This window comes from Mycobacterium sp. ITM-2016-00316 (assembly GCF_002968335.2).
Lineage (GTDB): Bacteria > Actinomycetota > Actinomycetes > Mycobacteriales > Mycobacteriaceae > Mycobacterium.
This window is the reverse complement of the sequence record NZ_CP134398.1, coordinates 5,638,788-5,693,211: the sequence shown is the minus strand read 5'-3', so window position 1 is coordinate 5,693,211 and position 54,424 is coordinate 5,638,788. Positions and strand designations below refer to the sequence as shown.

Here is a 54,424-nt window from a genome sequence, read left to right as displayed (position 1 = left end):
CGGTGACCACGGCGCCGGCCGCGGTGACGCGGTCGTAGGCCTTGGCGGTGGAGCCCCCGGTGCTGATGACATCGTCGACCAGCAGGACCCGGGTGCCCGGCTCGATGCGGGTGCCCTCGATCCACTGCTCGCGGCCCCGGGCCTTCTGCTCCTTGCGCACCGAGAACCAGGCGGCGCCGGTCACCATCGCCACGCCGTGGGCCAGCGGGTCGGCGCCCATGGTGAGTCCGCCGACGGCGTCGAACTCGATACCGCTGCGCGCGGCCAGGTCGGCGACCGCCCGGCTGACGGTGGTCAACCGCTCGCCGTTGTCGATGGCGTACTTGCCGTCGATGTAGTCATGGCTGAGCTGCCCGCTGACGAGCTTGAACGGCTCCTCGCGATGCTCATAACCGCGCGTCTTGATCAGCTCGAAAGCCGCTTGCCAGGTCTCCGGGCGCTGCATACCCGGAATCGTATTGCACGACCACCGGCGCGATCAGCCCTGCCGTGCCCTCCGGGTCAGCTCGACTGCGGCCGAGCGCAATTCATCGATGCCATTGATCGGTGCCAGGTATCCGGCCCGGGTGTAGGCGATCCCGCGGGGCGTGCTGACCCGGAGGTCGAGGCCGTACCGGTCGGCTGCGGTGCAGGTTGCGGCGGTGGCGTCGGGGTAGCCACCCAGGTTCTGCGCCATCGCGACCAGCGCGTCGGCGTGGTCGGCGTTGAGGTGGGCGACGGCCCCGGCGGAGTGCGGAGCGACCGGGTCGGGCGCCGCCGCGGTGTAGTCGGCACCCGTTGTCGAATCCATCCGGCCGTACCCGCCGACCCAGCGGACCCGCTCAACCTGCAGCACCCACAGGGCGAAATCGCTGTAGTCGATGTAGTACTTGGCGGCGGGCACGGCGGCCAGGTGGGCGGCCCGGGCGCCGTCCAGGGCGGCCCCGGTGGGCCGCACGACTCTGCCGGCCAGCGTGACGCGTCCGGAGGCCAGCGGGTCATCCGGGGCGTCCGGGGCGACGATCGCGATGCTCGCGCGCTGATCGCCCGCCAGGTTGCGGCCGTGCTCGGCCATGTTGGACACACACAGCACCGGGGCGCCGTCGTGCAGCCCGTAGGTGACGAATGAGGCCCAGGGGTCGCCGTCGGCGGTCAGGGTGGCCAGCGTGCCCGTGTTGGTGGCGGCGGCGATGGTGCGCGCCTCCTCGGCGGCCGACGGACGGGTCATGTCCACCGGCGGGGTCAGCGGTGGCGGCACCGACGGAGCGTCGCCGGGGTCACCGTGATCACGCAATTCAGCCACGTCGGCACTGTAACCGAGCCGACGTCACGTGTACGAGCGCGCGCAGTCGGGTACGGGAAAGATCATGACCATGAATCTGCCGTTCGACCGCTGGCTGCCCGCACAGCGCTGGTACTCGGGCCGGGGACGGGAGATCGCGGAGGTCCGTCCCGTCGTGGTGGAGGCGCTGGGATCCGATCTGGACCTGGTGTTGTTGGAGGTCGCCTACACCGACGGCCCTGTCGAGGGTTACCAGGTGCTGGTGCGCTGGGACACCGGCGCGGACTCGGCGTTGATCGGCGCCGACGGAGACCGCTCGGGATTCGATGCGATGGCCGACCCGGAGGCCGCCGGGGCGCTGTTGGCGTTCATCGAGGCCGACAAGCAGATCGGGCCGGTCCGGTTCATCCGGGAACCGGGTGCGGATCTGGGGCCGGGCACCCCGGTGCGGGTGCTCGGCGGCGAGCAGTCCAACACCAGCGTGGTGTTCGGTGCGCAGACGATCTTCAAGGTGTTCCGCCGTGTCACTCCGGGGATCAACCCCGATATCGAGCTGACCCGGGCGCTCGCCGGCAATCCGTATGTCACGGCGCTGCTCGGATCATATGAGATCGATTGGGGCGCAGAGCAATACATGCTCGGAATGGCGAGTGCATTCGCGCCGAACTCGGTGGACGGCTGGCAGGTGGCGATCACCGGAGCCGGCGACGACTTCGCCGAGCAGTCCCGCGGGCTCGGTGCGGCCGTCGGCTCGGTGCACCGTGCGCTCGCCGAGGCCCTGGGCACCCGGGTCGGAGCCTTCCCAGCGCAGACCATGACCGACCGGCTGCACGCCGTCGCAGCACGGGTGCCCGAATTGGGTGCCCACGTTCCGGCGATCGAGCAGCACTATCGCGCGGTGGCCGGCGAGGCGTCGATCGAACACCGCATCCATGGCGACCTACACCTCGGGCAGGTGCTGCACACCCCGCAGGGCTGGCTACTCATCGACTTCGAGGGCGAACCGGGGCAACCGCTGGAGGAGCGCCGGCGTCCCGATTCGCCGCTGCGTGACGTCGCGGGCATGCTGCGTTCCTACGACTACGCCGCGCATCAGCGACTACTGAGCGCCGGTGGTGACGAGGCCGCGGCGCGGCAGTGGGCTGATGACAACGGCGCGGCGTTCTGCGCGGGCTACGCCGCGGTCGGCGATACCGACCCCCTCGCCGCCGCCGCGGTGCTGCGTGCCTACGAACTGGACAAGGCCGTTTACGAGGCGGGTTACGAGGCGCGCTACCGGCCGGACTGGTTGCCGATCCCCCTGAAGGCGATCGGGCGGCTGCTGAATACCTAGCGAAAAACCTAGCGAACCAGCCTGCGCAGCAGCGCTGCGGCCGTCACCACGCCGAGCACCGCGGCCACCACGAGCACCGTGATGTCCAGGACGGCGTTGGTGGGGGTGCCGATCAGCAGTCCGCGAAGCGCATTCACCTCATAGCTCAGCGGATTGATCGCCGACAACCAGCGCAGCCACTGCGGCATCAACTCCACCGGGTAGAGCGCGTTGGAGGCAAAGAACAGCGGCATGGTGATGGCCTGCCCGATGCCCATCAACCGGTCCCGGTTGCGGACCAGGCCCGCCAGCGACATCGACAGGCAGGCGAAGAACGCCGACCCGAGTACCACCACGCCCATCGCCCCGAGGATCCGCAGCGGATTCACCGTCATGTGCACACCGAGCAGATAGGCCAGCGCGACGACACCGATGACCTGAACGACCGAACGGACGCCTGCGGCAAAGGCTTTCCCGGTGATCAGAGCGGTGGGCGGGGCGGGCGTCACCATCAATTTGGCGAGGATCCCGGCGTCCCGGTCCCAGATGATCTGGATGCCGTAGAAGATCGAGATGAACAGCGCGGACTGCGCGATGATCCCCGGTGCCAGGAAGGCCAGGTAGGGCACGTCGCCGGTGTCGATCACATCGAGCCGGGAGAAGGTCTGGCCGAAGATCAGCAGCCACAGCGCGGGTTGCACCAACCGGGTGAACAGTTCGGTGCGGTCGTGACGCAGCTTCTGCAGCTCGACGAGCGCGAAAGTCCCGATGCGGTTGGCGATTCCGGGAAACCGCCGCCAGCCGCGGGGCGCCCGGATCAGGGTGATGGTGGTGTCAGCCGACACGGCGGGCCGTCCTTCGCGCGGCGCGGACCTGACGCAGGCCCGCGGGGGTGGACTCGTCGAGATCGGAACCGGCGTAGTGGCGGAACACGTCTTCCAGGGAGGCCTCCGGACCGGCTTCGTTCTTGAGGCCGGCCTTGAGTTCGGCCGGGGTGCCCTGCGTCTGCAGCACGCCGTGGTGCATCAGCGCCACTCGGTCACACAGCGCATCCGCTTCGCCCATGTAGTGCGTGGTCAGCAGCACCGCCATGCCGAACTCCGTCTGCATGCGGTCCACCTGATCCCAGACGCTGTCGCGGGCAATGGGATCCAGGCCCACGGTGGGTTCGTCGAGCAACAGCAGCGACGGCCGGTTGACCAGTGCCTGGGCCAGTTCCAGGCGCCGCACCATCCCCCCGGAGTAGGTGCCTGCCACATTGTCAGCCACATCGGAGAGTTGCATCGAGTCCAGCGCCTGGGCGACCCGGTCGGCGCGTTCGCGGCGCGGCACATCGTAGAGCCGGGCGAACAGTTCCACATTCTGCCGACCGGTCAGCGCGGCCTCGATGGAAAGTTGTTGCGGGACATAGCCGATGTTGCAGCGAATGTCCATGGTGTCGCGCCGGGCGTCGAGGCCGAAGATGCGCACCTCACCCTGCTGCACCGGGGTCAGGGTGGTCAGCACGCGGATGACGGTGGTCTTGCCCGCGCCGTTGGGGCCGAGCAGGCCGACGGTCTCGCCGACCGCCACTTGGAGGTCGAGGCCGGACACCGCCGTGAACTTGCCGTAGCGGTGGGTCAGGCCCCGGCAGTCGACGGCCGGTGGCTGGGTCATTGCTGGTCCTCCTGCAGAAGTCGGGTCAGCTCGGCGATGACGGCCAACCCCTTTGTCAGATCGTCGATCTGGATGGCATCGAGTGTTTCGAGGGCGCCGGCCAGTGCGGTGCGCCTGGCGAGCCGCGAACGATCCGCGACATCCTGCGCCGCGTCGGTGAGGCGCAACCGGCCGACCCGGCGGTCGGTGCTGTCGACGGTGCGGTCCAGCAGATCGTCGGCGGCGAGCCGGGACACCAGGGTGGAGGCGGTGTTGGCGGCCAGTCCGAGCTCGGCGGCCGCCTCGCGGACCGAGATGTCGGGGCGGCGGCCGACCAGGCGCAGCAGTTCGGCCTGGGACTGCGTGAGTCCGGTGCGGTCGAACCCGCCGCCGGTGGACCGTCGCAGTTGTCGCCGGAAGCGGCCGACCACGGCGAACAGTTCACCGGCCAGATCGCTGCGCGTGTCCACCCACAAAGGGTACCTCTGCTACAGATATATTGGTCGAGCGGAAGGAGTGCCAGTGCTGCCCGAGTACCGAACGTTGCTGACCGGCGTGCACGCCGGCGTCGCCACCGTGACGCTGAACCGCCCCGGGCAGCGCAACGCCGTCGGTGACGGGATGCGCGAGGAACTGACCGATGCGCTCACGCGGTGTGACGCGGCCGACGAGATCCGCGTCATCGTGCTGACCGGCACCCCGCCGGCGTTCTGCGCAGGGGCGGATCTGGGTGCGGGCGCGCAGACCTTCACCGCGCCCGGCGAGGGGTTCAGTGCGGCCGGCTTCCCGGTGCCGGCATGGACGCTGGCCAAACCGGTGATCGCCGCGGTGAACGGGCACGCGATCGGGCTCGGCCTGACGCTGGCGCTGCAGTGTGACATCCGGTTTTTCGCCGCCGACGCCAAGTACGGCATCGTGCAGGTGCGCCGCGGCGTGGTGGGCGATGCCTACTCGCACTGGGTGCTCCCGCGGCTGGTCGGTATCGCCACGGCGGCCGAGATCCTGTTGTCCGGCGCGATGTTCGACGGTCACCGGGCGGTGGCGCTCGGGCTGGGCAGCAGGGTACTGCCGGCCGCCGACGTGCTGCCCGCGGCGCTCGCGATCGCCACCGACATCGCCGAGAACACCGCGCCGATGTCGGTGGCGGCCAGCAAGCGGCTGCTGTGGGATTCGTTCGATCTGACCCGCGAGCAGGTCGGGGCGCGCGAGACGGAGATCCACCTGAAGCTGATGGCCCACGACGACGCCGCCGAGGGAGTGCGGGCGCAGCTGGAGCGCCGTGCCCCGCGATGGACCGGGCGGCCGGTGGACCCTACTCGTCCGGCGGGCTGGAGCGAAGGGACCCGGGACTGAGCTAAATGACTTCGATGCCGCGGGCCCGCAGCAGGGCCACGGCTTCGGCCGTCGAGTCCGGGGCCACCCCGGCGCACAGCGGTAACAGCACCCGGGTGCGCAACCCGGCCGCCGCGGCGTCCAGCGCCGTCGCCCGCACGCAGTAGTCGGTGGCGATGCCCACCACGTCGACGGCGTTCACCTGGCGTTGGGCCAGCCAGTCCGTCAGCGTCGTACCGTCGGCATCGGTGCCCTCGAAACCGCTGTAGGCGGCCGAGAACTCACCCTTGGTGAACACCGCCTGCACTGCGGCCGGGTCGAGATCCTCGTGGAAATCCACCCCGGGGGTGCCCACGACACAGTGCCGGGGCCAGGACACCCGATAGTCGGGGGTGTCGGAGAAATGCTCGCCGGGATCGATGTGGAAGTCCATGGTGGCGACCACATGGTCGTAATCGTGCCCGGACAGCAGTTCGGTGATACCCCGCGCGACGGCGGCGCCGCCGTCGACCGCCAGGGACCCGCCCTCGCAGAAATCCTTCTGCACATCGACCACGATCAGCGCTCGCATGGCTCAACCGTAGTCCCCTCAACCACCGAAGAGCAGGTACAGGCCGGTGAATGTGTAACCGACCATCACCAGCATCATCGCGAGCTGGCCGGTCATCTGATGGCCCTTGGGCAGCACCCGTAGTGCGCGGTCATGTGCGGCGATGACGCCCGCCACATGTCCGAGCAGCACGAAGCCGACCTTGAGCGAGGCCAGTACCGACGGATGCATGGAGAGCAGGTAATACACCTGGGCGTCCGGGGTTCCCATGAGAGCGTGGACGGTCTGCTGGCCCTTCTCGACCAGATAGGTCAGGTAGTGGGCGAAGACGTAGCCGATGACGATCGGCACCAGGGAATGCGCCATCAGCCCGGGCAGCGCGCGGCGGCCCTCGCGGTCCACACCTCCGGTCGCCCCGGCGGCCAGGCTGAAGGTCACCGCCACCGTCACCACGAAGACCAGCAGTCCCGCGGTCTTGACGGCGCTGGCATCCCAGGCGCCCGAGGTGTGGGTGTCGACGAAGTTGCGCCACACCGGCATGGCCGAAAAGCTGTCGAACGCGGTGGATCCCAGCAGCACGGCCAGCACGGTCACGGTGCCGGGCCGCACCGGAAGCGACAACAGCTGGTTGAACGGATTGCCGACGGCGATGCGGCCGTCGGGGTTGCGGCGCCACGGTGCACACCGGGAGGCGATCATGCTGTAGACCTCGAACGGGTCGGCATGCGCGCACCAGCGAGGTCCGCTCAGCAGCCCGCCCACGAGTGTCACCGCGAGGTAGATCAGCAGCCAGATCTTGACTGCCGTCAGCGATCCCGGGTCGGGGCTGGCCAACTCAAGCCAGACGAAGGCGAACAATCCGGCGGCGGCGGGCCGGTACCCGAGCCGGCGCGGATATGGGCGAGCGAAGCGACGGGGGAAAGCAACGCTGTCGCGGGTGACACGCAGCAGGCGCAGGACCGTGCGCACCGGCGATATCGCTCGCCACACCGGGCCCAGGAACAGCGACAGCGCCACCAGGCCGACCCACAGGAGCACGTAGAAGACGCCGGGCAGCGCGTTGCGGGAGTCCTGCGGCCCGGTGACGGCAGCGACGGCCACCCACGCGGTGAACGCCAGCCCGGCCGCGGCGATCAGCCACCGGGTCACCGGCGCGTCGACGACGGTGGTGACCCAGCGCGGAAGGGCACGGCCCGGGGTGTCGGGATCGAAACGTGGTGTGCGCCAGGCCAGCGCGACCACCGCGAAGGTGAGCGTCAGCGTCCACGCGGCGCCGACCACCGCGTAGGTGAACGGGATGGGCAGATCGGCCGAGCCGCCCAGGCCGTGGGCGAGGACCGCCGTGGTGGTCACTGCACCGTGATGGTCGCGACGACGCGGTTCAGATCGTGCAGCTCGACGTCGACCTTGCCCGGTACCTCGACCTCGAACTGGAACGATTGCAGCGGTTCGGGTTTCACGGCGAAGGTGTGTTCGGGGCTGGCGTGCACGTGCAGTTCGTCCGCGGCGTCACTGCTGACCCGGATGATGATCGGCTGCTTCACCGCGGCTTGCACCTGCTGGTTGACGGGCGTCACCTGCCCACCGGAGATGGTGACGTCGATGACGACCCGTTCCGGCGCAGCCTGCTGATCGGTGAGCGCCGGTGCCGCGGTGGCCGCGGACCGGTCGGGCTGTTCCTTGGTGGGACTCGCGCAGCCCGCGGTGGCCAGCACGGCCCCGGTCAGCACGACGGTCGCCGCGATCAATGTCCTCAATCTGCGTCCTCACTTGGATTCTCGTCGGGGTCGGGGCTGCGGCGGTCCCGGATGGCCACCCACGCCACCACCGCGGCGACCACCACGGCGGGGGCGAACGCGGGCAGGGCGAGTAGCAGGGGGTGGTCGGCCAGGTAGGTCACGTCAGCGGGACGGGTTGCTTGGTCTCAGCGCTGCTGTGCGCACGCATCTCCCGATCGTTGATCCGGCCGGCACCCCAGCTCAGCGCCGCGATCAGGACGAGCGAGCACAGCAGGACGACGAGAGATGCCGCGGTGAACAGCCAGCCCGGCACGTCCAGATTGCGTTCACGCTGCAGGATTTCGATCTCCTGGGTGAACTCCCGTGTCATCGACGCCTCGGCGGGCAGCTCGGTGGCTCCGATGCCCGGGTCGGCGGGCAGGAAGATCGGGACGGCGGTCATGGTGCGGCCGTCCTGCACGCGTACCAAGGTCTTCCAGGTGCCCCAGACCGGGACCGGGCGGGTGGTGCGGTAGTGGCCGGGCCCGAGGCGCTCCAGCTTGTCCACGATCAACCCGCGCTCGTTGTCGAGGCCGCCCTGCCACGACAGCATCGAAATCCATTGGGGATCATCGCTGATCAGGTCGGCCGGGGTTACCCGGATGTCGGCGCTCACCAGCCGCTGCCCGGCCGGGCTGGGCAATTCGGTGAGCGTGATCTGCGCGCCGGCGTTCTGCGGCACCGCGATGTTCAGGCCGTTGCCGACCGCCGCGCCGACGGTCAGCACCGTCAGCACCACCACCCCGATGCTCGCCGCGCGCCGCGGCAACGGGCGGCCGGTGAGCACGGTGGCGAGCAGCCCGCCGCACATCCCCATCAGGACGGCCACCGGCACCGAGGTGGCCACGGCCTCCACCCACATGGAGGCCGGCCACGGGTACATGAAGACCGCGTCGATCCAGAACGATTCCAGCCACAGGCCGACCGTGCCGATGCCGGCGCCGGCAACCGCGCCGAACAGGATGGGGCGCCGCAGAAGTGGTGTCAGCGCCAACAACTCGACCACCACTGCCGGGCCGAGGTAGAGCGCGAACCAGCTGTAGGGGGCGCCGAGCACCGGGCCCACCGCGGCTGCGACGAGCCCGCGGATCAGCAGCGCGAACAGCACGGCGGCCAGCGCGGCGCCCCTGCCGAGGGTGATCCGGGCGGCGACCAGAGCCAGCGCCGCGGCGGCCGCGATCAGCATCGGGTGCAGCACCAGCCGGAACTGCTCGATGCCGAAGTCGTATTCGACGGGGAACACCGACAGGCCGATGACGAGCCCACCGAAAGCGAAGTAGCGCAGGATCTTCCGCGGGGTGACCTCGGCATCGGGTCCCATCGCGATGCGGCCCTCGTGTTCGAGCAGCAGGACGGCGACCAGGGACAGGCCTGCGCCGCCGATCAGCATCAGGTGGGTCGGCCCCCACAGGGTGACGTCCTGACCGAAGATGCGATGCCAGACGTCGTCGAGCGGGAAACCGATGAGCGCGTACAGCCCGCAGGCGGCCATCAGCACACCGCCGACGGGCGCGTACCAGGTTCTGGTGATCCGCAGTGCCGCCGGACCCGGCTTCTCGTAGGGCAGGATGATGGCCAACGATCCGGCGATGAACAGCAGGAACAGCCCCACCAGGATGAAGTAGTGCGCCGGGTTGGCCAGCGGGCCCGAGTCACGGCCCTTGCCGATGTGCAGGCTGACATCCCAGATGAACCCGAACATCGCGCAGATGATGGTCGAGGTGAACAGCAGCGTCGGCAGCGCCACCCAGGGCGGCCGATTCATCTTGACGCCGACCTTGGTGGCGAGCGTGTCCAGCCAGGTGATCCGGCGCGTGCGATGCAGGATGCCGATCCACAACAGCCCTGCGGTGATGATGCCGGTGGCGATCGATACGCCGATGATCTGGTCGAGATCGGCGCCACCACCCTCGGTGCCCGCCTCCGCCAACACGCTCAACGTGCCTGACATGCCCACCCCCGTTTGCCGTCCTGCGGATTTACTGGTCGGTAATGTTGCCAGAAACAGATACCCGATACCAGGGGTACCAGAAATGGCTACCCTGGAAGGCCATGAAGTTCGCCGGTCTGCGCCTGCGCCAACGCGACGGAATCAGCTGCGGTCCCTCCGTCGCGGTGCTGGCCGCCGCGTTGCTGAAGCCCGACTACGGCACGCCGCTGGGCGGCGCCGCTGCGGCGTCCTGGTTCGACGCCGAGCAGGTGCGGGTCCACCATGCGGTCAACCGGATCTGGCCCCGGCGTCTCGGGATGACGCCGCGCGGGTTGGCCGGCGCCATCGGTGAGCACAGTCCGGTGCGGTACCGGTGGCGACTGTGCCTGGGCCTGCTGCGCAGAACAGATCCACTGGACGACGTGGTTGCCGCCATACGCGACGGTTTTCCGGTCGCGATGCTGGTCGGCAGGTTCATTCCGCGGCACTGGGTGCTGATCGTCGGAGTCGAACCCGGTACCGACGTACCGGCCGGCGATGGCCAATTGCGTTGCTACGAACCGTCATCGGGCAGAACGCGCGTGGTGGACGTTGCCGCGGTGCGGCGCGCGGAGCTCAACGGCCTCGGCTTCCCCAGGCCGTTCGCCTTTGTCCTGCCCGTTCCCGGGCGACCCCGGCCGCGTTGCGCCACCTAGTCCGTCGAACTATAGTCTGGACACATGTCCAGTATGCTTGCGCTGCAGTTCAGCGGATCGAGCTGACGTGCGTATAGCCCTTCTGTCCTATCGCAGCAAAACGCATTGCGGTGGCCAGGGTGTCTACGTCCGCTACCTCTCTCAAGGCCTCGCCGAACTCGGCCACGAGGTCGAGGTGTTCTCCGGCCAGCCCTATCCCGACGGGCTGGACCCGCGGGTGCGGCTCACCAAGGTGCCGAGCCTGGACCTCTACCGCGAACCCGATCCGTTCCGGGTGCCGCACCCCCGCGAGATCCGGGACCGCATCGATCTGCTCGAGCTGGCAACCATGTGGTCGGCCGGGTTTCCCGAACCCAAGACGTTCTGTCTGCGGGTGGCCCGGATCATGGCCGAACGCGGTGACGAGTTCGACGTCATCCACGACAACCAGAGCCTGGGTTCGGCGCTGTTGACAATGGCGAAGCGCGGCCTGCCGGTGGTCGCCACCGTGCACCACCCGATCACCCGCGACCGGGTGCTCGAGGTGGCCGCCGCCACATGGTGGCGCAAGCCGCTGGTGCGGCGCTGGTACGCGTTCGCGGAGACGCAGAAGAAGGTCGCGCGGGCGATCCCGGAACTGCTGACCGTCTCCTCGACATCGGCCGCCGATATCGCCGAGGACTTCGGGGTGAGCGACGAGCAGTTGCACGTGGTGCCCCTCGGTGTGGACACCGAACTGTTCAAGCCCGCTGCCGACCGGGTGCCCGGTCGGATCATCGCGATCGCCAGCGCGGATGTGCCGCTCAAGGGTGTTGGCAATCTGTTGCACTCGGTGGCGCGGCTGCGTGCGCATCACAACCTGGATGTGCAACTGGTGTCCAAGCTCGAACCCAACGGGCCGACCGAGAAGCTGATCGCCGAACTGGGCATCTCCGATATCGTCAACGTGTCCAGCGGCCTGTCCGACGAAGCGCTTGCCGAGCTGCTGTCATCGGCCGAAATTGCCTGCATACCCTCGCTTTACGAGGGATTCTCGTTGCCCGCGGTGGAGGCGATGGCCAGCGGTACCCCGATCGTGGCGAGCCGGGCCGGCGCGCTGCCCGAGGTGCTCGGCGATGAGGGCGAATGTGCGCGCCTGGTGCGGCCCGCCGATGTCGAGGAATTGACCGGTGTGCTCGGCGAACTGCTGGACTCACCGGCCGAACGGCACCGCCTCGGTGCCGCGGGCCGGCGTCGGGCCTTGGACGTGTTCAGCTGGGAATCCGTTGCGGCGCAGACCGTCGCCGTGTACGAGCGGGCCATCGAGAGAACCGCCGTCACCACGAAGAAAGGGCGCACAGCGTGCTGACCGTTGACTACGACCGGCTCGGCGTCGGGCCAGGAACATCGGTCATCGATGTCGGTTGCGGCGCGGGCAGGCACTCCTTCGAGGCCTACCGGCGTGGCGCCGATGTCATCGCCTTCGATCAGAGTGTCGAGGATCTCAACGATGTCGACGCCATCCTGACCGCGATGAAGGAGCAGGGCGAGGCGCCCGCGTCGGCCACCGCGGAGGCCGTCAAGGGCGATGCCCTGGCGCTGCCTTATGCCGACGGCAGCTTCGACTGTGTCATCGCCTCGGAGATCCTCGAGCATGTCCCGGCGGATGACGCCGCCATCGCCGAGTTGGTCCGGGTGCTCAAACCCGGTGGCGTGCTTGCCATCACCGTGCCCCGCTGGCTACCCGAAAAGGTGTGCTGGCTGCTCTCGGACGAGTACCACGCCAATGAGGGTGGGCACATCCGGATCTACCGTGCCGACGAACTGCGCGACAAGGTCGTGAGCCGTGGCATGCGATTCACCCACCGCGAGCACGCGCATTCGTTGCACGCGCCGTTCTGGTGGCTGAAATGCGCTGTCGGGGTGGACAAGCCGAATCATCCCGTAGTGACTGCCTACCACAAGCTCCTGGTGTGGGACATGATGAGCCGGCCGTGGCTGACCCGGCAGGCCGAGGCCGCGCTCAACCCGGTGATCGGTAAGAGTGTCGCTCTGTACTTTGAAAAGCCGACGGCCTTCGAAAAGCCGGGCGCCTAGCACACCATGCGTCGCCACGAGATTCCAGGTGTGTCAGGGGTGCTGACGCCGCAGCAGTGCCTGCAGACGGCCCAGTCCATTGCCGCCACCCAGGAGTCCGACGGCGCGATCCCCTGGTCGGTCGGCGGTCACACCGACCCGTGGGATCACGTCGAAAACCTGATGGCCTTGACCGTCGCAGGCCTTCTCGAGCCGGCCCGCGCCGGATTCGACTGGTGTCGGCGCACTCAACGGGCCGACGGTTCCTGGCCGATCCAGTTGCGCAACGGTGTCATCGAGGATGCCAACACCGACAGCAACTTCTGCGCCTATATCGCCACCGGCGTCTGGCATCACGTGCTCATCACCGGGGACCGGCGGTTCGCGGTACAGATGTGGCCCACGGTCAGCCGGGCGATCGAGCTCGTGCTCAGCATGCAGTTACCGGGCGGTCAGATCAGCTGGGCCAGAAGCGATGCCGGGATGATGGACGAGGCCCTGCTCACCGGTTGCGCGAGCATCTACCACAGCATCCGGTGCGCCCTGGCGCTGGCGAACTACCTCGGTGATCCGCAGCCCGAGTGGGAGGTCGCCGTCGGCCAGCTCGGGCACGCGATCGCCGAACATCCGGAACTGTTCAACGCCAAGGACACTCATGCGATGGAGTGGTACTACCCGGTGCTCGGGGGAGCCGTCCAGGGTGGGGCCGCACTGTCCCGCATCGAATCCCGCTGGGATGACTTCGTGGTGCCGGGTCTGGGTATCCGCTGCGTCGACCACCGGCCGTGGGTGACCGGCGCGGAGACCTGCGAACTGGTCATGGCGCTGGATGCCGTCGGTGACCGCACCCGCGCCCTGGAGCAGTTCACCGCCATGCAACATCTACGTGAGGTGGACGGATCCTATTGGACCGGACTGGTTTTCACCGACGGCAAGCGCTGGCCGGTGGAGCGCACCACCTGGACCGGCGCGGCGATGGTCCTGGCCGCCGATGCGCTGTCCCGGACCACCCCGGCCGGCGGCATCTTCCACGGTGCCGAGCTGCCGCGCGGCCTGGAGGGCGAATTCGACTGCGCCTGCGACCGCGTCTAAACGCGTTCCAGCAGCCGCAGCGATCCGGTCGCCGAGATCTCCTTGAAGTCACCGGAATCGATGGCGCGGCGGTAGATGTGAAAGGGAGCCTGTCCGCCGTCGTTCGGGTCGGGGAACACATCGTGGATGACCAGTCCGCCACCGGGTGCCACCCACTTGGCCCAGCCGTCATAGTCACGCTGGGCGGCCTCCTCGGTATGGCCGCCGTCGATGAACAGGAACTGCACGGGGGTGCCCCAGACCCGGGCGACGGTGGGGGACTTGCCGACGATCGCCACCACGTGGTCCTCCAGGCCGGCCAGGTCCAGGGTGTGGCGCATCGTGGGCAGGGTGTCGAAGCGCTTGGTGACCGGATCGACGAGCCCGGTGTCGTGGTACTCCCAGCCGGGCTGGTGTTCTTCGGACCCGTGATGGTGGTCGACGGTGTAGACGACGCCGTCGACCTGGGCGGCGGCCGCACCCAGCAGCACGGTGGACTTGCCGCAGTACGTGCCGATCTCGACGCCGACACCACCGGCCAGATAGTGCACGGCGGCGTCGTAGAGGGCGCGGCCCTCGTCGGCGGGCATGAAGCCGATGACCTGCTCGGCGAACTCGAACAGGCGGGCGGCCTCGGCGGGCAGGGCGGTGTCGGCGGTGCTCATGGCAGATAAACCTACCGTTGCTGGTGATGGGCGGTTGCAGTAGTGTCTGGACACGTGTCCGATACGGCCCTGGAGTCGACGCGCCGCAGGTTGAGCGCCAAGCAGGCCGATACCGTCGACCGGCTCGGCAAGGCCGCGCTCGAACTGCTGGGCCGCGAGGGATTCTCGGCGCTGACAGTGCGCCGGGTGGCCGCACAGGCCGGCGTCGGAGCCGCCACCGCCTATACCTATTTCTCCTCCAAGGAGCACCTCGTTGCCGAGGTGTTCTGGCGCAGACTCGTCGAATCCCCGCTCGCCGAGCACGAATCGTCGGATCCGGCGACGCGCGTGCTCGAGGTGCTGGAGCAGATCTCGTCGTTGGTGGCCGGTGAACCCGAGTTCGCGGGCGCGGTGACCAACGCGCTGCTCGGCAAGGATCCCGATGTCGATGTACTGCGCGGGCGCATCGGCGCGGACATCCGGGCCCGCCTGGTCGCGGCCCTGGGCGCTGCGGTGGACTCCGACGTCATCGAAGCGCTCGAACTGCTCTACACCGGAACGCTGGTGTGGGCGGGTATGGGATATGAGGCGTACCCGGAGATTTCCCTGCGACTGCTCAAATCCGCGCGGCTGATCCTGCGCTGAGCAGCGCTTCGGAGGCGAGCACCGCGGGCTCCAGGATCGACGCGGTGGGCAGCTCGTCCTCCACTGTCAGTGCCGTCAGCTCCCGTAGCCCGCCGAGCAGGATGACGGCGAGTTCACGCGGTACCGGTGCGAGCTCGGCACGCCGGAAGCCCGGGCTGCTGGACAGCTCGACGAGCAGTTCGGTGAGCCCGCTCATGGCTGCGCGTTGAATGGACCGCACGGTGGCGCCGAGCGCGGGCAGCTCCCGGATCCAGCTCAGCGTGATCTCCGGCCGCGCGCCGATGTGGTCCACATAGGCGGTGGCGGCCTGGCGGATCTGCAACCGCCAGTCCGATTCGGGGTCCACGGCGGTCCGGATCGCGACCAGTAGCTGCTCGTGGTCGGCGCGCAGCAGCTCGACGAAACACTGCTCCTTGTCCGTGAATTCGCTGTAGAACGTGCGCTTCGAGGTGCGGGCGTGTCGCACGATGTCGGCGACCGTGGTGGCCCGGTATCCACGTTCGGCGATGGAAGACGCCAGGCCGTTGAACAGGCGGATGCGAAATGGCCGACTTGCCTCCATCGCGCCATCCTTGCCGATTACTCTTGCCTAGCGCTGGTACCACGGAGTACCGTGGCTCACACACCTGCGGTACAGCGCAGTACCAACACCCGGTCTGGAGTGCGTCCATGAGCGAAGCGACCATCACCGAAGTTCCCGCCGTACATCTGCCACCCGGGCCCACCGCCGGCAAGACGTTGACCGGCATCGGATTCGCGCTTTTCCGCCGCCCCGTCGTCGCGCGGCTGGCACGCCGTTACGGTCCGGCGTTCACGATGAAACTGCCGGTTTTCGGCCCCACCGTGATCGTCACCGATTCACAACTGGCCAAGCAGTTGTTCACCGCCAGCCCCGATGACGTCGGCAACATCCAGCCGAACCTGTCCCGGATACTCGGGCCCGGTTCGGTGTTCGCACTCGACCGCGGCGAGCACAAGCGCAGGCGCCGGCTCCTCACGCCGCCTTTCCACGGTAAGAGCATCAAGAACTACGAGCAGATCTTCGAAGAGGAGACGCTGCGCGAGTCCGCGAATTGGCCGGTAGGACAAGAGTTTCCGACGCTCGATCCGATGATGCGGATCACCCTGAACGCGATACTGCGGGCGGTGTTCGGCGCCGACGGCGCACACCTGGACGAGCTGCGCCGGATCATTCCGCCGTGGGTGACGCTGGGCTCGCGTTGCGCCACCCTGCCGACTCCCAAGCGGGAATACGGCCGCTGGCACCCGTGGGGCCGGCTGGCCGACTACCGCCGCCGCTATGACGATGTCGTCGGACGTCTCATCGACGAAGTCGCCGCCGATCCGCGGCTCGACGAACGGGATGACGTGCTGGCGCTGCTGCTGCGCAGTACCTACGAGGACGGCACGGCAATGTCGCGCCAGGACATCGCGGACGAACTACTGACCCTGCTGGCCGCCGGGCACGAGACGACGGCGTCCACCATGGGCTGGGTGTTCGAGCGGATCAGCCGGCATCCTGAGGTGTTGGCCAGGCTGGTCGAGGAGGCTGCAGGCGACGACAACGAGTACCGCCAGGCCGTCATCCTGGAGACTCAGCGGGCCAGGACCGTCATCGACTTCTCCGGCAGGCACGTCTACTCGCCGACCTTCGAACTCGGCGAATGGGTCATACCGCAGGGCCATTCGATCGTGGTCAGCCTTTCCCAGCTGCACGAGCGCGAGTTCGAGGACGCCGAACGGTTCGACCCGCAGCGGTTCATCGGCAACCGTCCGCCGCTGGCCTGGGTGCCCTACGGCGGCGGGACCCGGCGCTGCGTCGGCGCGGTATTCGCCAATGTCGAAATGGACATCGTGCTACGGACGGTGCTGCGGCACTTCACCATTGCCACCACCACCGCGCCCGGGGAGAAGGTGCACTCGCGAGGAGTGGCCTTCACCCCCAAGCGTGGCGGCCGGGTTGTCCTGCACCGGAGGGCTGGGGGCACCTCCCGCTAGCGGGGGAGAGCGCAGCGACCCGGGAAATAGAACCGGAGGGCTGGAGCCGCTTAGACCGCGGCCCGCTTGGGCAGCTTCCAGCCCGGGCGCGGGAAGTGGCAGGTGTACCCGGTGGGGTAGCGCACCAGATAGTCCTGGTGTTCGGGTTCGGCCTCCCAGAAGTCGGCCTCGGGGACGACCTCGGTGACGACCTTGCCCGGCCACAGACCGGAGGCGTCGACATCGGCGATGGTGTCCAGCGCGACGGCCTTCTGGTCGTCGTCGACGTAGAAGATTGCCGAGCGGTAACTGGAACCGACATCATTGCCCTGCCGGTTCTTGGTCGACGGATCGTGGATCTGGAAGAAGAACTCCAGGATGGACCGGTAGTCGGTCTGCGCCGGATCGAACACGATCTCGATGGCCTCCGCATGGCCCGGATGGTTGCGGTAGGTCGCGTGGTCGTTCTGCCCGCCCGTGTAGCCCACCCGGGTGGACACCACACCGGGCTGCTTACGGATCAGGTCCTGCATACCCCAGAAGCAGCCGCCGGCCAGGATCGCCTTCTGGTTGTCGCTCATGCGCCATCACTCCTTCAGCAGTCACATACACGGTCAGCATCCATTGTGCTCCGCCGCTACGGTGGAACCCATGCGTAGAGCTGTAACCACAGCGCACGCCGGGTTAATCCTGGTCGGCGGCTTACTGGTAACCGTTCCGCCGTCGGCCTCCGCCGACCCGCCGGTGCCCCCGGTCGATGCCCCGCCCGAGGTGCCCGCCGATCAGTGGCGCACGGTGTTCGCCGAGAATCCGATGATCCTGAACCCGCATGTGACCAGCGTCGAGTCCTGGACGCGCACTGGTGACGGGCTGGCCGTCAACTTCACCGCGGGCCCCGCGGAGTGCTTCGGCGTGCACGCCACCGTCCAGGAGACCGCCGAGGAGGTGACGGTGAACCTCGACAGTGGTGTGCCGCCGGAGGCGATCGGGCGGATGTGCATCACGCTGGCGGTGCCCGGCACGCTGGACATCGCGCTGGACGAACCGCTCGGCGACCGGGTGGTGCTGGCGGCAGGAACGAACCTCGACAAACCCAGGTAGAACGTGTTCTAGTTTGTGGTGTGACGAGCACGCTGTTCACCCGTGATGAGCTGACAGACGCATTCGCGACATTCGAGCAGACGGTCGCCGAAGCCGCCCGCACCCGGAACTGGGACCCGTGGGTGGATCAGTACACCGTCGACGTCGAGTACGTGGAGCACGCCGCGGGCACCATGCGTGGCCGCGACCAGGTGCGCCCGTGGATCTGGAAGACGATGGAGAGTTTTCCCGGAAACCACATGACCGCATTCCCGGCGTTGTGGACCGTCATCGACGAGGCCACCTCGCGGGTGATCTGCGAGCTCGACAACCCGATGCGCGACCCCGGTGACGGCACCATCATCAGCGCCACCAACATGTCGATCCTCACCTATGCCGGTGACGGGCTGTGGCGCCGCCAGGAGGACGTCTACAACCCGCTGCGCTTCCTGTCCGCGGCGATGAAGTGGTGCAAGAAAGCCCAGGAACTCGGCACGCTCGATGACGAGGCGGCCGAATGGATGAAGGGCATGGCCCGATGAGGGCTCTGGTCATCGGTGCCAACGGCTACCTCGGCTCGCACGTGGTGCGACAACTTGTCGCCGACGGGCAGGACGTGCGGGTGATGGCGCGTGAGGGGGCCAACACCGTCGGCATCGACGATCTCGACGTGCAGCGGTTCATCGGCGATATCTGGGATGACGAGGCGCTGATCGCGGCGATGACCGGAGTCGATGTCATCTACTACTGCGTCGTGGACACCCGCGGCTGGCTGCGCGACCCGTCACCGCTGTTCCACACCAATGTCGACGGCACCCGGCACGTGCTGGACATTGCGGTGCGCCCCGAGATCGCCTCGGGATTGCAGAAATTCGTCTTCACCAGCAGCTACGCCACCGTGGGGCGCCGGCGTGGCCGGGTGTCCACCGAGGAGGACATCGCCGACGAGCGGAAGCTCACGCCGTATGTGCGCTCGCGCGTGCAGGCCGAGAAGCTGGTGTTGCAGTACGCGCGGGAGCGCGGGCTGCCCGCGGTCGCGATGTGTGTGTCGACCACCTACGGCGGCACCGACTGGGGCCGGACTCCGCACGGCGCGATCATCGCCGGCGCCGCGTTCGGCAAGCTGCCGTTCGTGATGAGTGGTATCGAACTCGAAGCGGTGGGTGTCAACGATGCGGCACGCGCGCTGATCTTGGCGGCCGAGAAGGGGCGCGTCGGTGAGCGGTACCTGATCTCGGAGAAGATGATCAGCAATGCCGAGGTGGCCCGGATCGCGGCCGAGACAGCCGGTGTTCCCGCGCCTGCCCGATCCATTCCGCTACCGCTGACCTACCTGCTGGCCGCCATGGGCACCATCAAGGGCCGGTTGCGCCGCACCGACGAGCGGCTGTCGCTGGCGTCGCTGCGGTTGATGCGGGCAGAGGCCCCGGTCGATCACGGCAAGGCCACCCGCGAACTCGGCTGGCAGCCGGCGCCGGTGGAAGATTCCATTCGCGAGGCCGCCCGGTTCTGGGTGGGACTGCGTGCGGCCAAGCGCCAAAAGGCGGGCTGACCGTTCGAGGTTCGGTACTAGCGTGGTGACACATGACCGCCGATGACCACGTGCGCGTCGATCTGACCGGCGCGCCGCAGACCATGCTCGCCACGCTGTACGCCAAGGCACTGGATGCCGACTTGCCGCGGCCCATTCTCAACGACCGCTGGGCCAAACAGGCCGTCGCGGGTATCGACTACGACTGGACGCAGACCACCATCACCCCGCGGCGGTCCCCGGCCGTCACCACCCGCTCGGCGCACTTCGACATCTGGGTGCGCCAGTTCCTGGCGGTCCATCCGAAAGCCACTGTGCTGCATCTCGGTTGCGGACTGGACAGTAGATACTTCCGGGTGGCGCCGGGGCCGGGCGTGCAGTGGTACGACATCGACTACCCGGAGGTCGCCGAGTTGCGCGGCCGACTGCTGCCGGCCGGTGGAGAGGGCTATCACGTGGTACCCGCCTCTGTCACCGATCCGGCGTGGCTGCGTGACGTCCCGGTCGGGGCGCCGGTGCTGGCCATCGGGGAGGGCCTGACGATGTATCTCACCGAGGCCGACGGTCTCGATCTGCTCAACCGGGTCGTCGAGCATTGCGGCACCGGGGAATTGCAGTTCGACGCCTTCAATTCGCTGGGTATCAGATCGCAGTGGTCCAATTCGGTGGTGCGTCGTTCGGGTGCCACCCTGCGCTGGGCGGTCAACGGTCCCGATGACATCCTGCGGAATGTCCCCGGCACGCGGCTGCTGGCCTGGGTATCCCCTTTTGACACTGTGGCTTTCGATCTGGTGCGTCCGGCCTACCGGCTGCTGGCAAACGCGATGTCGAGGGTGTCGGTATTGCGTTATATGGCGCAATACCACCGCTATTCGTTCTGAGGCAGTCACGGGTCGTTGTCCTGTCCGTCGGGTTGTGGTGGTGGGAAGAGTTCTTCGGGGTGGAAGTGGTGGTTGAGGGTGTCGGCGCCGGTGTCCATCAGTGGTGGTGGGTGCCAGTGCACGCGGCCGGTGACGGGGTCGATGGTGTTGGTCCAGCCCAGTTCGGCGAGTTGGTTGTCGGGTCCGCAGCCCAGTCCGAGGTCGGGTGCGTCGGTGAGTCCGCCGTTGTTCCAGCTGGGGTTGGCGTGGTGGGCCTGGCAGCGGCACGCTGCTTGGGTGCAGCCGGGTCGGGTGCAGCCGCGGTCGCGGTTGTAGAGCAGTAGTCGTTGGGCTTTGGTGGCCAACCGTTTGGAGCGGCCCATGTAGAGCGGTTCGGCGGTGTGGTGGCGGTAGACGATCAGGTAGTGGTGGGCGTGTTCGGCCAGCCGGATCAGATCGCGCATGGGCATGAGGGTGCCCGCGCCGGTGACCGCGATCCCGGCGCCGGCCTCCAGTTCTTTGAGCGTGGTGGAGACGACCAGGGTGACGGGTAGGCCGTTGTGTTGCCCGAGGCGCTTGGACATCAGGGTGTCGCGTAGGACGGCTTTGATGGCGTCGTGGTTGCGTTGGGACTGGGTGCGGGGGTCGCGCAGAAATTCGTCGGGGTCCCACGTGGGCGGCGGGCCGGCGGGCCCGGGCACCTCGAACTCGACCTCGGTCTGAGGCTGGGGCTCAACCTCCGATTCGGGCTCAACCTCCGGTTTGACCTCTGCTGATGCGGCCTCTGCCTCTGTCTCGCCTTCTGTCTCTGTCTCGCCTTCGTCCTCGTCCTCGTCCACACCCTCGTCCTCGGGTTCGGTGTCGGGTTCGACAGGGTCTTCGTCGAGTGGGTTGGGGTCGGGATTGTTTTGGGGCTTTTCGTCGTCGGGGTTGTTGATGCCCGGTCGTGCCCAGACGTCGAGGATGGTGCGTAGGTAGGCGGCGAATTCGGCGTCCACCCAGCCCGACACTTTGGCCATACCGTCGACGTCTTGGGGACCGATGCTCAGCCCGCGCCGGTGTCGTGCCGGGTCGGGGCCATCGCCGTCGGGGTTGATCAGAGCCAGCGCGTGATCGGCGGCTTTCTGCAGCGTTTCGGGGGTGTTGGTGGCGGCGATATCGACCAGTGTGGATTCCAGTTGCCCGCGCGCGGTGGCATCCAGGTAGGCGGAGGCCTTGTTCAGCGTGGTGCGGATGATGGTGATGTGCCCGGTGGTGATCCTGCCGGCGGCCAGTGCGGCCGCGCACGCCGCCAGCACTGGTTCCAGGACTTCGCCGGTCATGGTGTGCCGCGGCCCGAGGTCGCGGGCGGCGGTGATGCGCCGGGCGGCTTCGGTGGCGCTGAGGCGGTCGCGGGTGGTCAGTACGTCGGTCCAGGTTTTGCCGCCGATCTCGTGCGGGGTGGCCCGGTCCATCAGGGCGGCCAGGATGCGGTGATCGACGGCGGTGTCGGCGCGGGCCTGCTGCTCACGCTCAGACAGCAGTGCCAGCAGTTCGGCGGTGTCGAACATGGTGAAGTCGGCGTCCAGCAGCGCCTTGACGGAGGCGGCGCGATCGGACAGCGCGTGCTGCACCGCATCCCGACCACCGGCCACATCGCTGTTCATGACTCGAACATACGTGCGATCACCGACAAGAAACCCGACAAAGTGACCGGTGTGATCAATGAGTCCAAAGAAATTTCTGGGACTCGGCTGTCGCTCGAAAGTCGCTCATAGGCGGGCACTTTCGAGGTGGAGCTATCCGGAGACTCGGGGCGAGAACGACGGGAGGGAAGCCCGGATCGGGCGCCCTCCCGCCGTCTACGCTCAGGTGTCGACCGGCCCTCGCGTCCCGAGAATCGGTTGCCGCCGACCCCCGCCGTTGAAGTCGGGGCACCACGGCGAGTGGCCGCGTTCGTCTCGCCAGACGATCTGCAGACCCCGGATCGGGCCGCCGCGGAACGCCACCGCCCATCCCATGTGGACGTCCGGGTGGGTCACCTCGACGAACTCCGCACACGAATCGTCCGGAAACGTCATGGTGTCGCCGGGCGCGGGCTCGACCTCGTGCACCATGTAGTGCGCCATCTCGTTCAGCAGTTGCGTGGAGCGCGCGGGCGGAAGGCCCGTGATGAGCAGTTCGGGCAGGCCGGCCTCGCTCAGCCCGGCGGTGTACGCGAACGGCGGGTCGGCCTCGACATACTGCACCGCCCAGCCGTTCTGCATGACGACGCCCCGCAGCACGTCGAGGTAGTCCTGCCGGGTTGCCCCCGGATGATCGCATTGCCAGCACATGGTGTGCCCCTTTCGTCGGTCTTGGCAGACACGATGCGCCGCACCACCGACAACCCGGCCTGGCAGAATCACTGGGTGTCCACCATCAATGGTCGTGTCTCGCACTGGTTCGACAAGATGCCGTCGCTGCGGCCACGGCTGCCAGGGGATCGCGACGCCGATGTCTGCATCGTCGGCGCCGGCTACACCGGTCTGTGGACGGCCTACTACCTCAAGAAGGCCGACCCGTCGCTGCGGATCACCGTGCTGGAGGCTCGCTTCGCCGGCTTCGGCGCATCGGGCCGAAACGGTGGCTGGCTGTCCGGACTTGTTCCCGGCGATCGCAATCGGATGGCGAAAACCTATGGCCGCGAAAAGGTTCTGGCCTGGCAACGGGCGCTCAACGAGTCCGTCGACGAGGTCATCGAGGTGGCCGACCGGGAAGGGATCGACGCCGGTGCGGCCAAGGGCGGCAACCTGGAGATCGCCCGGAACCCCGCGCAGGCGGCGCGATTGGCTGCGAGTGTCGCCGAAGAGCGCCGCTGGTGCAACGATGTCGTCGAACTCACCAAAGAGCAGGCAGCGCAACGCATCAACATCGATGGGCTGGTCTCGGCCTATCACAGCCCGGACTGCGCGCGCATCCAGCCGGCCGCGCTGGCCGCCGGGCTGGCCGACACCGTCGAACGCCTCGGGGTCACCATCCACGAACAGTCCGCGGTCATCGAGATCCAGCAGGGCAGGGCCGTCACCAGGACCGGCACCGTGCGCGCGCCGATCGTGCTGCGGGCCACCGAGGGCTTCACGCCCGCGCTTCCCGGACTGCGCAGGCGCTGGCTGCCGATGAACAGCTCGATGATCGCCACCGACCCGATCCCCGCTCATATCTGGGACGAAATCGGTTGGCAGGGACGCGAAACCGTAGGCGACACCGCGCACGGATTCTTCTACGCGCAGCGGACCGTCGATGACCGCATCGCCATCGGCGGGCGCAGCGTGCCCTACCGGTTCGGGTCACGCACCGATCAGGACGGTCAGGTGCCCGCCCGCACCATCCGTCTGCTGGCCGACGTGCTGCACTCGATCCTGCCGCAGGTCCGCGACATTCCCATCGCGCACGGCTGGTGCGGCGTGCTCGCGGTGCCGCGCGACTGGGAAGCCGGTGTCGCGCTGGACCGCGCCACCGGCCTGGGCTGGGCGGGCGGCTATGTCGGGCACGGTGTGACGGCGACGAACCTCGCCGGCCGCACCCTGGCCGACCTGGTGCTGACCCGGAACACACCGATCACCGAACTGCCCTGGGTCGGCCACCAGTCGCGCAACTGGGAGCCCGAGCCGATGCGCTGGCTCGGGGTGCGCGGCCTCTACATCGCCTACAAACTCGCCGACCGGCATGAGGCCAACGGCCGCCGCACGACCTCGCCCATCGCCAGGGTCGCCGACGTGATCACGCGGAAGCCCTGAGCGGACGCGCTCAAGCTTCCGCGCGCTCCTTGAGCCGCTGCAGGGTGACCTTGATGTGCTCGGCGTTGGCGCCGGCCCGGTCACTGACGCCGGTGGCCAGGCCGGCGACCTTCTTGAACCATCCGGCCCGACGGTCCCACATCGACTCGGTGACGGTGCACCCGCCGTCGGCCGGGGCGATGTCGTAACGCCAGTGCGCCACCGGGAACACCGCCGATTTCACGTCGAACGCGAACGTCGACCCCGGGGCGGCATCGGTGATGGTGCAGGTGGTAGTCCAGGACTTCGAACCGTTGCGATTCTCGCCCTTGAACACGGCTCCGGGGGCGACCGTGGAGTGTCCCTTCGCCCAGTGCATGGCGTGGGCTTCTTCGGCCAGCGCTGCCAGCGTCGAAAGGTCGGTGATCAGCGCGTATACCTTCGCTGGATCGGCCGCGATCGACACGGACCCGGTAATCGGTGCATTCATGGGCCGATCGTAGCGATCGGCGTGGCGGGAATCACCGCATCGGGGCCGACGTTGTCCAAAACATGAGCGAGCGTCCCGTGTGGCAGCCCACCGCCGAGCATCCGATCACCGTGGCACCGACCGGCAGGCACGTCACCGTCACGGTCAACGGGGTGGTCGTCGCCGAATCAGACGGTGCGGTGACGCTGCAGGAAAGCACGTATCCGGCGGTGCTTTACATCCCGCGCGAAGACGTGGTGGCCACGGTCCTGGTACCCAGCGAGACGACCTCCTACTGCCCCTACAAGGGTGAGGCCAGCTACTTCCACGTGGCCGATGTGCAGGACGCCATCTGGACCTACGAGCAGCCGTACCCCGCGGTCGCCGACATCGCCGGCAAGGTTGCCTTCTATCCGGACAAGGCGCAGATCTCGCTGGCCTAGATTGGGCAGGTGCCCACCACGTCGGTGACCTTCGGCGGACCCGTCAGTCCCGGGTTCACGCTGTCGCCGTTGCGCCGCGGCAGCGGCGATCCGTGCTTCCAGCTGATCGCCGGCGACACCTGGCGCACGTCGATGACGCGCACCGGCGCGGTGACCGCACGGATCCGCAAGACGGCCCCCGACACCGTGGAATGTGAGGCGTGGGGTCCCGGCGCCGCCGAGTTCCTGGACGGTTTCGGCGCGCTGCTCGGATCCGAGGACGACACTTCGGATTTCGACCCGGCGGAGCCGACGGTTGCCGAAGCCTATCGGCGGGTGCCCCACCTGCGGCTGGGCCGGACCGGCCGGGTGCTGGAGGCCCTGATCCCCGCGGTCCTCGAACAGCGGGTGTACGGCAAGGATGCCTTCCGCGCATGGCGGCTGCTGACCGCCAAGTTCGGCGCACCGGCGCCCGGTCCGGCACCCGCGGGCATGCGGGTGCCGCCCACTGCCGAGGTGTGGCGCCGCATTCCGTCCTGGGAGTTCCATCTCGCCAACGTGGATCCGGGCCGGGCCCGCACCCTGGTGGGGTGCGCGCAACGCGCCGACGCGCTGGAGCGGCTGCACCCCGCGAAGGCGGCGGCGGGCCTGACATCGCTGCCCGGTGTCGGTGTGTGGACGGCGGCGGAGACGATGCAGCGCGCGTTCGGTGACGCCGACGCGCTGTCGGTCGGTGACTATCACCTGGCGAAGGTGGTCGGGTTGAGCCTGCTGGGCAGGCCCATCGACGACGCCGAGATGGTGGAGTTGCTCGAACCGTTGCGCCCGCACCGGCACCGGGCGGTGCGGTTGCTGGAAGCCAGTGGGCTGGCCGTCCGGCAACGCCGCGGGCCGCGTCAGGCGATACCGAACCTGCGGGCGCTCTGAACGCGGTGCCCAGATGGGTTACCGATCGGGCTCTATGGGTATGCGTCGGAGGAGCCAGACGACGCAATGACGCCGATATGAAGGAGCCACCATGAGCAGTTTCACCATTCCGGGACTTTCCGACAAGCAAGGTGCGGACGTAGCCGATCTCCTGCAGAAGCAGTTGAGTCGCTACAACGACCTGCATCTGACGCTCAAGCACGTGCACTGGAACGTCGTCGGCCCCAACTTCATCGGGGTCCACGAGATGATCGACCCGCAGGTCGAATTGGTGCGTGGCTACGCCGACGAGGTGGCCGAACGCATCGCCACCCTGGGTGCGTCCCCGCTGGGCACCCCGGGCGCCATTCTCAACGACCGCACCTGGGATGACTACTCGGTGAACCGCGACAATGTCCAGGCGCACCTCGCGGCTCTCGACCTCGTCTACACCGGGATCATCGAGGACACCCGCAAGGGCATCGCGCACCTCGACGATGTCGATCTGGTGTCGCAGGACATGCTCATCAGCCACTCGGCCGAGTTGGAGAAGTTCCAGTGGTTCGTCCGCGCGCATCTGGAGAGCGCGGGTGGAAAACTCCCGCATGAAGGCAAGAAGACCGAGAAGGGCGCGGCCGGCAAGGCCCGCAAGTAACTCAGTCCATCTTCGCTTCCAGGTCGTCGTCGCGAACCGGGCGGTCGGCGAGTTCCTCTGCCACCCCGAACAACAACGGGTAGGCGACACCGGCGATGGCGGCACCGACCAGCGGGGCAACCCAGAACAGCCACAGCTGGCTCGGTGCCCCGTCGCCGTTGAAGAACGCGACACCGGTGGACCTGGCCGGGTTGACCGAGGTGTTCGATATCGGGATCGAGATCAGGTGGATCAGGGTCAGTGTCAGTCCGATTGACAAGCCCGCGAATCCTTTTGGCGCCCGGTCATCGGTGGAGCCGAGGATCACCAGCAGGAAGATGAAGGTGAGCACGATCTCGGTGACGAGTACCGCGAGCAGTGTGTAGCCGCCGGGGGAGTGGTCGCCGAAACCGTTGGCGGCCATGTTCCCGGTCGCCGTCCACCCCTGCTTGCCGCCGGCGATCACGTAGATGACTGCGCCGGCGACGAACCCGCCGATCACCTGGGTGACCCAGTAGGGCACGACGGCGGACCATTCGACCCGCTTGGCCAGCGCGGCGCCCAGTGTCACGGCGGGGTTGAAGTGCCCGCCCGAGATGGTGCCGAACGCGTAGACGCCGGTGAGCACCGTCAGGCCGAAAGCCAGTGAGACGCCGAGGAATCCGATACCCAGCGATACGCCGTCATCGGACAGGAACTTTGCGGCGAACACTGCGCTGCCGCAGCCGCCGAGCACGAGCCAGAAGGTGCCGATGAACTCGGCGGCCAGCCTGTGCGCCATCGTGGGGGTCGTCATGGTGCTACCCTTCGCCGGAGGCATGCTTACGTGCTGAGAGTCGCACGAATTGCCTGCGGCACAAGCGATTGTCACCAAATCTTGGCCCTACGGTGACGCAGAAGTTGTCAACGGTAGGCAGTCAACCGGGCGGTCAACGCCACCTTTCCGTCATCGCCGATGCCCTGTGCTTCGGCCACTCCGCTGCTGCGCCCCGCATGAACCGGCGTCGCCGTGTAATGCGCGCGGCCGCCGCCGATCAGGCGCCGCAGGTAGTTGATCCGCAGGGATGCCGTCAGCAGTGGCGACTCGGCGCGGCCGGTGTTGAGGGCGGCCGAGCCCACCAACTCCAGGCCCGCGGCGGCCACCCCGCCGTGGACGGCGCCCAGGGTGTTGTTGACGGCGGAGTGCGCGCGCTGGTGCAGCACCACCCCGGTGCCACCGGTTTCGGCGACCTCGACGGCCATCAGTTCGGCAAGGCCGGTCGGCAGGGGTTCGGCCGGTTCGGCGGGTTGCTCGAAGGCGCCCGGTACGTGCACGGCGGCGGTGATGTAGAACGTGCGCACTGTGGCGAGGCCGATCTCGGTACCGCCGTGGGTCAGCATGCACTCCGACAGCGAGGTGGCGCCCGCGGCGCCCACCGGCCTGCTGACGGCCAGTACGGGCGTCGCAGGGTCCTGGGCCAGGATCGTCTGGGCATCCGGCGCGAACTCCATGGCGAGCTCGCTGGAGACCGTCCAGTGCCCATCGGGCCGGCGGTCGTGGTTGGCGAAGCCGGCGATGTGGTCGACCAGGACCGCCAGCGGGCCCAGTGCGGCAGAACCTGTGAAGGGATTCAACAAGCCGTCCACGGGCATGGTGGCGGCGTACCGGGTGGGCCCGGTCTCGACATTGTCGATACCGAAGCGGCCAGGTGGGGTGGTCAGCGGATATGCCATCGGGGTCCAGCTTCGTGCGGTCGCCGCGGGCAGGTACCCCCGCGGGGTATCTAAGGTGGGAAAAGCGACATCTCTAAGAATCTGACGAGGCTTTCAGCAAACTGATGTTTATTCGTAATACCAGTTGAATGGCAATCCGATCAATAGACAGCAAATCAGTGTGACGAGGGTCTCTCTTGCGGCCCGGGCGCCGGCGGCGGGGCCAAGGGTGGTCTCGCTGCCGAAAATCCCTCGCCGCCAACGCTATTGCCGATTCCCCTGTGGCGCGCCCCGAGCGGTGCCCGCCGCGCCGGGAGACAGTTACTTAGGTCTGACTAAGTTGGCACGTCACCCGGTGTTTGTCATATCGTTTGAGCACTTGTGGCGAGCGGGACAAGTCCGTCGTTCAGTGCTGCACGAAGGCACCGCGATCGCCCAGCCGGTGACCACCGGATGCCGCTGGTGACAGCCGGCAGTACATGAAGCCAGCGCGCAGGCTTGAGAGTAAAGGGTCAGGTGGGAATGACGCCCAAGCAGGGGCTGTACAACCCCGCATATGAGCACGACTCGTGCGGTGTGGCCATGGTTGCCGATATTCACGGCCGTCGTAGCCGTGACATCGTCGACAAGGCGATCACCGCGCTGCTGAACCTCGAGCACCGCGGTGCCGCCGGCGCAGAGCCCAACACCGGCGACGGTGCGGGCATCCTGCTCCAGGTGCCCGACGCGTTCCTGCGGGCAGTGGTCGACTTCGAACTGCCCGAGGAGGGCAGCTACGCCACCGGTATCGCCTTCCTGCCGCAGTCCGCCCGGGATGCCTCCCTGGCCTGCGAGGCGGTCGCCAAGATCGTCGAGGCCGAGGGCCTGCAGCTGCTCGGATGGCGCGACGTGCCGCACGACGACTCCTCGCTGGGTGCGCTGGCCCGCGACGCGATGCCCACCCTGCGCCAGGTGTTCATCGCCGGCGCCTCCGGGATGGACCTGGAGCGCCGTGCCTTCGTGATCCGCAAGCGTGCCGAGCACGAGCTCGGCACCAAGGGACCGGGCCAGGACGGGCCGGGTCGTGAAACCGTGTACTTCCCAAGCCTTTCCGGCCAGACATTCGTCTTCAAGGGCATGCTGACCACCCCGCAGTTGCGGGCCTTCTACCTCGATCTGCAGGATGAGCGGCTCACCAGCGCGCTCGGCATCGTGCACTCGCGGTTCTCGACGAACACCTTTCCCTCCTGGCCGCTGGCGCACCCGTTCCGCCGTGTCGCGCACAACGGCGAGATCAACACGGTCACCGGCAACGAGAACTGGATGAAGGCCCGCGAGGCGCTCATCCACACCGACGTGTTCGGCTACCACAACGACCTGAACAAGATCTTCCCGGTCTGCACCCCCGGAGCCTCCGACACCGCGCGGTTCGACGAGGTGCTGGAGCTGCTGCACCTGGGCGGGCGCAGCATCGCGCATTCGGTGCTGATGATGATCCCGGAGGCCTGGGAGCGCAACGAGGAGATGGACCCCGCGCTGCGGGCGTTCTACCAGTACCACGGGTCGCTGATGGAGCCCTGGGACGGCCCGGCGTCGGTGTGCTTCACCGACGGCACCGTCATCGGCGCCGTGCTCGACCGCAACGGCCTACGCCCCTCGCGCGTGTGGGTCACCAGTGACGGACTCGTCGTGATGGCGTCCGAGGCCGGCGTGCTCGACCTGGACCCGTCCACCGTCGTGCAGAAGATCCGCCTGCAGCCTGGCCGGATGTTCCTGGTGGACACCGCACAGGGCCGCATCGTGGCCGATGAGGAGATCAAGGCACAGCTGGCCGCTGAACATCCTTATCAGGAGTGGCTGGACGGCGGACTGTTCCACGTCGACGAGCTGCCGCCGGGCAAGTACGTCAAGATGCCCCACCACCGGGTGGTGCTGCGGCAGCAGGCGTTCGGCTACACCTACGAGGAACTGAACCTGTTGGTGGCGCCGATGGCGCGTACCGGCGCCGAGGCGCTGGGCTCGATGGGCACCGACACTCCGATCGCCGTGCTGTCCCAGCGGCCCCGGATGCTCTACGACTACTTCCAGCAGTTGTTCGCCCAGGTGACCAACCCGCCGCTGGACGCCATCCGCGAAGAGGTGGTGACCAGCCTGCAGGGCACCGTCGGGCCCGAGGGTGACCTGCTCAACCCGGACGAGAACTCGTGCCGCCAGATCGTGCTGCCGCAGCCGATCCTGCGCAACGCGGACCTGTCCAAGCTGATCGACGTGGATCCCGATCACGAGATTCGCGGCCGCAAGCACGGTATGCGCGCGGCCGTGGTCAGCTGCCTGTACCCGGTGGCCGACGGCGGTGCCGGGCTGCGCCGGGCGTTGGAGGATGTCCGCACCAAGGTCTCGCAGGCGATCCGCAACGGGGCCCGCATCATCGTGCTGTCCGACCGCGAGTCCAACGAGTGGTTGGCGCCCATCCCGTCGCTGCTCTCGGTCGCCGCGGTGCACCATCACCTGGTCCGGGAACGCACCCGCACCCAGATCGGTCTCGTCGTCGAATCCGGCGATGCCCGCGAGGTGCACCACATGGCGATGCTGTGCGGCTTCGGCGCGGCGGCGATCAATCCGTACATGGCCTTCGAGTCGATCGACGACATGATCGACCGCGGCGTCATCACCGGGCTGTCCAGCGACCAGGCCAAGGCCAACTACGTCAAGGCCGCGGGCAAGGGCGTGTTGAAGGTGATGTCCAAGATGGGCATCTCGACGCTGGCGTCCTACACCGGCGCCCAGCTGTTCCAGGCCATCGGGATCAACCAGCGGGTGCTGGACGAGTACTTCTCCGGATTGCACTGTCCCACAGGCGGAATCGACCTGGACGACATCGCTTCCGATGTCGCGGCCCGCCATGAGCTGGCCTACCTGGATCGCCCCGACGAGTGGGCCCACCGCGAGCTCGAGGTGGGCGGCGAGTACCAGTGGCGCCGCGAGGGCGAATACCACCTGTTCAACCCGGACACCGTGTTCAAGTTGCAGCACTCCACCAGGACCGGGCAGTACTCGGTCTTCAAGGAGTACACCAGGCTGATCGACGACCAGAGCGAGCGGATGGCGTCGCTGCGCGGTCTGCTCAAATTCAAAGAGCGCGAGTCTGTTCCGATCGAGGAAGTCGAGCCCGCCACCGAGATCGTCAAGCGTTTCTCGACCGGCGCGATGAGCTACGGCTCCATCTCCGCCGAGGCGCACGAGACGCTGGCCATCGCGATGAACCGGCTCGGCGGCAGATCCAACTCCGGTGAGGGCGGCGAGAGCGTCGACCGCTTCGAGCCCGACGAGAACGGTGACTGGCGCCGCAGCGCCATCAAGCAGGTGGCCTCCGGTCGCTTCGGCGTCACGAGCCACTACCTGTCGAACTGTACCGATATCCAGATCAAGATGGCTCAGGGCGCCAAACCCGGTGAGGGCGGGCAGCTTCCGGGTCACAAGGTGTATCCGTGGGTGGCCGAGGTTCGGCACTCGACGCCCGGTGTCGGCCTGATCTCGCCGCCGCCGCACCACGACATCTACTCGATCGAGGATCTGGCGCAGTTGATCCACGATCTGAAGAACGCCAACCCGGCCGCGCGCATCCACGTCAAGCTGGTGTCGGAGAACGGTGTGGGGACGGTGGCCGCCGGTGTCTCCAAGGCGCATGCCGACGTGGTGCTCATCTCCGGTCATGACGGCGGCACCGGTGCCACACCGCTGACCTCGCAGAAGCACGCCGGCGCCCCCTGGGAGCTGGGTCTGGCCGAAACGCAGCAGACGTTGCTGCTCAACGGGCTTCGCGACCGCATCGTCGTGCAGGTGGACGGGCAGCTCAAGACCGGTCGTGACGTCGTGATCGCCGCATTGCTCGGCGGTGAGGAATTCGGTTTCGCCACCGCGCCGCTGGTGGTGTCGGGCTGCATCATGATGCGGGTCTGCCACCTGGACACCTGCCCGGTGGGCGTGGCCACCCAGAACCCGGTGCTGCGTGAGCGTTTCAACGGCAAGCCCGAGTTCGTGGAGAACTTCTTCCTCTTCATCGCAGAAGAAGTCCGGGAACTGATGGCGCAGTTGGGCTTCCGTACCGTCAACGAGATGGTCGGACAGGTCGGCGCGCTGGACACCACCCAGGCGGCCGAGCACTGGAAGGCACACAAGCTGGATCTGGCCCCGGTGCTGCATGAGCCCGAGTCGGCGTTCATGAACCAGGACCTGTACTGCAGTTCGCGCCAGGATCACGGTCTGGACAAGGCACTGGATCAGCAGCTGATCGTGCAGTGCCGCGAGGCGCTGGACTCCGGCACGCCGGTGCGATTCAGCACCAAGATCGCCAATGTGAACCGCACCGTGGGAACGATGCTGGGTCACGAGGTCACCAAAGCCTATGGTGGACAGGGACTTCCGGACGGCACCATCGACATCACCTTCGAGGGGTCAGCGGGTAACAGCTTCGGTGCATTCGTGCCGCGCGGTATCACGCTGCGGGTGTACGGCGATGCCAACGATTACGTCGGAAAGGGCCTTTCCGGGGGCCGCATCGTGGTGCGCCCCTCGGACAGGGCACCCAACGATTACATCGCCGAAGACAACATCATCGGCGGCAACGTCATTCTGTTCGGTGCCACCAGCGGCCAGGCATTCCTGCGTGGTGTGGTGGGCGAGCGGTTCGCGGTCCGCAACTCCGGTGCGCACGCGGTGGTCGAGGGCGTGGGCGACCACGGCTGCGAGTACATGACCGGTGGCCGGGTGGTGATCCTGGGACAGACCGGACGCAACTTCGCGGCGGGTATGTCGGGCGGTGTCGCCTATGTGTATGACCCGGAGAAGAAGTTGCCGGGCAACGTCAACGGAGAGATGGTCGATCTTGACGCACTTGATGACGATGACCTCGAAGGGTTGCAGGAATTGATCGTGGCACACGTGGACGCCACCGATTCGGCGGTGGGCCGTCGGATCCTGGCGGACTGGCCGGCGCAGCAGGCGCACTTCGTGAAGGTGATGCCCCGCGATTTCAAGAAGGTGCTGCTGGCGATCTCGGAGGCCGAAGCGGCCGGCCAGGATGTCGGCGAAGCGATCATGGCGGCCGCTCGTGGCTGATCCGAACGGTTTCCTCAAGCACACCGTCCGGCAGACCCCGGCCCGGCGGCCGGTGGACCTGCGCCTGCAGGACTGGAAAGAGGTCTACGAGGAATTCTCCGACGAGACTCTGAAGGTCCAGGCCTCGCGCTGCATGGACTGCGGTATCCCGTTCTGTCACAACGGTTGTCCACTGGGGAATCTGATTCCCGAGTGGAACGACCTGGTGTACCGGGACCGGTGGCGCGATGCCATCGAACGGCTGCACGCCACCAACAACTTCCCGGAGTTCACCGGGCGGCTGTGCCCGGCGCCGTGCGAGGCCTCCTGTGTGCTCGGTATCAACCAGGATGCGGTGACCATCAAGCAGGTCGAGGTCGAGATCATCGACCACGCCTTCGACAACGACTGGGTCAAGCCGATGATCCCGACGGTGCGCACCATGAAGAAGGTCGCCGTCGTGGGGTCCGGCCCCGCCGGTCTGGCCGCCGCCCAGCAGCTGACCAGGGCCGGACACTCGGTGACGGTGTTCGAACGTGCCGACCGCATCGGCGGTCTGCTGCGCTACGGCATCCCCGAGTTCAAGATGGAGAAGCGCCACATCGACCGTCGCCTGGAGCAGATGACGGCCGAGGGCACCCAGTTCCGCACCGGCGTCAACGTCGGCGTCGACATCACCGTCGAACAACTCGACGAGGAGTTCGACGCGGTGGTGCTGGCCGGCGGTGCGACCGCCTGGCGGGACCTGCCGATCCCGGGCCGTGAGCTCGAGGGCATCCACCAGGCCATGGAGTACCTGCCATGGGCCAACAAGCTGCAGCAGGGCGACGATGTCGCGGGTCCGGACGGCGAGCCGCCCATCACCGCGAAGGGCAAGCGGGTCGTCATCATCGGTGGCGGTGACACCGGGGCGGACTGCCTGGGCACCGCACACCGTCAGGGCGCCAAGAGCATCCACCAGTTCGAGATCATGCCGCGACCGCCGGAGACCCGTGCGGACTCCACCCCGTGGCCGACCTACCCGCTGATGTTCCGGGTGGCCTCTGCGCACGAAGAGGGCGGCGAGCGGGTGTTCTCGGTGAACACCGAGCAGTTCGTCGGCTCCGATGGCAAGGTGACCACGCTCAAGGTGCACGAGGTCGAGATGAAGGCCGGCAAGTTCGAGAAGGTCGAGGGGTCGGACTTCGACCTCGACGCCGATATCGTCTTCCTGGCGATGGGCTTCGTCGGTCCCGAGCGCGAGGGTCTGCTGACCGACCTCGGCGTCGAACTGACCGACCGCGGCAACGTGGCACGCGACAAGGACTTCCAGACCACCGTTCCCGGCGTCTTCGTGGCCGGCGATATGGGCCGGGGTCAGTCGCTGATCGTGTGGGCGATCGCCGAGGGCCGTGCCGCGGCCGCCGGTGTGGACCGCTACCTCATGGGCCAGTCGGCGCTACCCCGGCCGATCGAGCCGACGGCCGCCCCACAACGGTAGGCAACATCAGCAACTTCAGCCACACGGGAAACAGCCGATTTTTAATCGGCGTGCCGTTTGGTGTTAGCCGCGTCACAGGTGTCTAATGATGGCGGCGGGGTCATCCGGTAATGTGGCCCCACGGTGCAGCTATTAGCCGACCGCAGGAGTTCTTACCGTGTACAACAATCCCATTTCACGGTCCCGAGTGAGTCGAATCGCCTGGTCATGGTTCCGTCACCCGGTCCGCTGCCGTGAATTCCCAGCCAAACACGAGCGGCTGATCACCCCCGACGAGTTACTCCGTTACGGGTACTGATCGACCAGGGCGCCGCGCGGATCCCGATTCGGAACCCACGCGGCACTCGTTTGCCAGATCGTAATAATTTCGTGACCGTCAGTTTTATCTGCTGGTCAGCAGCCCGGAGTCGCGAATCGTCTCTGCGAGCGGCTCCAGCACCGCTGGGTCGTAGGGCGGCGGCAGGTAGATGATCGCCAGATCCAGTCCCTCGGCTCCCAGCGCGATCGCGTCCTCGACAACTCTGCGGTAGTTCCGATCCTCGCCGAGGCGGATATGCGCCGACAGCGTGATCTCCTTCGGGTCCCGGCCGATATCGGCGCAGTGCGCTGCCAGCACGTCGCGCTTGCGGGCGAACTCCGCGGGCGTGCCGCCGACGAAGTTCCAGTGATCGGCGTATTTCGCGGTGATCTTCAGGGTGCGCTTCTCGCCATTGCCGCCGATGCAGAACGGCGGGTGCGGCTGCTGCGGCCCTTTGGGCTCGTTGCGCGCGTCCTTGAGCTGATAGAACTGGCCGTCGAAGGTGGTGGTCTCCTGGCTGAGCAGGCCTTTGAGGATCTCGCAGGCCTCTTCGAAGCGGTCGAAACGCTCCTTGATGGTGCCCAGCTCGATGCCGTAGGCGCCGGACTCCTCCTCGTTCCAGCCGGCGCCGATGCCGAGCTCGAGCCGACCGCCCGAGATGATGTCCAGTGCGGAGGCCATGTTGGCCAGCACCGCCGGATGCCGGTAATGGATGCCGGTGACGAGCACGCCGACGCGCAGCCGCTCGGTGGCCTGCGCCAGCGCCGTCAGCGTGGTCCAGCCCTCTAGGCAGGGGCCGGTGGGGTCGGAGAAGATCGGATAGAAGTGGTCGAAGGTCCAGCCGGACTGGAAGACATCGATATCGTCCGCTGCTTTCCAGATGGCCAGCATGTCGGACCAGGTCGTATTTTGCGGGGAAGTCTTGAAGGCAAAGTCCACACTTGGGCAACGAACCCGGGTGGTCGATAAATTCCTGTACTCGACGCCGGGACGGGCGCGATGAATTCCGCGCGCGACGCAGGTCGGTATGGCCATGATCGCTATGACGACGGCAAGCGCGCGCACCGCCGCGGTACTCGGCGGAGTGCGCGACGATCAACTGGGCGGACCCACGCCGTGCACGGAACTGTCCGTGCGGGAGGTGCTGGCGCACATCGGACAACTGGCGCCGGCCTTCGGGGCCGCGGCGGCCAAGAATCTCGGTGACCTCACCGACAGCCCACCCGGTGCGGACGGCTATCTGCTGGACGAGGGCTGGCGCGACGACTACCCCGCCCGCCTCGCGGCATTCGCGAAGGCCTGGCAGGCGCCGCAGGCCTGGGAGGGGATGACCCGGGTGGGTGCCGTCGACCTGCCGGGTGAGGTGTGCGGGCTGGTGGCTCTGACCGAGGTGGTGGTGCACGGCTGGGATGTTGCGATCGCCACCGGGCAGGCGTACACCGTGGATGACGACACTGCGGGGGTGTTGCTGGAGCACCTGACCGCGTTCACCGCCGCCGGGCCGGTCGAGGGGCTGTTCGGCCCGCCGGTGGTTGTTGGCGGTGACTCCGGTGCTTTTGCGCGCGCGCTGGCATTGAGCGGCCGTGACCCGGCATGGCGAGGGGTGTGATCGGGCGGCGCCACGGGCACACTTGAACCCATGGACCCCGTGGACCCGATCGCCGCGCTACGCCGCATCGCGTACTACAAGGACCGCGCCCGGGAGGATTCACGCCGGGTGATGGCCTACCGCAACGCCGCCGACGTGGTGGAGGCGATGACCCCCGAGCACCGGGAGAAGGTCGGGAAGGCCAACAGCTGGCAGACGCTACCGGGTATCGGGCCCAAGACCGCGAAGGTCATCGCCCAGGCCTGGGCCGGCCGCGAGCCCGACACCCTGGCCGAATTGCGGGTGGCCGCCGCCGATCTCGGGGGAGGAGCGATCCGCGCCGCGATCAAGGGTGACCTGCACCTGCACTCGAACTGGTCGGACGGCTCGGCCCCGATCGCCGAGATGATGGCCACCGCGCAGGAACTGGGCCACGAATACTGCGCGCTGACCGACCATTCACCCCGGTTGACGGTGGCCAACGGGTTGTCCCCGGACCGGCTGCGCCACCAGCTGGACGTGATAGACGAACTGCGCGAACGATTTTCGATGCGGATCCTGACCGGGATCGAAGTCGACATCCTCGATGACGGCACTCTGGACCAGGAGCCCGAACTGCTGGAGCGGCTCGACATCGTGGTGGCCAGTGTGCATTCCAAGCTGAAGATGGACGCGCCGGCCATGACCCGCCGGATGGTGCGCGCGGTGTCCGGCGGGCAGGCCGACGTCCTCGGCCACTGCACCGGGCGGCTGGTGGAGGGAAACCGGGGGATCCGTCCGGAGTCCGCGTTCGACGCCGAGGCGGTGTTCACCGCCTGCCGGGACAACGGTGTTGCGGTGGAGATCAATTCGCGACCCGAGCGGCGCGATCCGCCGAGCCGGCTACTGGATCTGGCACTGCAGATCGGCTGCGACTTCTCGATCGACACCGACGCGCATGCCCCGGGCCAGCTCGACTTCCTCGGCTACGGGGCGCAACGTGCCCTGGATGCAGGGGTGCCGGTGGACCGCATCGTCAACACCTGGTCCGCGGAGCGGCTGCTGGAGTGGGCGCACTGAGTCACGCCGGTGACTCGGGCAGCATCGGCATCTCCAGCCCCGGATCGCGACCCAGCAGCACCCCGCGGGTCACCGAGCCGTTGCCGAACCGCTGCCGGACCTCGTCGACGGCGGCATCCAGGGCGATCGGGTCCGCCGTGCGGGCGAACGGTAGTTCCAGCTGGGCCGCGCCGTCGCGGTCGATATTGGACACCGCGAAGCCCACCAGCGTCAGACCGCGCTCGGCGATCAGCGGAGCCGCGGCGGCCACCAGGTCGCGGGCGGCCCGCAGCACGGCCTCGGTCGACGCGGTGGCGCGCGGCAGGGTGTGTGAGCGGGTGGCGCGAGCAAAGTCGTCGAAGCGCAGCCGCAGCACCACGGTGCGGCCGGTACGTCCGGCGGCCCGCATCCGGCCGGTGATGCGGTCGACGAGATTCACCACGACGGCATCGATCTCATGAGCGGACATGGTGTTTCCGGCGCGGCCGAGGGCACGCTGCGCGCCGACGGACCGCCGGCGCACCCCGGTCACCACCCGGCGGCGGTCGATATTGTGCGCCAGCGCGAAGAGCTGCCTGCCCATGCCCGGGCCGACCATGGCGCCCAGCGTCGTCTCGCTGAGCTCGGCCACATCGGCCACCGTGTGGATGCCGTGCAGCCGTAACCTCTCCGCGGTCTTGGCCCCGACGCCCCAGAGCCTGCGTACCGGCAACGGATGCAGGAACGCCAGTTCGCGGTCCGGGGGTACCAGCAGCAGTCCGTCGGGCTTGGCCTCCTGGCTGGCCACCTTGGCCAGGAACTTGGTGCGGGCGATCCCGACGGTGATGGGCAGCCCGACGTCCACCCGGACCCGTTCGCGCAGTCGGGCACCGATCTGTACCGGATTACCCGACACCCGGCCCAGCCCGCCGACATCGAGGAATGCCTCGTCCACCGAGACCGGTTCGACCAGGGGAGTGGTGTCGCGGAAGACCTCGAAGACCGCCCGGCTGGCCTCGGTGTAGGCGTGCATCCGCGGGGGCACGACGATCACCTGCGGGCAGAGCCGCCGGGCCTGGCCGCCGCCCATCGCGGTCCGCACCCCATACGCCTTGGCCTCATAGCTGGCCGCCAGCACCACCCCGGCGCCGACGATGACCGGCAGTCCGCGCAGGGTGGGGTCATCGCGCTGCTCGACCGACGCGTAGAACGAGTCGAGATCGGCGTGCAGGATGCTGGCCTGCCCTTCGGACACGAACATATGTTCGCATCCGGGTCCGACAGGGGATCGGCCGGCGGGCTGGAGCGTAGCGACCCGGGGCGTGGCTAGGGCGTGCTGCCGTAGATGCTGGTCAGCCAGATGTGGGTGAGCGTGTCCACGACGCGGTCATGCTCGACCGACGGCCGGTCATCGGCGAGGGTCGCCATCATCATCTTCTCGTTCATCAGGTTCAGCGAGGTGGCCAGATCGAGGGCGGGCAGTGTCTCCGGGGCCGCCCCCCGTTGGCGTTCGGCGTTGATCAGTGCCGCGGTGAGGCCGATCCACTTCTGCATCAGCCCCGCCCAGATGGCGCGGAACTCGGGACTGCTGTTCACGGCTTCGGCGCCGGCGCGCGCAGTCGCGGGGTGCGACCCGAAGGAACTGAAGAAGATCTCGATTCCGCGCCGGATTGCCTCGTGCGGTTCGGTGGGCATGGAGTCCATCGCGTTGTCGAAGCCGGTGTCGGCCCGTGTGATCAGTGGATCCATCAGCGACAGCAGGACCGCTTCCTTCGACGCGAAGTAGAAGTAGAAGGTCGGTCGCGATATGCCGGCGCCCTTGGCCAGGTCGTCGACGGAGATATCGGCGAAGGACCGCTGCTGGATGAGCCGGGCGGCGGTGTCCAGGATCGCCTGCTGCCGCTCGTCGCCGGAGGGGCGGGCGGCCCGGCGGCCGCGACTCGGGCTGGCGGTGGTCACGGCCCAACCTTAACACCGTGTCGACTTTCTCGACACACCGTTGACTCACTCAACACCATGTTGATACCGTCGGTACCATGAATGAACACCTCGACGTTGTGATCGTCGGCGCCGGCATCTCCGGCATCAGCACCGCCTGGCATCTGCAGGACCGCTGCCCGACCAAGAGCTACGCCATCCTGGAACGCCGCGAGAACATCGGCGGCACCTGGGACCTGTTCAAATACCCGGGTATCCGCTCGGATTCCGACATGTTCACCCTGGGATTCCGGTTCAAGCCCTGGACCTCGGCCAAGGCGATCGCCGACGGCGCGTCCATCTGGAATTACATCAACGAGGCCGCCGCCGAGAACGGCATCGACAAGCACATCCGCACCGGACATCGCGTCACCTCGGTGGACTGGTCGGACGCCGACAATCGCTGGACCATCAACATCGAGCATGCCGGTGAGCGCAAGCAGATCACCGCGTCGTTCCTGTCGGTCTGCAGCGGCTACTACAACTACGACGAGGGCTACGCGCCCGAGTTCCCGGGCGCCGCGGAATTCGCGGGCCAGATCATCCACCCCCAGCACTGGCCCGAGGGGCTGGACTACACGGGGAAGAAGATCGTCGTCATCGGATCCGGCGCCACCGCGATCACACTGATCCCGTCGCTGGTCAACGAGGGCGCGGGCCACGTCACCATGCTGCAGCGCTCGCCGACCTACATCGGCTCTCTGCCGCTGGTGGATCCCGTTGCCGCACAGGCCAACAAGTACCTGCCGAAGAATATCGCCCACGCGGTCAACCGGTGGAAGGCAATCGCGATGGCCACCGGCCAGTACCAGCTGGCGCGCAAGTTCCCGAAGATGTTCAAGAAGGCGCTCAAGGACATGGCGACCCGGCGGTTGCCGGACGGCTTCGACTACGAGAAGCACTTCAGCCCGCGCTACAACCCGTGGGATGAGCGAGTCTGTCTGGCGCCCAACGGGGATTTCTTCAAGACCATCAAGGCCGGCAAGGCCGACGTCGTCACCGACACCATCGAGACCTTCACCGAAACCGGTATCAAGCTGACCTCCGGTGAGGAGTTGCAGGCCGATATCATCATCACCGCAACGGGTTTGAACATGCAGTTGTTCGGCGGTGCCACGGCGACCCGCAACGGCGAGCTGATCGACCTGACCAAGTCGATGACCTACAAGGGCCTGATGCTGTCCGGCGTGCCCAACATGGCCATCACCTTCGGCTACACCAACGCCTCATGGACACTGAAGGCCGACCTGGTCTCCGAGTTCATCTGCCGGGTGTTGAACTACATGGACGCCAACGGTTTCGACCGGGTCGAACCGCAGCACCCGGGCGACTCGATCGACGAAGAGCCGTTCATGGACTTCACGCCCGGGTACTTCCGCCGCGCCATGGATACCCTGCCGAAGTCGGGCTCGGAGGCACCCTGGAAGTTGAAGCAGAACTACTTCTTCGATCTGCGCCTCATCCGGCACGGCAAGGTCGACGAGGAGTCCCTGCACTTCACCAAGCACCGGGCGGCCGTATCGGCCTAGCGTCACCCGCCTGCAGCGACGACGACGATCCCGTCCTCGTCGCTGTAGGCGACCTCACCGGGGACGAACGTGACACCCCCGAAGGAAACCGCGATATCGCGTTCTCCCGCACCCGTTTTGGTGCCCTTGCGCGGATTGGTGCCGAGTGCCTTGATGCCCACGTCGATGGTCCGCAGCGCGGCCGCATCGCGGACCACGCCGTGCACGATCACCCCGGCCCAGCCGTTCTCGGCGGCCAGGCCGGCGATGATGTCACCGACCAGCGCGGTGTGCAGCGAACCACCACCGTCGACCACCAGCACCCCGCCGTCACCCGGCGTGGACAGGATCGACTTGAGCAGGGCGTTGTCCTCGAAACAGCGCACCGTGGTGATCCGGCCCGCGAAGGACGTGACACCCCCGTAGTTGCGCAACTGCAGATCGCAGCTGCGGACGTCGGGGTAGATCTCGTCGACAAGGTCAGCGGTCGCGCGCGGTTCGATGCTCACGCCATGATGCTAGCGAGCACCACATCATGCACGAACTGCGCCAGACCCGGTTCGACATCGTCGTAGTAGGCCGTGAACCGAGGATCAGCCAGGTACATCTCGACCAGTCCGCGGTGCATCTCGCTGCCGCAGTCGTAGAAGCGCTCGATACTCGCGCGGTGCCGGGCGGCCAGTGCGTCGGCCTCCGGTGCGCCGGGGCGCACGCCGGCCCGCTTGGCGGCCGCCAGGTCACGCAGGAGCGCGTCCCCTTCGGCCTTCAGGTCGATCCAGTCCTGTTTCGTCAGCTGGGCGACCCGCTGCCGGGACTGCTTCCATTCATCGGTGTCGCCCCAGCGCTGCTCGGCTTCGACCGCATACTCCTCGCCGAATGCCGTGGTCCCGAAGATCTCGACCTGTTCCTCGGCGGTCAGCTGAATGCCGCTGCGATGCGCGTCCATGAGTTCCTCCACTGCCTTGATCGTGCGCTGCAGACCTTCGGCCCGCTCGAGAAGCAGGGCGTGCTGGCGCTGCAGCCGGGTCAGCCCGTCGACCTCTGGGTCGTCGAGCAGGACGCGGATCTCATCCAGCGGTAGCCCCGCCGCGCGATACACCAGCACCAGGTGCAAGCGCTCGACATCGGCATCGGTGTAGCCGCGGTAACCCACCGGGGTCCGCACGCCCGGCACCACCAGGCCGATGTGGTCGTAGTGGTGCAGGGTGCGTACGGAAAGCCCGGTCAGGGCGGCGACGCTGCCGACGGTTCTCACGTCCATGGACCCACTATCGGCCCTGACGTCGCGTGAGGGTCAAGCCCCGCCGCGGGGAACCTCAGTCCTCGTCGGAACTACGGCGGGCCAGCAGTACCACGACAACGGCGAGCAGGCCGACGGCGATCGCGGCCACCAGCGGCAGCCGGGACTGTTCCGGCCCGAGGGCAGGCACCGCGGACGGTGTCGGTACGGCGGCGGCCACTGCGGATTTCGCTTGTGCAGCAACTTCTTTGGCGGCTTCCCTGGTGATCGCCGTCGGCTCGGCCTGCTGCGCAGCGACTGGCGCCGGCTCGACAGGTGTGGCCTTGGCAGGCGGCGCCTTCTTCGCGGCGGGTGCTTTCTTGGCCGGTGCGGCCTTCTTCACCGGCGCCTTCTTGGCGGGGACGGCCTTCTTCGCGGCGGGTGCCTTTTTGGCCGGCACCTTCTTTGCAGGAGCCTTGGCGGCCGGAGGCGCAGCAGGTGGGTCAGCCGGGACCTGCTCAGCGGGGGCCTTCTGTTCGGGAAGGTCCTGCTCGTCGCCCATGGTGCTGCTCCTTTGCAGTGTCGTCCAGCGCAGTGCAACCCATCATGCCAGTCCGGCTATCGGCATCACCCCGTGACCGCCAGGGCGGCGGCCAACGTCAATGCCACCACCATCAAGGCGAGCTCGGTATCGGCGCGTCGGGTCGAGCGCTCGGCGCTGGCCCGGTGGCCACGTGCCGACGGTAACCACCGGGACCTGTTCTGCCAGGCCAGCGCCATCAACACTGCGGTCACGACGACCTTCGCCAGCAACAGCCGGCCGTATCCGGTGCCGACCAGCTCGGCCAGGGTCCCGATCACCACCGCGGCGCTGAACACCCCGCCCGCCAACAGCACCAGCACCGACCACAACGACAATGCCGAGAAACGAGGCAGCACCCGAGCCCACTGGCCGCGGTGGTCCACCACCAGCACTATCGCCGCGAGTACACCGCACCACAGTGCCGCCGCCAGGGCATGCAGCGTGACTGCCAGTCCGCCGAGTGTGCTCTCGGACAGATGCCCGGCCAGGGTGCGCGCGGCGGTACCGAGTGCGGCGACGCCGGCGATCACCAGGGACCCGCCGGGGTTGCGTACCGCGATGGTCACGACGACCACCAGCAGTGCCGCCACCACGCAGATCAGATCGGCCCGGCCGGCCGTCGTCGACACGGCGAACTCGAATGCGGTCCGGACACCGAGGTCGCGCACCGTGACTGCGGCGGTATCGGCCGCGGTCCGCACCAGCCGGATCAGTTCGGCCGCCAGCCACACCCAGGCTGCCACCGCCAGCACGGCGGTGCTGCGCCGGGCGAGTTCGGTGCGGTAGCGCGCGGAGTCGAGCCACGGCACCACCGCGAGGCCGAGCACCAGCACGGCGGCACCGTCGGCGAGCAGCCGGGTGAGCGTCGCAATGAGAGCATCGTCGGGGCGGGCGAGCATCCAGGCCAGCGCGATGCTGAGGGCGACGACGAGTGCGCCCAGGCACGCCCGCCGGGTGCGCATCACGTGCGGCGTCGGCTCCACCACACGCCGGCACCGATGAGCACCACCGCCGCGATCACGAACGGCCACACCGGAAGGCCGTCATCAGTCGCTGCTGCCGGCGCGGCGGCGGGTGCGGGAGCAGGCGCGACCGACGGACCGAGCGTACCCGCTTCGCCGGCGGTCAGCTCGAAAGCCCACGATCCGGTGATGACGTGGCCGTCCGCGGAGGTGACGCGGTAGTTGGCCGTATAGGTGCCCGCCGGACCGAGTGGGCGCACGTCGACCTCTGCCACCGGGCCGCTCACCCGGACGTCACCGGTAGACCACAGATTGCCGTCCGGGCCGACGACGGTCATCGCCGCGAACGCGGTCTGCAGGTCTTCGCTGAAGGTGGCGCTGACCTTCGTGGGGGCCGCCGCCAGTGCCGTGCCGGGCGCCGGATCCGAGGAGATCAGTGTGGCGTGCGCCGCGGCGGGACCGGCCCCGGCCAATGTCAGCCCCGTCAGGAGCAGAGCCAACAGGGGTGCCAGGATCCGTGCGTACATCGACATCACACCAGGCCGAGCCGCGCCATCACGTCGGCGTCGATACCGTCGAGCTGTTCGCCGATGGCCGCGTGAGCGGCCTTGCGGCGTGCCGTGGGCATGTTCTCCGCGGCGGTGACGGCAGCGGACAGGTCGGTCAACCGGTCGTTGATGGCGGCCACGAACTGCTTGGTCTCGGCGTCCTTGGGGTTCTTCTCGACGACCCGTCGGATGGCCTGTTCGGCCCCGTTGATCCGGGCCGACAGGATCGCTCCGTGCCCGGAGAACTGACCGATCTGGGCCAGCGGGACACCGAGCTGATCGGCGCGGCGCTGGTCGAGCAGGCCGCGGATCGCGATCGCACCGCGGTAGGCCAGCGGCACCAGGACCGGCGCCAGCAGTCGGGACACGGTGAGGGTCCGGCGAATCTTCATCGGGGACAGCAGTTTGCCCTCGCGGACCGCCTTGAGTTGGGTCTCAGCAACCTTGAGTGCGGCACGGTCGCTATCCCGTTGGGCCTTGAGCTGTGCCTTGACTGCCTGGGTCTGCGCCTTGCGATCGGCCTTGATACGCCGCGCGTCGTTGCGCGCCCCGAGCTTGGCCTCCAGTTTGGCCTTGGTTTTGGTCGCGCGCCTGATGGCCCGAGCCTCGGCGCGCCGGGCCGACCGGCTCTTGCGTTGCGTGAACAGGCCCATCGGCATTGCCTCCCGGTCATCTCGTCCGCGTCGCCCCGATGACGGTGCCACGATGCGGCCAACCCTATCGTTCTGCCGGCCATACCACTCTCGGCGGCCTTGCGCCGAACCGGATTACTTTCAGCAGCAAACACATCCACCGGTGTATGCGACAATTGCCGAAACGATTGCCTGTGCGCCGTGAGACGCCATGAGGGGTGGTGACGACGTGGGTTCGCGCATGCGAGTCGCCGCGGCTGCCTGCCTGGTGTCATCGGGCCTGTTCGTGGGTGGTGCGTCCGGAGCCGTGGCGTTAGCCGAGCCCGACAGCAGCGGGGACGCAGGGGGTGCCGGGTCCGCGGGTCAGGGCTCAGACGAGACTGCTGGTCAGTCCCGTCGCAGTGCACCGCGCGGCGTCGATACGGTGACCCGGGCCGGACCGGGTTCGCCGGGCCCGCGTTCGGCGCATTCACCAGCGGGAACCGCGGAACTTCCGACGCGCTCGGCCGATGCCGCCGAGAGCGACTCCAGCAAACTCCCCGAGGCCGCAGGCGAAGCCGGCGAAGCCCCGCCCGGCGTTGCTCCCGGCGAACACGACGACATCGTGCCGACCGCTGATGCCGTCGACAAGGGCGAGGACGAAGAAGACGAAGAAGACGACGAGTGCGGTTGGGGCTGGTGGCCACTGCCGCCCGACAACGACTCGTCGGCGCCGAACGGCGGCGACGGTTACGGTGGCGGCGCGCCGTCGACGGCTCAGTCGCCGGCCGGCCGCCCGGGTGCTCCCCCCGGGCTTGAGATACCGCCGCCGCGCGAACTGCTCCCGGAATCCCCGGTGCTGCCGGTGGTCCCCGACCCCCAGGAACCCCTGCCAGGACTTGTCGCGCCGGCGGCCATGCCGGTGCTGTCGATGCCCGTCATCGTGCTGCCGCCGCCGGTGCCCGGTCTGGGTGGCGGAGGCGGCGCGGGACCGAGAGCTCAGGCACCCGGGAGTTCTGTGAGGCCGCCCGCCCCGTCACGGGTCACGCCGGCCGAGCGCCCCGCCGCACCACGCAATGACACCGTGGTGCCTGCGTCCTATCGCGCGGGGTACGGCGAATACCTCCGGACGGCCGGAATGCCTCAGGTCATCGCCGTCGCGGTCCCGGGAGCAACCGGCATCATGCTGCTCACCGGCGTAGGTGGGTTGATCGGCTATCGGCAGGCGCGTGCGGGCCTGGCGATCCGGGCCAACGGTTCAGCAAGGTTCTCGAGTTGACCGGATTCGGACATCCGCCAGGCAGCGGAGCACCATAGTGGACCTGAGGGAAAGGAGAAGGCCATGCCGGCAAGTCGACGCGTGACGCGCGCGGTCAGTTCCGTGCTCGACCTTGCGCCACGCCGTGGCGAGGTGTCGTTGCCGCGTCTGGTCGAAGCGGTCGCCGAGGATCAGGGCCGTCCGATCCGGATCAAGATGGCCGATCTGCCCCCGGGTGTCTGTGGACAGTGGCGCCAGTACGCCGATCATGATGTCTTTCTGATCCAGAAGGGGCTGCCCGCCTGGGACCGCACGCTGGCACACGAGCTGGGCCATCTCGTGCTCGGTCATGCAGGCACCCCCGTGGTGGAGGCCGCGCGGGAGACCATGGAGCTGGCCGGGTCCGACCTCATCGGGTACATGCTCAACCAGCGGACCGGGTGTATGGGCCCCGCGGGTGAAGAGGCCGAGCAGGAGGCCGAGGACTTCGCCGCGCTGCTCATCTATCGTCTTGGCCGGCTACCGTCCGATCGCTCGTCGATCGTGCAGGTGCGGCTCGGGGAGGCGTTTGGTTGATCGTCTGGGTGATCGCCGGTCTCCTCGGGCTGGCGACCGGCTTGCGAATCGGGTGGGCGCTGGTCAACAAGCAATCCCTGGTGAGCACAGCGATGATCCTCGCGCTGGGCAGTCTCGGTATCGTCGCAGCGCTCAACTGGCAGCCGTTGACCCTGCTGATCGACACCGCCCTGCGGTGGCCGAACGTCGCGGTCGCGCTCAGTCAGGTTGCGTTGATCGGCTGCGCGGCGGGCAGCTGCGTGATGATCACGACGGTGGCGTCGGAGCGTAAACCGACCGCCATCCGCCGCATCGCCATCGGCCAATACATCGTTGCGGCCGCCATCGCGGTCGCCACCCTGGTGGCGTTCTTCCGGGCCCCGCAGATGCCGGAGATGGCGCCCGAGGAGTACATGCGGCGAAACCTGGCGCCGGGCGGCTCGTCGTCGTGGCTGCTGCCACTGCTCTACGTGCTGCTCGCGCTGACTCTCGTCGCGTGGGCGGGGGTGCGTCATTCCAACCGGACCCGGCGGGGCCGTGCCCTTTTCGTCTTCAGCATCGGCATGGTTCTCATGGTCTTGTCGAGTGCCTTCTTTCTGCTCCGCGCGGTGGGCAACACCGACGTCCTCGGTGTGGGTGCGGCCGCGACGCTGCTGGGTTGCGCGATGCTGGTGGTGGCCGGCGGATCGTTGTTGCCCAGCGTGGAGGATTGGTTCGGTGCGCGCCGGGAGCTGCGCACGATCCAGCCGCTGCTGGCGGAGCTCAACACCCGGCACCCGGACGTGGGTATCGGCGTGCGGCCCCGCGGACCGCTGCTGTTCCGGGTCGCCGAGCAGATGTCACTGATTTCGGACTCGCTGTACCTGGAAGCCATTGCGGCCGAGGGCGCGCGGCTTCGCACGGTGGACGCCACCGCGGGCCAGCGCGATATCGAGCAGTCCCTGAACATCGCCGATATCGCGGATCTCGATTCGCCGCCGGTGCCCGCCGATGAACAAGCCCGCGGTATCGCGGAGTGGATTTTCGCTGGCCGCGGTGTGGGCCGTGAAGAAGCGCACGCGGCCTTTCCGGGGCTGAACTGGCTGCGCCAGCCGACGACCTATTCGGACCGGGAGTGGATACTCGCCATCGCCGAGCAATTTCGCGAACTGGAGATCGGCACGCCGTCACGTGCCTGAAAGCACAAACGGTGTCGCCACGCTTGCGCGTGACGACACCGTTGTGTGGCGGTGATCCCGAACGGGATCAGCCGTCGAGGTTTTCCCGGCGACGCAGTTCGTCGACCTTGAGGGCAAGATCCTGCTGGGATTCGGGGGACAGGCCGACGGTACGGGCGGCGATGCGGCGCACGCCCTCATCACGCATGCTGGCCAGCCAGGTCAGTTCCTTGTCCAGCTTCTCGTAGTACTCGTCGTCGGTGAAGTACGCCGGCTTGATCCGGAAGAAGTTGGCCAGGGCCGCCATGGTCGTCACGGACGGGTTGGTGCGGTTGCCGGAGCGCAGCTGCGAAAGGTAGGGAGCGGACATCGTGACACCCTCTGCCTTGAGTGCGCCGATCACCTCAGCCGATGTGTGCGGCCCGCGCCCAGGAGGGTAAACCGTATCGAAGAGGCGGTTCAGTCGGGCGGCGAACGTCTTGCTCATCTAACTTTCCTCCACATGGCCTACGAGCTGTCTGCAATAGGTTTGTATTTGCTGATCATCGTAGCGAGTGATCTCGCCACAACCAAGTGCAAACCACTGAAAAGTAACACTACCCTGCTCAAAGGGGCGCTGCAGGGTGCTGTAGCAGCACGTCAACCTCGCACCCACGCTGCGACGTTGTCATCTGGCGAACCAAAAACTAACGGTCGCGCTGTTTTGCGGAGATTCCTTGATCTTGATCTGTTGTCACAGTAACCCCATGGCTGACCGGCAGGGGTCGGGCGTCGCACAGCAAATCTGCACTTGACCTTTGCTGTCAGTACCGGCGAAGTGGGTGACGGGTAGACATCGGCGGGCCCTGGCATGACGGCACAATTGCTGAGCTCGGCATCTGCCGGACGCGGCATCGTGGCCGAACCGTGGCCGAAATGTTATGAAGAGGTTTGCTGAGCGCACGCTCGACGGAGCGTGGGCAGAGGTGGCCCCGCGAAAAGAGCCGAGGGCTACGCGGCCAGCAGCATGGCCAGGATCGCGGTGTCGGGATGGCTGATCGGGTCGACGCCCACCCGGCTCACCATCGAGGTGATGGTGCCATCGGCCTCGGCCTCGACCCAGGCGGCGCGGTGCTCCAGGCCCAGATGGGGGATGCCGGGCAACAACACGCACCCCGACGCCGCACCGGCGCATTCGGGCAGCGACGGTGTGGTCTCCGAGGGCGGATGCAGCATCAGCAGTGCCGCGGGCTGATGGTCGGCGAAGAAACCCGGCGGCACCGCGGATTCCCCGACGACCGGGCCCTCGGCCAGCACCAGGCCGACCGTGCCGGGCTCCGGTTTCTCGGGAAGTTCCTCGCGGACACCGAAAATCGTTGTGGTGGAGAGCAGCCCGGGCAGTGACGCCACCCGGACCGCGACGATGAGCAGTTGTGCCCACTCCTTGGTGGAATCCGGCCAACGGCCCGACACCACGAATCCCTTGAGGGTGCCCCGTGAATGGAACGGTGCGATCTCCACCGCTCTACCTGCTCCGGTGTCCATGTGGCCTCCCGACAGTGCTTGCTGGTAACCGCCTCCGACACTGCTGTGGGTCGCTGTGCACAGGATGCGGTAGGCCGGCACTAGCACGCAAGAGGACACGAGTGCCAGAAACATTGGATGTCCGAAAAGCAAAGAGCCCCGCGTGCCGAAGCGCGCGGGGCTCTTGACGTGAGAGGAGGTGAACTCAGCCGAAGATGAGTCCGCCGGTGTTCGCGGTGGCCTTGGCGTAGCGGTCCTGGACGTCGGCCCAGTTGACGACGTTCCAGAAGGCCTTGACGTAGTCGGCCTTGACGTTTTTGTACTGCAGGTAGAAGGCGTGCTCCCACATGTCGACCTGCAGCAGCGGGATGATGCCCAGGGGCACGTTGGCCTGCTGGTCGTAGAGCTGGAAGGTCAGCAGGCGCTGGCCCAGGCTGTCGTAGCCCAGCACGGCCCAGCCCGATCCCTGCAGGCCGTTGGCCGCGGCGGTGAACTGGGCGCGGAACTTGTCGAAGGATCCGAATTGGTCGTCGATGGCGGCGGCCAGTTCGCCTTCGGGCTTGTCGCCGCCGTTGGGGGACAGGTTCTTCCACCAGATGCTGTGGTTGACGTGTCCGCCGAGGTGGAAGGCGAGGTTCTTCTCGTTGAGGAAGATCGCCGACTGGTCGTCGCCGGCGCGGGCCTCTTCGAGCTTGGCCAGGGCGTCGTTGAGGCCCTTGACGTAGGTGGCGTGGTGCTTGCTGTGGTGGATCTCGTTGATCTGCCCGGAAATGTGGGGCTCCAGCGCGCCATAGTCGTAATCGAGTTCTGGCAGTGTGTATTCAGCCACTGGGTTCCTTCCTAATCATGGATCGCGAGGGAGTTCGGCGTCGCGTATATCGACAACAAGCTCGACCTCAACCTTGGTCCATACCCGCGTGCACCGCAAGGACCGGGGTTCCCGTCAGGGACCCACCGAAACCTGGGTGGCGGTCAGAGCAAGACGATGGCTGCCAGGACGCCCAGCAGCACGAGCGCGATCACCGTCGCGCGAATGAGGGCAACGACCTGGTTATTGGTGTACTGGCGCGAGGCGTGCCAATCAGACGACGTCCCCGAACCCGGACCAAGCGGGTGTGCTGCCATCACAAGCTCCTGACCTGCACGATCAAATCATCCCCCAGTGAGATCTGTCACACGGTTCGTTGTGACGCCGATCATAGACCCTGTTTCGCCCGCAGAAAAATCGGGCCCGGGCGGGGACCGCGATCGAATCCGGCCGATCCGAATGTCCGCCGCAGCGATCCCCGAGTCTGATCATTTTGCTCAGGCTGCCTTTGGAGCTGTTGATCATGCCCGGCCGTGCACCCTTGGTTATCCACAGGCACTGGACAGAAGTCCAGGGAAACCGGCCGAGTGGGGGTGCCGCAGCCTGTGGATGAACCTGTGGAAACTGTGGATAGCGTCGAAATTGCTGTCGCGGTCCGACACCTTGCGCCACGCGGGAATCTGGTGCGTCCGGATGCCTTGCGTGCCAGCATGGACGGCATGTCCGACGATGTGACGCAGATCGAGGTCGGTGCGTTGCCACTGACCTTCGACGACTCGGTGGTACTGCTCGACGTGCGGGAGCCCGATGAATGGCAGCGCGGCCACGTGGCCGGCGCCCAGCACATTCCGCTGGCAGATGTCCCCGCCCGCATCGACGAGATCGACCGGGACGCCACCCTCTACGTGATCTGCCACGCCGGCGGGCGCTCCCAGCGGGTCGCGCAGTACCTGGCCCGCAACGGCTTCGAACCGATCAACGTGACGGGCGGCATGTTGTCCTGGGCGCAGGCCGGGCGACCGGTGCGTGCCGACGACGGCAGCGCCGGCACCGTCTGAGCGCGTCGTAGGCTGGTCCGGTGATCCAGGTCTGTGCCCAATGCGGGACGCGGTGGAATGTGCGCGACCGCCAGCGGGTCTGGTGCCCGCGCTGCCGCGGCACGTTGCTGGCCCCGGGAACGCAGGGCACCACGGCGCCGCCTGTCGCCGCGCGGCCCGCCGCGGGTCAACCGGGCCGCGCGCCCGCCGGGTACCGCTGGATCGCGGTGCGCCCCGGTGCGCCACCGGCTCAGCGCCGCAAGCGTGTGCCGCTGGGGCCCACCCCGCGGTACTCCCAGATTCCGCGCTGGGGTCTGTATGAACGCTTTGACGACGCCGCAGCGGACGGCCAGGTCACTTCCGGGCGCAGCGGCCCGTCATCGGCCCTGGTGCGCCGCACCGTCGTCGTCACCATGGCGCTGCTGGGTGCGGCGGCGGCGCTGCACGTGATCCGGTACGGCCTGCTGTTGATCAACCGGACCGTCCTGCTGGATCCGATCGTCGCGGCACTGGCGACCTGGCTGCCGGTGTTGGCGAGTGTGGCGGCGTTCTTCGCGGTGGTGGCCACCACCCTGGTGCTGACCAACTGGCTGATCGCCCGTCGGGCGGCCGCCTACGCACATGTGGGCAGCCCGGACCCCCGCACCCCGCGGGAGCTGTGGGCCGGCTGCCTGATCCCGTTGGTGAACCTCGTGCTCGCGCCGGTCTTCGTGATCGAACTCGCCCGCGCCGAGCAGCGCACCGGGTTGCGCATCATCAGCTGGTGGATCACCTGGTTCGTCAGCTACGCGCTGTCGACGGCATCCGTCGTCACCACGGTGCTGACGATCTTCTACGACGGTGCCCAGCGCATTGCCGACAACACCGTGATCACCACCATCGCCTACCTGATCGCGCTGGCGGCGTTGCTGTTGGCGCTTCAGGTGTACCAGGGCTTCGAACGACAGCCGGTCGATCGGCCCTCGCGGCGCTGGGTGATGGTCGCGGGAGGGCAACCGCCTGCCGGGCAGGAGCGTGCCGCCGACGAATCCGTCGTTCCGGTTGAGTCCGAGGACCGGAACCCGGCAGCATAGCGATATGACCGCGGGGGACGCTGATACTGCCGGAACGGCCACGACGGGTCACCCGTTCGTCGTGGCACACCGGGGCGCCTCCGCCGACCGGCCCGAACACACCGTCGCTGCCTACGAACTCGCCCTGCAGGAGGGGGCCGACGGCGTCGAGTGCGACGTCCGGCTGACCCGTGACGGTCACCTCGTCTGCGTGCACGATCGCCGGGTCGACCGGACATCGGATGGATCGGGGCTGGTCTCGGAGATGACGCTCGCCGAGCTGCGTGAGCTGGATTTCGGTTCCTGGCATGCCGGTGGGCGGGACAGCGATGCCGGCGGCGACACCGGGCTGTTGACCCTCGATACCCTGCTCACGCTGGTGCTGGACACGAAACGACCGGTGAAGATCTTCATCGAGACCAAGCATCCGGTGCGGTACGGAGCGCTGGTGGAGAGCAAGGTGCTGGCGTTGCTGCACCGCTACGGGATCGCCGCCCCGGCATCGGCGGACCTGGCCAGGGCGGTGGTGATGTCTTTCTCGGCGGCCGCGGTCTGGCGGATCCGGCGCGCCGCGCCGATGCTGCCGACGGTGCTGCTCGGTGAGACCTCGCGCTACTTGGGAGGTGGCGCCGCCACCACGGTCGGTGCGACCGCAGTGGGCCCGTCCATCGCCACGCTGCGTGAGCATCCCGAACTCGTCGATCGCGCGGCCGCCCAGGGGCGGGCCCTGTACTGCTGGACCGTCGACCATTACGAGGATGTCCGGTACTGCCGGGATGTCGGGGTGGCGTGGGTCGCCACGAATCATCCCGGCCGCACCAAGGACTGGCTGGAGAACGGGCTCACCGGAGCAGGTCGGGACTGACCTTTCCGGGCGAGCGCAGCGACGGGAACCTCAGAGGTTGCCGCCTGCGGCCTTCGGTGCGCTCGGGTCGGCGCCGGCCACCGCAAGCTCACGGGCGACGAAGTCCTCGAGGTGGAACAGATTGGCCCCGGCCCGCTCCGAGATGCGTACCAAGGTGGTGATGGTCGCGACCTCTTCGACCTGCTCCTTGAGGAACCACTGCATGAATTGCTCGCCCAGGTAGTCGCCCTCTTCACGGGCCACACTGGCCAGTCGGGTGACCTGTTCGGTGACCGCGCGCTCCTGATCGAGGGACAGCCGCAGGGCCTGCGCCGGGGTGTCGAACTGGTTCTGCACCGCGTCGATGCCGGGGATCTCGACGTCGATGTCGCGGTCGAGCAGGTACTGCACCAACATCATGGCGTGATTGCGCTCCTCGACGGCCTGCGCGTAGAAGTGCTTGGCCAGCTGCGGCAGGTCCGCGCCGTCGAAGTAGACGGCGATGGCGACGTACTGCTGCGACGCGGTGAACTCGCTGCGAATTTGCTCGCGGAGCAGGGTGTCGAATTTGGTCTCGTGGGTGGTGACATCACTCATGTCGACCACAATAGGCCAGGTCAGACGGCGTGTCATCCAAGGTCACCCTTAATCAGGTTAGCCATTCCTTACCGCTGTGATGGCCGTTACAACGCGCCGAAATAGTTTGCTGGCTGGCCATTGAAAGGCTGCTGAGCCGTCACGGCTGATCGGTGTTCACCACGTCGGCCGGGACCGGTGCATCCTGGGCCAGCGCGCCGAACAGCCGGCCGGCGGCCTCGCTGTCCCAGATGACGATCGATCCGACATCGCTGGTGGTGTATTCCGCGATCGGGACGGTCGTGGTGGTCGGGTTGTCCTGCAGCGCCCAGGCGAGCCGGGCCAGGTCCCAGACATGCCCGCCCGTATCGAGCGTGACCGCGCCGGTGGTGGCCGTGGCCATGGGATACCAGCGCAACGGATTGAGCAGCACCGACGGGCTGATCGCACGCGTGAGCAGGGCGGACATGAAGGCCCGCTGATTGGTCATCCGGTCCAGGTCGGCGCGGGCCGTGGCCCGTGAGCGGACGAAGCCGAGGGCGTTGCGGCCGTCCAGTTCCTGGCAGCCGGCG

General features: G+C 67.7%; 61 protein-coding genes (2 of these 61 only partly in view). 28 read left to right on the top strand and 33 right to left on the bottom strand.

What is annotated here, in order from left to right:
• Together C6A86_RS27615 and C6A86_RS27610 are read right to left on the bottom strand one after the other, a co-directional pair.
• Nucleotides 1-445, bottom strand: the 5' portion of a protein-coding gene (locus C6A86_RS27615) for an orotate phosphoribosyltransferase (protein WP_199196422.1). It extends 122 nt beyond the left edge of the window; 445 of the gene's 567 nt are visible here — the first part of the coding sequence; the start codon lies at nt 443-445; its stop codon lies beyond the left edge, outside the window.
• Between the two features lie 33 nt (nt 446-478).
• Nucleotides 479-1,282: a HugZ family protein gene (locus C6A86_RS27610; protein WP_105366017.1), complete on the bottom strand. Its 804-nt coding sequence runs from the start codon at nt 1,280-1,282 to the stop codon at nt 479-481.
• 70 nt (nt 1,283-1,352) lie between these two features.
• Between C6A86_RS27610 and C6A86_RS27605 the strand changes: the two genes are divergently transcribed.
• A complete protein-coding gene (locus tag C6A86_RS27605; RefSeq protein ID WP_105366056.1) occupies nt 1,353-2,594 on the top strand; it encodes a maltokinase N-terminal cap-like domain-containing protein in 1,242 nt (413 codons plus the stop codon).
• A gap of 8 nt (nt 2,595-2,602) precedes the next feature.
• Here C6A86_RS27605 and C6A86_RS27600 read toward each other — a convergent pair whose 3' ends face one another.
• From C6A86_RS27600 to C6A86_RS27590, 3 genes are read right to left on the bottom strand one after another with little or no spacing between them, the layout of a single operon-like run.
• On the bottom strand, nt 2,603-3,400 hold the full coding sequence (locus C6A86_RS27600; protein WP_199196424.1) for an ABC transporter permease: 798 nt from the start codon (nt 3,398-3,400) through the stop codon (nt 2,603-2,605).
• Nucleotides 3,401-3,407: 7 nt separating this feature from the next.
• Nucleotides 3,408-4,229, bottom strand: coding sequence for an ATP-binding cassette domain-containing protein (locus tag C6A86_RS27595; RefSeq protein WP_105366016.1), 822 nt, complete (start codon nt 4,227-4,229; stop codon nt 3,408-3,410).
• Complete coding sequence (locus C6A86_RS27590; protein WP_105366015.1) at nt 4,226-4,678, bottom strand: MarR family winged helix-turn-helix transcriptional regulator; 453 nt, start codon at nt 4,676-4,678, stop codon at nt 4,226-4,228. The genes C6A86_RS27595 and C6A86_RS27590 overlap by 4 nt, the downstream gene beginning before the upstream one ends.
• A gap of 52 nt (nt 4,679-4,730) precedes the next feature.
• Between C6A86_RS27590 and C6A86_RS27585 the strand changes: the two genes are divergently transcribed.
• Nucleotides 4,731-5,561 carry an enoyl-CoA hydratase/isomerase family protein gene (locus C6A86_RS27585; RefSeq protein WP_105366014.1) on the top strand — a complete coding sequence of 277 codons (831 nt, stop codon included), beginning with the start codon at nt 4,731-4,733 and terminating at the stop codon, nt 5,559-5,561.
• A gap of 1 nt (nt 5,562) precedes the next feature.
• Here C6A86_RS27585 and C6A86_RS27580 read toward each other — a convergent pair whose 3' ends face one another.
• Genes C6A86_RS27580 through C6A86_RS27560 form a run of 5 tightly spaced genes read right to left on the bottom strand, consistent with a single transcriptional unit; the run spans nt 5,563 to nt 9,819 of the window.
• The gene (locus C6A86_RS27580) at nt 5,563-6,111 is read right to left on the bottom strand and encodes an isochorismatase family protein (protein ID WP_105366013.1); all 549 of its coding nucleotides are present in this window, start codon (nt 6,109-6,111) and stop codon (nt 5,563-5,565) included.
• Nucleotides 6,112-6,129: 18 nt separating this feature from the next.
• On the bottom strand, nt 6,130-7,443 hold the full coding sequence (locus C6A86_RS27575; protein WP_105366012.1) for a hypothetical protein: 1,314 nt from the start codon (nt 7,441-7,443) through the stop codon (nt 6,130-6,132).
• On the bottom strand, nt 7,440-7,847 hold the full coding sequence (locus tag C6A86_RS27570; RefSeq protein ID WP_233213239.1) for a hypothetical protein: 408 nt from the start codon (nt 7,845-7,847) through the stop codon (nt 7,440-7,442). The genes C6A86_RS27575 and C6A86_RS27570 overlap by 4 nt, the downstream gene beginning before the upstream one ends.
• Complete coding sequence (locus C6A86_RS27565) at nt 7,844-7,990, bottom strand: hypothetical protein (RefSeq protein WP_199196421.1); 147 nt, start codon at nt 7,988-7,990, stop codon at nt 7,844-7,846. Before C6A86_RS27565 ends, C6A86_RS27570 begins: the two co-directional genes overlap by 4 nt.
• Nucleotides 7,987-9,819, bottom strand: coding sequence for a hypothetical protein (locus tag C6A86_RS27560; RefSeq protein ID WP_105366011.1), 1,833 nt, complete (start codon nt 9,817-9,819; stop codon nt 7,987-7,989). The genes C6A86_RS27565 and C6A86_RS27560 overlap by 4 nt, the downstream gene beginning before the upstream one ends.
• Nucleotides 9,820-9,920: 101 nt before the next feature.
• On the opposite strand from C6A86_RS27560, the gene C6A86_RS27555 reads away from it, so the two are divergent.
• The 4 genes from C6A86_RS27555 to C6A86_RS27540 all read left to right on the top strand — a co-directional run bounded on the left by C6A86_RS27555 (nt 9,921) and on the right by C6A86_RS27540 (nt 13,619).
• Nucleotides 9,921-10,493 (top strand): hypothetical protein, encoded by a 573-nt coding sequence (locus C6A86_RS27555; RefSeq protein WP_105366010.1) that lies wholly within the window; start codon nt 9,921-9,923, stop codon nt 10,491-10,493.
• A 67-nt stretch (nt 10,494-10,560) separates the two neighbouring features.
• Entirely contained in the window at nt 10,561-11,820 is a 1,260-nt protein-coding gene (locus C6A86_RS27550) for a glycosyltransferase family 4 protein (RefSeq protein ID WP_105366009.1), read from the top strand.
• Complete coding sequence (locus tag C6A86_RS27545) at nt 11,814-12,548, top strand: class I SAM-dependent methyltransferase (RefSeq protein ID WP_105366008.1); 735 nt, start codon at nt 11,814-11,816, stop codon at nt 12,546-12,548. The genes C6A86_RS27550 and C6A86_RS27545 overlap by 7 nt, the downstream gene beginning before the upstream one ends.
• 6 nt (nt 12,549-12,554) lie before the next feature.
• Nucleotides 12,555-13,619: a prenyltransferase gene (locus C6A86_RS27540; RefSeq protein WP_199196420.1), complete on the top strand. Its 1,065-nt coding sequence runs from the start codon at nt 12,555-12,557 to the stop codon at nt 13,617-13,619.
• Here the strand turns inward: C6A86_RS27540 and C6A86_RS27535 are convergent.
• Entirely contained in the window at nt 13,616-14,263 is a 648-nt protein-coding gene (locus C6A86_RS27535; protein WP_105366007.1) for a class I SAM-dependent methyltransferase, read from the bottom strand. The genes C6A86_RS27540 and C6A86_RS27535 overlap by 4 nt on opposite strands.
• Nucleotides 14,264-14,317: 54 nt before the next feature.
• Here C6A86_RS27535 and C6A86_RS27530 point away from each other — a divergent pair, with 54 nt between their 5' ends.
• Nucleotides 14,318-14,887 (top strand): TetR/AcrR family transcriptional regulator, encoded by a 570-nt coding sequence (locus C6A86_RS27530; protein ID WP_105366006.1) that lies wholly within the window; start codon nt 14,318-14,320, stop codon nt 14,885-14,887.
• Here the strand turns inward: C6A86_RS27530 and C6A86_RS27525 are convergent.
• Nucleotides 14,859-15,449 carry a TetR/AcrR family transcriptional regulator gene (locus C6A86_RS27525; RefSeq protein WP_105366005.1) on the bottom strand — a complete coding sequence of 197 codons (591 nt, stop codon included), beginning with the start codon at nt 15,447-15,449 and terminating at the stop codon, nt 14,859-14,861. The two genes, C6A86_RS27530 and C6A86_RS27525, sit on opposite strands and share 29 nt — an antisense overlap.
• A 107-nt stretch (nt 15,450-15,556) precedes the next feature.
• On the opposite strand from C6A86_RS27525, the gene C6A86_RS27520 reads away from it, so the two are divergent.
• Entirely contained in the window at nt 15,557-16,885 is a 1,329-nt protein-coding gene (locus C6A86_RS27520) for a cytochrome P450 (protein ID WP_105366004.1), read from the top strand.
• A 50-nt stretch (nt 16,886-16,935) separates the two neighbouring features.
• Here the strand turns inward: C6A86_RS27520 and msrA are convergent, their stop codons facing one another.
• Nucleotides 16,936-17,445 carry a peptide-methionine (S)-S-oxide reductase MsrA gene (msrA, locus tag C6A86_RS27515; protein ID WP_105366003.1) on the bottom strand — a complete coding sequence of 170 codons (510 nt, stop codon included), beginning with the start codon at nt 17,443-17,445 and terminating at the stop codon, nt 16,936-16,938.
• Between the two features lie 70 nt (nt 17,446-17,515).
• Between msrA and C6A86_RS27510 the strand changes: the two genes are divergently transcribed.
• From C6A86_RS27510 to C6A86_RS27495, 4 genes are read left to right on the top strand one after another with little or no spacing between them, the layout of a single operon-like run.
• Nucleotides 17,516-17,965, top strand: a complete 450-nt coding sequence (locus C6A86_RS27510; protein ID WP_233213238.1) for a hypothetical protein — start codon at nt 17,516-17,518, stop codon at nt 17,963-17,965.
• A 20-nt stretch (nt 17,966-17,985) separates the two neighbouring features.
• Nucleotides 17,986-18,486 carry a nuclear transport factor 2 family protein gene (locus tag C6A86_RS27505; RefSeq protein WP_105366002.1) on the top strand — a complete coding sequence of 167 codons (501 nt, stop codon included), beginning with the start codon at nt 17,986-17,988 and terminating at the stop codon, nt 18,484-18,486.
• On the top strand, nt 18,483-19,496 hold the full coding sequence (locus C6A86_RS27500; RefSeq protein ID WP_105366001.1) for an NAD-dependent epimerase/dehydratase family protein: 1,014 nt from the start codon (nt 18,483-18,485) through the stop codon (nt 19,494-19,496). The genes C6A86_RS27505 and C6A86_RS27500 overlap by 4 nt, the downstream gene beginning before the upstream one ends.
• A gap of 32 nt (nt 19,497-19,528) precedes the next feature.
• Nucleotides 19,529-20,356 (top strand): class I SAM-dependent methyltransferase, encoded by an 828-nt coding sequence (locus C6A86_RS27495; protein WP_105366000.1) that lies wholly within the window; start codon nt 19,529-19,531, stop codon nt 20,354-20,356.
• 5 nt (nt 20,357-20,361) lie between these two features.
• Here C6A86_RS27495 and C6A86_RS27490 read toward each other — a convergent pair whose 3' ends face one another.
• A complete protein-coding gene (locus C6A86_RS27490; RefSeq protein ID WP_311100950.1) occupies nt 20,362-21,981 on the bottom strand; it encodes a DUF222 domain-containing protein in 1,620 nt (539 codons plus the stop codon).
• 201 nt (nt 21,982-22,182) lie between these two features.
• Complete coding sequence (locus C6A86_RS27485) at nt 22,183-22,650, bottom strand: DUF4262 domain-containing protein (RefSeq protein ID WP_105361721.1); 468 nt, start codon at nt 22,648-22,650, stop codon at nt 22,183-22,185.
• A gap of 33 nt (nt 22,651-22,683) precedes the next feature.
• Here C6A86_RS27485 and C6A86_RS27480 point away from each other — a divergent pair, with 33 nt between their 5' ends.
• Entirely contained in the window at nt 22,684-24,093 is a 1,410-nt protein-coding gene (locus tag C6A86_RS27480; protein WP_105361722.1) for an FAD-binding oxidoreductase, read from the top strand.
• Between the two features lie 10 nt (nt 24,094-24,103).
• Here the strand turns inward: C6A86_RS27480 and C6A86_RS27475 are convergent, their stop codons facing one another.
• The gene (locus C6A86_RS27475; RefSeq protein WP_105361723.1) at nt 24,104-24,562 is read right to left on the bottom strand and encodes an SRPBCC family protein; all 459 of its coding nucleotides are present in this window, start codon (nt 24,560-24,562) and stop codon (nt 24,104-24,106) included.
• A 62-nt stretch (nt 24,563-24,624) separates the two neighbouring features.
• Here C6A86_RS27475 and C6A86_RS27470 point away from each other — a divergent pair, with 62 nt between their 5' ends.
• The 3 genes from C6A86_RS27470 to C6A86_RS27460 all read left to right on the top strand — a co-directional run bounded on the left by C6A86_RS27470 (nt 24,625) and on the right by C6A86_RS27460 (nt 26,524).
• Nucleotides 24,625-24,984 carry a DUF427 domain-containing protein gene (locus C6A86_RS27470; RefSeq protein WP_105361724.1) on the top strand — a complete coding sequence of 120 codons (360 nt, stop codon included), beginning with the start codon at nt 24,625-24,627 and terminating at the stop codon, nt 24,982-24,984.
• A 9-nt stretch (nt 24,985-24,993) separates the two neighbouring features.
• Nucleotides 24,994-25,890, top strand: a complete 897-nt coding sequence (locus C6A86_RS27465) for a DNA-3-methyladenine glycosylase (protein WP_105361725.1) — start codon at nt 24,994-24,996, stop codon at nt 25,888-25,890.
• A 91-nt stretch (nt 25,891-25,981) separates the two neighbouring features.
• On the top strand, nt 25,982-26,524 hold the full coding sequence (locus C6A86_RS27460) for a Dps family protein (protein ID WP_105361726.1): 543 nt from the start codon (nt 25,982-25,984) through the stop codon (nt 26,522-26,524).
• A 1-nt stretch (nt 26,525) separates the two neighbouring features.
• Here the strand turns inward: C6A86_RS27460 and aqpZ are convergent, their stop codons facing one another.
• Nucleotides 26,526-27,299, bottom strand: a complete 774-nt coding sequence (aqpZ, locus tag C6A86_RS27455) for an aquaporin Z (protein WP_105361727.1) — start codon at nt 27,297-27,299, stop codon at nt 26,526-26,528.
• Nucleotides 27,300-27,406: 107 nt separating this feature from the next.
• Nucleotides 27,407-28,216 (bottom strand): hotdog fold thioesterase, encoded by an 810-nt coding sequence (locus C6A86_RS27450; RefSeq protein WP_105361728.1) that lies wholly within the window; start codon nt 28,214-28,216, stop codon nt 27,407-27,409.
• Between the two features lie 501 nt (nt 28,217-28,717).
• Here C6A86_RS27450 and gltB point away from each other — a divergent pair.
• Complete coding sequence (gene gltB, locus C6A86_RS27445; RefSeq protein WP_311100949.1) at nt 28,718-33,292, top strand: glutamate synthase large subunit; 4,575 nt, start codon at nt 28,718-28,720, stop codon at nt 33,290-33,292.
• On the top strand, nt 33,285-34,751 hold the full coding sequence (locus C6A86_RS27440; RefSeq protein WP_105362329.1) for a glutamate synthase subunit beta: 1,467 nt from the start codon (nt 33,285-33,287) through the stop codon (nt 34,749-34,751). Before gltB ends, C6A86_RS27440 begins: the two co-directional genes overlap by 8 nt.
• 382 nt (nt 34,752-35,133) lie before the next feature.
• On the opposite strand, the gene C6A86_RS27435 is transcribed toward C6A86_RS27440, so the two are convergent.
• Nucleotides 35,134-35,988: an LLM class F420-dependent oxidoreductase gene (locus C6A86_RS27435; RefSeq protein ID WP_105362328.1), complete on the bottom strand. Its 855-nt coding sequence runs from the start codon at nt 35,986-35,988 to the stop codon at nt 35,134-35,136.
• An 88-nt stretch (nt 35,989-36,076) separates the two neighbouring features.
• On the opposite strand from C6A86_RS27435, the gene C6A86_RS27430 reads away from it, so the two are divergent.
• Nucleotides 36,077-36,658 (top strand): TIGR03086 family metal-binding protein, encoded by a 582-nt coding sequence (locus C6A86_RS27430; RefSeq protein WP_311100948.1) that lies wholly within the window; start codon nt 36,077-36,079, stop codon nt 36,656-36,658.
• 39 nt (nt 36,659-36,697) lie between these two features.
• A complete protein-coding gene (locus C6A86_RS27425) occupies nt 36,698-37,696 on the top strand; it encodes a PHP domain-containing protein (protein WP_105362330.1) in 999 nt (332 codons plus the stop codon).
• A 1-nt stretch (nt 37,697) separates the two neighbouring features.
• Here C6A86_RS27425 and dinB read toward each other — a convergent pair whose 3' ends face one another.
• Both dinB and C6A86_RS27415 read right to left on the bottom strand, forming a co-directional pair.
• Entirely contained in the window at nt 37,698-38,915 is a 1,218-nt protein-coding gene (gene dinB, locus C6A86_RS27420; protein ID WP_105362327.1) for a DNA polymerase IV, read from the bottom strand.
• 65 nt (nt 38,916-38,980) lie between these two features.
• Nucleotides 38,981-39,613, bottom strand: a complete 633-nt coding sequence (locus C6A86_RS27415) for a TetR/AcrR family transcriptional regulator (protein WP_105362326.1) — start codon at nt 39,611-39,613, stop codon at nt 38,981-38,983.
• A gap of 77 nt (nt 39,614-39,690) precedes the next feature.
• On the opposite strand from C6A86_RS27415, the gene C6A86_RS27410 reads away from it, so the two are divergent.
• A complete protein-coding gene (locus tag C6A86_RS27410; RefSeq protein WP_105362325.1) occupies nt 39,691-41,160 on the top strand; it encodes an NAD(P)/FAD-dependent oxidoreductase in 1,470 nt (489 codons plus the stop codon).
• Between the two features lie 2 nt (nt 41,161-41,162).
• Here C6A86_RS27410 and rraA read toward each other — a convergent pair whose 3' ends face one another.
• The 6 genes from rraA to C6A86_RS27380 form a co-directional block, all read right to left on the bottom strand.
• On the bottom strand, nt 41,163-41,648 hold the full coding sequence (gene rraA / locus C6A86_RS27405) for a ribonuclease E activity regulator RraA (RefSeq protein ID WP_105362324.1): 486 nt from the start codon (nt 41,646-41,648) through the stop codon (nt 41,163-41,165).
• Nucleotides 41,645-42,400 carry a MerR family transcriptional regulator gene (locus C6A86_RS27400; RefSeq protein WP_105362323.1) on the bottom strand — a complete coding sequence of 252 codons (756 nt, stop codon included), beginning with the start codon at nt 42,398-42,400 and terminating at the stop codon, nt 41,645-41,647. The genes rraA and C6A86_RS27400 overlap by 4 nt, the downstream gene beginning before the upstream one ends.
• A gap of 55 nt (nt 42,401-42,455) precedes the next feature.
• Complete coding sequence (locus tag C6A86_RS27395; protein ID WP_311100947.1) at nt 42,456-42,920, bottom strand: hypothetical protein; 465 nt, start codon at nt 42,918-42,920, stop codon at nt 42,456-42,458.
• A 65-nt stretch (nt 42,921-42,985) separates the two neighbouring features.
• The gene (locus C6A86_RS27390; protein ID WP_396835410.1) at nt 42,986-43,924 is read right to left on the bottom strand and encodes a CopD family protein; all 939 of its coding nucleotides are present in this window, start codon (nt 43,922-43,924) and stop codon (nt 42,986-42,988) included.
• Entirely contained in the window at nt 43,903-44,436 is a 534-nt protein-coding gene (locus C6A86_RS27385) for a copper resistance protein CopC (protein WP_311100946.1), read from the bottom strand. The genes C6A86_RS27390 and C6A86_RS27385 overlap by 22 nt, the downstream gene beginning before the upstream one ends.
• Nucleotides 44,436-45,104 (bottom strand): DUF6474 family protein, encoded by a 669-nt coding sequence (locus C6A86_RS27380; RefSeq protein ID WP_105361630.1) that lies wholly within the window; start codon nt 45,102-45,104, stop codon nt 44,436-44,438. The genes C6A86_RS27385 and C6A86_RS27380 overlap by 1 nt, the downstream gene beginning before the upstream one ends.
• A 403-nt stretch (nt 45,105-45,507) precedes the next feature.
• Between C6A86_RS27380 and C6A86_RS27375 the strand changes: the two genes are divergently transcribed.
• The 3 genes from C6A86_RS27375 (at nt 45,508) to C6A86_RS27365 (ending at nt 48,053) form a co-directional block, all read left to right on the top strand.
• The gene (locus tag C6A86_RS27375) at nt 45,508-46,341 is read left to right on the top strand and encodes a hypothetical protein (protein ID WP_105361625.1); all 834 of its coding nucleotides are present in this window, start codon (nt 45,508-45,510) and stop codon (nt 46,339-46,341) included.
• Nucleotides 46,342-46,404: 63 nt separating this feature from the next.
• Complete coding sequence (locus C6A86_RS27370) at nt 46,405-46,896, top strand: ImmA/IrrE family metallo-endopeptidase (RefSeq protein WP_105361626.1); 492 nt, start codon at nt 46,405-46,407, stop codon at nt 46,894-46,896.
• Complete coding sequence (locus C6A86_RS27365) at nt 46,893-48,053, top strand: hypothetical protein (protein WP_105361627.1); 1,161 nt, start codon at nt 46,893-46,895, stop codon at nt 48,051-48,053. The genes C6A86_RS27370 and C6A86_RS27365 overlap by 4 nt, the downstream gene beginning before the upstream one ends.
• A gap of 67 nt (nt 48,054-48,120) precedes the next feature.
• Here C6A86_RS27365 and C6A86_RS27360 read toward each other — a convergent pair whose 3' ends face one another.
• Nucleotides 48,121-48,519 carry a helix-turn-helix transcriptional regulator gene (locus C6A86_RS27360; protein WP_057171181.1) on the bottom strand — a complete coding sequence of 133 codons (399 nt, stop codon included), beginning with the start codon at nt 48,517-48,519 and terminating at the stop codon, nt 48,121-48,123.
• Between the two features lie 15 nt (nt 48,520-48,534).
• On the opposite strand from C6A86_RS27360, the gene C6A86_RS27355 reads away from it, so the two are divergent.
• The gene (locus tag C6A86_RS27355; RefSeq protein ID WP_233212847.1) at nt 48,535-48,774 is read left to right on the top strand and encodes a hypothetical protein; all 240 of its coding nucleotides are present in this window, start codon (nt 48,535-48,537) and stop codon (nt 48,772-48,774) included.
• A gap of 248 nt (nt 48,775-49,022) precedes the next feature.
• On the opposite strand, the gene C6A86_RS27350 is transcribed toward C6A86_RS27355, so the two are convergent.
• The 3 genes from C6A86_RS27350 to C6A86_RS27340 all read right to left on the bottom strand — a co-directional run bounded on the left by C6A86_RS27350 (nt 49,023) and on the right by C6A86_RS27340 (nt 50,660).
• The gene (locus C6A86_RS27350; protein ID WP_105361628.1) at nt 49,023-49,556 is read right to left on the bottom strand and encodes a peptidase; all 534 of its coding nucleotides are present in this window, start codon (nt 49,554-49,556) and stop codon (nt 49,023-49,025) included.
• Between the two features lie 184 nt (nt 49,557-49,740).
• Nucleotides 49,741-50,364, bottom strand: a complete 624-nt coding sequence (locus C6A86_RS27345) for a superoxide dismutase (RefSeq protein WP_168142823.1) — start codon at nt 50,362-50,364, stop codon at nt 49,741-49,743.
• Between the two features lie 143 nt (nt 50,365-50,507).
• Complete coding sequence (locus C6A86_RS27340) at nt 50,508-50,660, bottom strand: hypothetical protein (protein WP_199196042.1); 153 nt, start codon at nt 50,658-50,660, stop codon at nt 50,508-50,510.
• A 393-nt stretch (nt 50,661-51,053) separates the two neighbouring features.
• On the opposite strand from C6A86_RS27340, the gene C6A86_RS27335 reads away from it, so the two are divergent.
• From C6A86_RS27335 to C6A86_RS27325, 3 genes are read left to right on the top strand one after another with little or no spacing between them, the layout of a single operon-like run.
• Complete coding sequence (locus C6A86_RS27335; protein ID WP_396834376.1) at nt 51,054-51,401, top strand: rhodanese-like domain-containing protein; 348 nt, start codon at nt 51,054-51,056, stop codon at nt 51,399-51,401.
• 20 nt (nt 51,402-51,421) lie between these two features.
• Complete coding sequence (locus C6A86_RS27330; RefSeq protein ID WP_105361524.1) at nt 51,422-52,453, top strand: DUF4328 domain-containing protein; 1,032 nt, start codon at nt 51,422-51,424, stop codon at nt 52,451-52,453.
• Nucleotides 52,454-52,457: 4 nt separating this feature from the next.
• Nucleotides 52,458-53,297 (top strand): glycerophosphodiester phosphodiesterase, encoded by an 840-nt coding sequence (locus C6A86_RS27325; RefSeq protein ID WP_105361525.1) that lies wholly within the window; start codon nt 52,458-52,460, stop codon nt 53,295-53,297.
• A 30-nt stretch (nt 53,298-53,327) separates the two neighbouring features.
• Here C6A86_RS27325 and C6A86_RS27320 read toward each other — a convergent pair whose 3' ends face one another.
• Both C6A86_RS27320 and C6A86_RS27315 read right to left on the bottom strand, forming a co-directional pair.
• On the bottom strand, nt 53,328-53,873 hold the full coding sequence (locus C6A86_RS27320; protein WP_142406848.1) for a ferritin: 546 nt from the start codon (nt 53,871-53,873) through the stop codon (nt 53,328-53,330).
• A gap of 139 nt (nt 53,874-54,012) precedes the next feature.
• Nucleotides 54,013-54,424, bottom strand: the 3' end of a protein-coding gene (locus tag C6A86_RS27315) for an LCP family protein (protein ID WP_311100945.1). Its footprint extends 800 nt past the window's final position; 412 of the gene's 1,212 nt are visible here — the last part of the coding sequence; its start codon lies beyond the right edge, outside the window — the gene reads right to left on this strand; it ends in the stop codon at nt 54,013-54,015.

Coding starts and splice junctions, on each gene's coding strand:
- C6A86_RS27605 (WP_105366056.1), top strand. CDS start 1,353: ATGAATCTGCCGTTCGACCGCTGGCTGCCCGCACAGCGCTGGTACTCG.
- C6A86_RS27595 (WP_105366016.1), bottom strand. CDS start 4,229: ATGACCCAGCCACCGGCCGTCGACTGCCGGGGCCTGACCCACCGCTAC.
- C6A86_RS27580 (WP_105366013.1), bottom strand. CDS start 6,111: ATGCGAGCGCTGATCGTGGTCGATGTGCAGAAGGATTTCTGCGAGGGC.
- C6A86_RS27560 (WP_105366011.1), bottom strand. CDS start 9,819: ATGTCAGGCACGTTGAGCGTGTTGGCGGAGGCGGGCACCGAGGGTGGT.
- C6A86_RS27555 (WP_105366010.1), top strand. CDS start 9,921: ATGAAGTTCGCCGGTCTGCGCCTGCGCCAACGCGACGGAATCAGCTGC.
- C6A86_RS27540 (WP_199196420.1), top strand. CDS start 12,555: ATGCGTCGCCACGAGATTCCAGGTGTGTCAGGGGTGCTGACGCCGCAG.
- C6A86_RS27535 (WP_105366007.1), bottom strand. CDS start 14,263: ATGAGCACCGCCGACACCGCCCTGCCCGCCGAGGCCGCCCGCCTGTTC.
- C6A86_RS27525 (WP_105366005.1), bottom strand. CDS start 15,449: ATGGAGGCAAGTCGGCCATTTCGCATCCGCCTGTTCAACGGCCTGGCG.
- C6A86_RS27520 (WP_105366004.1), top strand. CDS start 15,557: ATGAGCGAAGCGACCATCACCGAAGTTCCCGCCGTACATCTGCCACCC.
- msrA (WP_105366003.1), bottom strand. CDS start 17,445: ATGAGCGACAACCAGAAGGCGATCCTGGCCGGCGGCTGCTTCTGGGGT.
- C6A86_RS27510 (WP_233213238.1), top strand. CDS start 17,516: ATGCGTAGAGCTGTAACCACAGCGCACGCCGGGTTAATCCTGGTCGGC.
- C6A86_RS27500 (WP_105366001.1), top strand. CDS start 18,483: ATGAGGGCTCTGGTCATCGGTGCCAACGGCTACCTCGGCTCGCACGTG.
- C6A86_RS27495 (WP_105366000.1), top strand. CDS start 19,529: ATGACCGCCGATGACCACGTGCGCGTCGATCTGACCGGCGCGCCGCAG.
- C6A86_RS27490 (WP_311100950.1), bottom strand. CDS start 21,981: ATGAACAGCGATGTGGCCGGTGGTCGGGATGCGGTGCAGCACGCGCTG.
- C6A86_RS27485 (WP_105361721.1), bottom strand. CDS start 22,650: ATGTGCTGGCAATGCGATCATCCGGGGGCAACCCGGCAGGACTACCTC.
- C6A86_RS27480 (WP_105361722.1), top strand. CDS start 22,684: ATGCGCCGCACCACCGACAACCCGGCCTGGCAGAATCACTGGGTGTCC.
- C6A86_RS27475 (WP_105361723.1), bottom strand. CDS start 24,562: ATGAATGCACCGATTACCGGGTCCGTGTCGATCGCGGCCGATCCAGCG.
- C6A86_RS27470 (WP_105361724.1), top strand. CDS start 24,625: ATGAGCGAGCGTCCCGTGTGGCAGCCCACCGCCGAGCATCCGATCACC.
- C6A86_RS27460 (WP_105361726.1), top strand. CDS start 25,982: ATGAGCAGTTTCACCATTCCGGGACTTTCCGACAAGCAAGGTGCGGAC.
- aqpZ (WP_105361727.1), bottom strand. CDS start 27,299: ATGACGACCCCCACGATGGCGCACAGGCTGGCCGCCGAGTTCATCGGC.
- C6A86_RS27450 (WP_105361728.1), bottom strand. CDS start 28,216: ATGGCATATCCGCTGACCACCCCACCTGGCCGCTTCGGTATCGACAAT.
- gltB (WP_311100949.1), top strand. CDS start 28,718: ATGACGCCCAAGCAGGGGCTGTACAACCCCGCATATGAGCACGACTCG.
- C6A86_RS27430 (WP_311100948.1), top strand. CDS start 36,077: ATGGCCATGATCGCTATGACGACGGCAAGCGCGCGCACCGCCGCGGTA.
- dinB (WP_105362327.1), bottom strand. CDS start 38,915: ATGTTCGTGTCCGAAGGGCAGGCCAGCATCCTGCACGCCGATCTCGAC.
- C6A86_RS27410 (WP_105362325.1), top strand. CDS start 39,691: ATGAATGAACACCTCGACGTTGTGATCGTCGGCGCCGGCATCTCCGGC.
- C6A86_RS27400 (WP_105362323.1), bottom strand. CDS start 42,400: ATGGACGTGAGAACCGTCGGCAGCGTCGCCGCCCTGACCGGGCTTTCC.
- C6A86_RS27395 (WP_311100947.1), bottom strand. CDS start 42,920: ATGGGCGACGAGCAGGACCTTCCCGAACAGAAGGCCCCCGCTGAGCAG.
- C6A86_RS27385 (WP_311100946.1), bottom strand. CDS start 44,436: ATGTCGATGTACGCACGGATCCTGGCACCCCTGTTGGCTCTGCTCCTG.
- C6A86_RS27380 (WP_105361630.1), bottom strand. CDS start 45,104: ATGGGCCTGTTCACGCAACGCAAGAGCCGGTCGGCCCGGCGCGCCGAG.
- C6A86_RS27370 (WP_105361626.1), top strand. CDS start 46,405: ATGCCGGCAAGTCGACGCGTGACGCGCGCGGTCAGTTCCGTGCTCGAC.
- C6A86_RS27360 (WP_057171181.1), bottom strand. CDS start 48,519: ATGAGCAAGACGTTCGCCGCCCGACTGAACCGCCTCTTCGATACGGTT.
- C6A86_RS27355 (WP_233212847.1), top strand. CDS start 48,535: ATGGCCTACGAGCTGTCTGCAATAGGTTTGTATTTGCTGATCATCGTA.
- C6A86_RS27350 (WP_105361628.1), bottom strand. CDS start 49,556: ATGGACACCGGAGCAGGTAGAGCGGTGGAGATCGCACCGTTCCATTCA.
- C6A86_RS27340 (WP_199196042.1), bottom strand. CDS start 50,660: ATGGCAGCACACCCGCTTGGTCCGGGTTCGGGGACGTCGTCTGATTGG.
- C6A86_RS27335 (WP_396834376.1), top strand. CDS start 51,054: ATGGACGGCATGTCCGACGATGTGACGCAGATCGAGGTCGGTGCGTTG.
- C6A86_RS27325 (WP_105361525.1), top strand. CDS start 52,458: ATGACCGCGGGGGACGCTGATACTGCCGGAACGGCCACGACGGGTCAC.
- C6A86_RS27320 (WP_142406848.1), bottom strand. CDS start 53,873: ATGAGTGATGTCACCACCCACGAGACCAAATTCGACACCCTGCTCCGC.